General features: G+C 59.7%; 47 protein-coding genes and 4 tRNA genes (1 of these 51 running past the window's edge). 31 read left to right on the top strand and 20 right to left on the bottom strand.

From position 1 onward, the window contains the following. From DXD94_RS02275 to DXD94_RS02260, 4 genes are all read left to right on the top strand, one after another. A protein-coding gene (locus DXD94_RS02275; RefSeq protein WP_117735595.1) for a B3/4 domain-containing protein crosses the window boundary here: on the top strand, positions 1 to 606 show its 3' portion. Its footprint begins 114 nt before the window's first position; 606 of the gene's 720 nt are visible here — the last part of the coding sequence; the start codon falls outside the window, past its left edge; its stop codon occupies positions 604 to 606. Positions 607 to 779: 173 nt separating this feature from the next. Further along, a complete protein-coding gene (locus DXD94_RS02270) occupies positions 780 to 1,229 on the top strand; it encodes a MarR family winged helix-turn-helix transcriptional regulator (protein ID WP_117763109.1) in 450 nt (149 codons plus the stop codon). Positions 1,230 to 1,348: 119 nt separating this feature from the next. Beyond that, entirely contained in the window at positions 1,349 to 2,203 is an 855-nt protein-coding gene (locus tag DXD94_RS02265; protein ID WP_117763108.1) for a DegV family protein, read from the top strand. Positions 2,204 to 2,283: 80 nt separating this feature from the next. Then, positions 2,284 to 2,604: an MGMT family protein gene (locus DXD94_RS02260; protein WP_117735598.1), complete on the top strand. Its 321-nt coding sequence runs from the start codon at positions 2,284 to 2,286 to the stop codon at positions 2,602 to 2,604. Between the two features lie 346 nt (positions 2,605 to 2,950). On the opposite strand, the gene trpS is transcribed toward DXD94_RS02260, so the two are convergent. Together trpS and DXD94_RS02250 are read right to left on the bottom strand one after the other, a co-directional pair. Further along, positions 2,951 to 4,000, bottom strand: a complete 1,050-nt coding sequence (gene trpS, locus DXD94_RS02255) for a tryptophan--tRNA ligase (RefSeq protein WP_117763107.1) — start codon at positions 3,998 to 4,000, stop codon at positions 2,951 to 2,953. A 156-nt stretch (positions 4,001 to 4,156) separates the two neighbouring features. Further along, entirely contained in the window at positions 4,157 to 5,356 is a 1,200-nt protein-coding gene (locus DXD94_RS02250; RefSeq protein ID WP_117743957.1) for an MraY family glycosyltransferase, read from the bottom strand. A gap of 534 nt (positions 5,357 to 5,890) precedes the next feature. Here DXD94_RS02250 and DXD94_RS02245 point away from each other — a divergent pair. The 5 genes from DXD94_RS02245 (at position 5,891) to proB (ending at position 10,374) form a co-directional block, all read left to right on the top strand. Further along, positions 5,891 to 6,829 carry a radical SAM protein gene (locus tag DXD94_RS02245; protein ID WP_117763106.1) on the top strand — a complete coding sequence of 313 codons (939 nt, stop codon included), beginning with the start codon at positions 5,891 to 5,893 and terminating at the stop codon, positions 6,827 to 6,829. A 151-nt stretch (positions 6,830 to 6,980) separates the two neighbouring features. Next, positions 6,981 to 7,053: transfer RNA gene (locus DXD94_RS02240), tRNA-Ala, on the top strand. 64 nt (positions 7,054 to 7,117) lie between these two features. Further along, positions 7,118 to 7,576 carry a hypothetical protein gene (locus tag DXD94_RS02235; protein ID WP_117763105.1) on the top strand — a complete coding sequence of 153 codons (459 nt, stop codon included), beginning with the start codon at positions 7,118 to 7,120 and terminating at the stop codon, positions 7,574 to 7,576. Between the two features lie 84 nt (positions 7,577 to 7,660). After that, positions 7,661 to 9,166, top strand: a complete 1,506-nt coding sequence (locus DXD94_RS02230; protein WP_117763104.1) for a nicotinate phosphoribosyltransferase — start codon at positions 7,661 to 7,663, stop codon at positions 9,164 to 9,166. Between the two features lie 80 nt (positions 9,167 to 9,246). Further along, positions 9,247 to 10,374 carry a glutamate 5-kinase gene (proB, locus tag DXD94_RS02225; RefSeq protein ID WP_117763103.1) on the top strand — a complete coding sequence of 376 codons (1,128 nt, stop codon included), beginning with the start codon at positions 9,247 to 9,249 and terminating at the stop codon, positions 10,372 to 10,374. Between the two features lie 99 nt (positions 10,375 to 10,473). Here proB and DXD94_RS02220 read toward each other — a convergent pair whose 3' ends face one another. Next, complete coding sequence (locus DXD94_RS02220) at positions 10,474 to 11,892, bottom strand: alpha/beta fold hydrolase (RefSeq protein WP_117763102.1); 1,419 nt, start codon at positions 11,890 to 11,892, stop codon at positions 10,474 to 10,476. A gap of 113 nt (positions 11,893 to 12,005) precedes the next feature. Here DXD94_RS02220 and DXD94_RS02215 point away from each other — a divergent pair, with 113 nt between their 5' ends. Beyond that, on the top strand, positions 12,006 to 13,292 hold the full coding sequence (locus DXD94_RS02215; RefSeq protein WP_117763101.1) for a glutamate-5-semialdehyde dehydrogenase: 1,287 nt from the start codon (positions 12,006 to 12,008) through the stop codon (positions 13,290 to 13,292). 216 nt (positions 13,293 to 13,508) lie between these two features. Continuing rightward, on the top strand, positions 13,509 to 14,267 hold the full coding sequence (locus DXD94_RS02210) for a transposase (RefSeq protein WP_158564775.1): 759 nt from the start codon (positions 13,509 to 13,511) through the stop codon (positions 14,265 to 14,267). 78 nt (positions 14,268 to 14,345) lie between these two features. On the opposite strand, the gene DXD94_RS02205 is transcribed toward DXD94_RS02210, so the two are convergent. The 4 genes from DXD94_RS02205 to DXD94_RS02190 form a co-directional block, all read right to left on the bottom strand. Further along, positions 14,346 to 15,197: an IS3 family transposase gene (locus DXD94_RS02205; protein ID WP_199568341.1), complete on the bottom strand. Its 852-nt coding sequence runs from the start codon at positions 15,195 to 15,197 to the stop codon at positions 14,346 to 14,348. 20 nt (positions 15,198 to 15,217) lie between these two features. Continuing rightward, positions 15,218 to 15,715, bottom strand: a complete 498-nt coding sequence (locus tag DXD94_RS02200) for a helix-turn-helix domain-containing protein (protein WP_117763099.1) — start codon at positions 15,713 to 15,715, stop codon at positions 15,218 to 15,220. A gap of 72 nt (positions 15,716 to 15,787) precedes the next feature. Further along, positions 15,788 to 16,387: an HD domain-containing protein gene (locus DXD94_RS02195; RefSeq protein ID WP_117763098.1), complete on the bottom strand. Its 600-nt coding sequence runs from the start codon at positions 16,385 to 16,387 to the stop codon at positions 15,788 to 15,790. A 107-nt stretch (positions 16,388 to 16,494) separates the two neighbouring features. Then, positions 16,495 to 16,980, bottom strand: coding sequence for a CarD family transcriptional regulator (locus tag DXD94_RS02190; protein ID WP_006235480.1), 486 nt, complete (start codon positions 16,978 to 16,980; stop codon positions 16,495 to 16,497). Between the two features lie 342 nt (positions 16,981 to 17,322). Here DXD94_RS02190 and argS point away from each other — a divergent pair, with 342 nt between their 5' ends. The 4 genes from argS to DXD94_RS02170 all read left to right on the top strand — a co-directional run bounded on the left by argS (position 17,323) and on the right by DXD94_RS02170 (position 24,830). After that, positions 17,323 to 19,176, top strand: a complete 1,854-nt coding sequence (argS, locus tag DXD94_RS02185) for an arginine--tRNA ligase (protein WP_117655689.1) — start codon at positions 17,323 to 17,325, stop codon at positions 19,174 to 19,176. A gap of 912 nt (positions 19,177 to 20,088) precedes the next feature. Continuing rightward, on the top strand, positions 20,089 to 22,659 hold the full coding sequence (gene rho, locus DXD94_RS02180) for a transcription termination factor Rho (protein WP_233540296.1): 2,571 nt from the start codon (positions 20,089 to 20,091) through the stop codon (positions 22,657 to 22,659). Positions 22,660 to 22,972: 313 nt separating this feature from the next. Next, the gene (locus DXD94_RS02175) at positions 22,973 to 24,373 is read left to right on the top strand and encodes a hypothetical protein (RefSeq protein WP_117763097.1); all 1,401 of its coding nucleotides are present in this window, start codon (positions 22,973 to 22,975) and stop codon (positions 24,371 to 24,373) included. A 7-nt stretch (positions 24,374 to 24,380) separates the two neighbouring features. Then, complete coding sequence (locus DXD94_RS02170; protein WP_117735610.1) at positions 24,381 to 24,830, top strand: VanZ family protein; 450 nt, start codon at positions 24,381 to 24,383, stop codon at positions 24,828 to 24,830. 114 nt (positions 24,831 to 24,944) lie between these two features. Here DXD94_RS02170 and DXD94_RS02165 read toward each other — a convergent pair whose 3' ends face one another. Together DXD94_RS02165 and DXD94_RS02160 are read right to left on the bottom strand one after the other, a co-directional pair. Beyond that, complete coding sequence (locus DXD94_RS02165) at positions 24,945 to 25,835, bottom strand: ROK family protein (RefSeq protein ID WP_117763096.1); 891 nt, start codon at positions 25,833 to 25,835, stop codon at positions 24,945 to 24,947. Positions 25,836 to 25,976: 141 nt separating this feature from the next. Then, positions 25,977 to 27,158: a pyridoxal phosphate-dependent aminotransferase gene (locus DXD94_RS02160; protein ID WP_117763095.1), complete on the bottom strand. Its 1,182-nt coding sequence runs from the start codon at positions 27,156 to 27,158 to the stop codon at positions 25,977 to 25,979. Positions 27,159 to 27,323: 165 nt separating this feature from the next. Here DXD94_RS02160 and DXD94_RS02155 point away from each other — a divergent pair. From DXD94_RS02155 to DXD94_RS02145, 3 genes are all read left to right on the top strand, one after another. Next, positions 27,324 to 27,400: transfer RNA gene (locus tag DXD94_RS02155), tRNA-His, on the top strand. A gap of 22 nt (positions 27,401 to 27,422) precedes the next feature. Next, positions 27,423 to 27,498, top strand: a tRNA-Lys gene (locus DXD94_RS02150). A gap of 43 nt (positions 27,499 to 27,541) precedes the next feature. After that, a tRNA-Lys gene (locus DXD94_RS02145) sits at positions 27,542 to 27,614 on the top strand. A 263-nt stretch (positions 27,615 to 27,877) separates the two neighbouring features. On the opposite strand, the gene dinD is transcribed toward DXD94_RS02145, so the two are convergent. Together dinD and DXD94_RS02135 are read right to left on the bottom strand one after the other, a co-directional pair. Then, complete coding sequence (gene dinD, locus DXD94_RS02140) at positions 27,878 to 28,738, bottom strand: DNA damage-inducible protein D (RefSeq protein ID WP_117763094.1); 861 nt, start codon at positions 28,736 to 28,738, stop codon at positions 27,878 to 27,880. A gap of 161 nt (positions 28,739 to 28,899) precedes the next feature. Continuing rightward, positions 28,900 to 30,426: an FAD-dependent oxidoreductase gene (locus DXD94_RS02135; RefSeq protein ID WP_117763093.1), complete on the bottom strand. Its 1,527-nt coding sequence runs from the start codon at positions 30,424 to 30,426 to the stop codon at positions 28,900 to 28,902. A gap of 439 nt (positions 30,427 to 30,865) precedes the next feature. On the opposite strand from DXD94_RS02135, the gene DXD94_RS02130 reads away from it, so the two are divergent. Next, positions 30,866 to 31,306, top strand: coding sequence for a transposase (locus DXD94_RS02130; protein WP_147347113.1), 441 nt, complete (start codon positions 30,866 to 30,868; stop codon positions 31,304 to 31,306). 198 nt (positions 31,307 to 31,504) lie between these two features. Here the strand turns inward: DXD94_RS02130 and DXD94_RS02125 are convergent, their stop codons facing one another. Both DXD94_RS02125 and DXD94_RS02120 read right to left on the bottom strand, forming a co-directional pair. Further along, positions 31,505 to 32,509 (bottom strand): GGGtGRT protein, encoded by a 1,005-nt coding sequence (locus DXD94_RS02125; protein ID WP_117640944.1) that lies wholly within the window; start codon positions 32,507 to 32,509, stop codon positions 31,505 to 31,507. Positions 32,510 to 32,527: 18 nt separating this feature from the next. Continuing rightward, positions 32,528 to 33,262 carry an iron-sulfur cluster assembly scaffold protein gene (locus tag DXD94_RS02120; protein ID WP_006235554.1) on the bottom strand — a complete coding sequence of 245 codons (735 nt, stop codon included), beginning with the start codon at positions 33,260 to 33,262 and terminating at the stop codon, positions 32,528 to 32,530. 403 nt (positions 33,263 to 33,665) lie between these two features. Between DXD94_RS02120 and DXD94_RS02115 the strand changes: the two genes are divergently transcribed. After that, complete coding sequence (locus DXD94_RS02115; RefSeq protein WP_117763091.1) at positions 33,666 to 34,466, top strand: transposase; 801 nt, start codon at positions 33,666 to 33,668, stop codon at positions 34,464 to 34,466. A gap of 65 nt (positions 34,467 to 34,531) precedes the next feature. Here DXD94_RS02115 and sufU read toward each other — a convergent pair whose 3' ends face one another. The 5 genes from sufU to sufC are packed head-to-tail and all read right to left on the bottom strand — an operon-like array spanning position 34,532 to position 39,777. Further along, positions 34,532 to 34,966: a Fe-S cluster assembly sulfur transfer protein SufU gene (gene sufU, locus DXD94_RS02110; RefSeq protein WP_117736728.1), complete on the bottom strand. Its 435-nt coding sequence runs from the start codon at positions 34,964 to 34,966 to the stop codon at positions 34,532 to 34,534. Continuing rightward, a complete protein-coding gene (locus DXD94_RS02105) occupies positions 34,959 to 36,284 on the bottom strand; it encodes an aminotransferase class V-fold PLP-dependent enzyme (protein ID WP_199568339.1) in 1,326 nt (441 codons plus the stop codon). The genes sufU and DXD94_RS02105 overlap by 8 nt, the downstream gene beginning before the upstream one ends. Then, positions 36,281 to 37,552 carry a SufD family Fe-S cluster assembly protein gene (locus DXD94_RS02100; protein WP_117763090.1) on the bottom strand — a complete coding sequence of 424 codons (1,272 nt, stop codon included), beginning with the start codon at positions 37,550 to 37,552 and terminating at the stop codon, positions 36,281 to 36,283. The genes DXD94_RS02105 and DXD94_RS02100 overlap by 4 nt, the downstream gene beginning before the upstream one ends. Next, complete coding sequence (gene sufB / locus DXD94_RS02095; protein WP_022094821.1) at positions 37,552 to 38,964, bottom strand: Fe-S cluster assembly protein SufB; 1,413 nt, start codon at positions 38,962 to 38,964, stop codon at positions 37,552 to 37,554. Before sufB ends, DXD94_RS02100 begins: the two co-directional genes overlap by 1 nt. A 12-nt stretch (positions 38,965 to 38,976) precedes the next feature. After that, positions 38,977 to 39,777: a Fe-S cluster assembly ATPase SufC gene (sufC, locus tag DXD94_RS02090; RefSeq protein WP_117763089.1), complete on the bottom strand. Its 801-nt coding sequence runs from the start codon at positions 39,775 to 39,777 to the stop codon at positions 38,977 to 38,979. 224 nt (positions 39,778 to 40,001) lie between these two features. Between sufC and DXD94_RS02085 the strand changes: the two genes are divergently transcribed. The 3 genes from DXD94_RS02085 to DXD94_RS02075 all read left to right on the top strand — a co-directional run bounded on the left by DXD94_RS02085 (position 40,002) and on the right by DXD94_RS02075 (position 44,379). Further along, positions 40,002 to 40,433 (top strand): Rrf2 family transcriptional regulator, encoded by a 432-nt coding sequence (locus tag DXD94_RS02085; protein ID WP_117763088.1) that lies wholly within the window; start codon positions 40,002 to 40,004, stop codon positions 40,431 to 40,433. Between the two features lie 139 nt (positions 40,434 to 40,572). Then, positions 40,573 to 42,378 (top strand): hypothetical protein, encoded by a 1,806-nt coding sequence (locus DXD94_RS02080; protein ID WP_117763087.1) that lies wholly within the window; start codon positions 40,573 to 40,575, stop codon positions 42,376 to 42,378. Between the two features lie 201 nt (positions 42,379 to 42,579). Continuing rightward, the gene (locus DXD94_RS02075; protein WP_158564774.1) at positions 42,580 to 44,379 is read left to right on the top strand and encodes an AAA family ATPase; all 1,800 of its coding nucleotides are present in this window, start codon (positions 42,580 to 42,582) and stop codon (positions 44,377 to 44,379) included. Positions 44,380 to 44,399: 20 nt separating this feature from the next. On the opposite strand, the gene DXD94_RS02070 is transcribed toward DXD94_RS02075, so the two are convergent. Both DXD94_RS02070 and DXD94_RS02065 read right to left on the bottom strand, forming a co-directional pair. Next, the gene (locus DXD94_RS02070) at positions 44,400 to 45,419 is read right to left on the bottom strand and encodes a glycosyltransferase (protein ID WP_117735622.1); all 1,020 of its coding nucleotides are present in this window, start codon (positions 45,417 to 45,419) and stop codon (positions 44,400 to 44,402) included. 170 nt (positions 45,420 to 45,589) lie between these two features. Then, positions 45,590 to 46,720 carry an acyltransferase family protein gene (locus tag DXD94_RS02065; protein ID WP_117735623.1) on the bottom strand — a complete coding sequence of 377 codons (1,131 nt, stop codon included), beginning with the start codon at positions 46,718 to 46,720 and terminating at the stop codon, positions 45,590 to 45,592. Between the two features lie 112 nt (positions 46,721 to 46,832). Between DXD94_RS02065 and DXD94_RS02060 the strand changes: the two genes are divergently transcribed. From DXD94_RS02060 to DXD94_RS02025, 8 genes are all read left to right on the top strand, one after another. Further along, the gene (locus tag DXD94_RS02060) at positions 46,833 to 47,936 is read left to right on the top strand and encodes a glycosyltransferase (RefSeq protein WP_117763085.1); all 1,104 of its coding nucleotides are present in this window, start codon (positions 46,833 to 46,835) and stop codon (positions 47,934 to 47,936) included. Positions 47,937 to 47,942: 6 nt separating this feature from the next. Next, positions 47,943 to 48,983 carry a glycosyltransferase family 2 protein gene (locus DXD94_RS02055; protein WP_117763084.1) on the top strand — a complete coding sequence of 347 codons (1,041 nt, stop codon included), beginning with the start codon at positions 47,943 to 47,945 and terminating at the stop codon, positions 48,981 to 48,983. A 74-nt stretch (positions 48,984 to 49,057) separates the two neighbouring features. Next, the gene (locus tag DXD94_RS02050) at positions 49,058 to 50,176 is read left to right on the top strand and encodes a glycosyltransferase family 2 protein (protein ID WP_158564773.1); all 1,119 of its coding nucleotides are present in this window, start codon (positions 49,058 to 49,060) and stop codon (positions 50,174 to 50,176) included. 12 nt (positions 50,177 to 50,188) lie between these two features. Continuing rightward, positions 50,189 to 51,256, top strand: coding sequence for a glycosyltransferase (locus DXD94_RS02045; protein WP_117763082.1), 1,068 nt, complete (start codon positions 50,189 to 50,191; stop codon positions 51,254 to 51,256). Continuing rightward, positions 51,257 to 53,743: a glycosyltransferase gene (locus tag DXD94_RS02040; protein WP_117763081.1), complete on the top strand. Its 2,487-nt coding sequence runs from the start codon at positions 51,257 to 51,259 to the stop codon at positions 53,741 to 53,743. It abuts the gene before it with no gap. Positions 53,744 to 54,174: 431 nt separating this feature from the next. Further along, positions 54,175 to 55,467: an N-acetylmuramoyl-L-alanine amidase family protein gene (locus DXD94_RS02035; protein ID WP_117763080.1), complete on the top strand. Its 1,293-nt coding sequence runs from the start codon at positions 54,175 to 54,177 to the stop codon at positions 55,465 to 55,467. A 26-nt stretch (positions 55,468 to 55,493) separates the two neighbouring features. After that, a complete protein-coding gene (locus DXD94_RS02030; protein ID WP_117763079.1) occupies positions 55,494 to 56,384 on the top strand; it encodes a hypothetical protein in 891 nt (296 codons plus the stop codon). A gap of 263 nt (positions 56,385 to 56,647) precedes the next feature. Next, positions 56,648 to 57,671 (top strand): glycoside hydrolase family 25 protein (locus DXD94_RS02025; protein ID WP_304485478.1); only part of this gene is annotated, 1,024 nt, incomplete at its 3' end.

Below are 57,671 nucleotides of genomic sequence, written 5' to 3'. Positions count from 1 at the left end.
GATGCGATTGCCGCGCTGCTTGACCGCGCCAATATCGATGCGGAGCGTCACCTGACGAGCGATACCATCAGCGAGAATGCGCCGGTCAAGGCATGGCGCGAGGCGTATCGTCTGTTCAAGACTAAGAAGGGCGCGCGTTGTTCGATTGAGAACCTGCTTAAGCGCGTGCTCAAAGGCAAACCGGTCGGTCATATTACGCCGGCGGTGGATATCTACAACACGGTGTCGCTGACCTATGCGCTGCCTGTTGGCGGTGAGGATGTGCACGCGATTGAGGGCAATCTGCGCTTGGCGGTGACCGATGGCGGCGATGCGTTCCTGCCGCTTGGCGAGGAGACAGATGATCCGACGCTTTCCGGCGAGCTCGCCTATATTGACGATGCGGGCGCCGTGTGCCGCTGCTGGAACTGGCGCGACGGCGTTCGCACGGCGCTGTCTGACGATTCGGCCGATGCATTCCTGGCGATTGAGTGCGTGGAGCCCGAGCGGATGGGGGATTGCCAGGCTGCCGTTGATCGCCTCGCTGAGTTGCTTGAGCGCTATCTGGGAGCGACGGTTGTCGTCAAGACGCTTGTGACTCGCGACAATCCTTGCGTGGAACTGTAGCGACGCCTGCGGATCAAACTCGACGGTCACAACCACCACAAAGGTGCCTGTCCCCTTTGTGGTGGTTTTTATGTTGATGGGTTAACAAATGGGGCGCGTGGGGCTGCCGGTCGCTGAGTACGGCTAAGATGTTTACTCGTTAGCATTATGCAAGCGAAAGGCGGTTGTCTCCCATGCAGCAGAGCGACGAGGCACGTTTCGAGGACTTTGTCGGACTGATCAGCGGTCTCTACAAGGAGATCCAGCGCATTAAGGCATCTGAGGGCGCAAGGCTGGGCCTCAAGGGCTCCGATGTTATGTGCCTGTACTATCTGGAGCGCAGCAAGGACGGCTTGACTGGGGCCGACCTCGCCCGCATGGCAGGCGTGACCCGTGCCGCTGTCTCGCGCACGCTGGCGCATCTGGAGGAGGGCGGCTACGTCGAGGTCGAAGATTCGGGCGATGCTGCCGTTAAATACCGTGCCCCGGTTCGTCTGACCACGTTGGGTGGCGAGAGCATGAACGAGGCCGATCGCATTATTCGCGAAGTGCTCGACACCACCGGCAAGACCATGGGCGTGGAGCAGCGCGAGCAGATGTACGCGTCGTTGCGCACGATTCTCAACACCCTGCGCGAGCTGTAGAGCCGCTGGGGCATTTGCTTCCGATAAACAACTGCAGAGTCCCGTTTGAGCGCGTTCGCCGTGCCGGGGCATTGCTGTCGAAATTCCCTGCGCGAGGCCCGCGCAAGAAAGGATCAACTATGTCTGTCCGCATTATTACCGATTCCGCAAGCGATATGTCGCCGGCCGAGCATCCGGCGCTGGCCGTTTTGCCGCTGTCCGTCACCTTTGGCACCGATGTGTACATGGATGGCGTCGACATCGACCACCAGCGTTTTTACGAGATGCTCGTGGAGCGCGATGAGCTGCCCATGACCGGCCAGGTCAACCCGTATGCCTTTTCGCAGGCGATTGCCGAAGCACGTGAGGCCGGCGACGAGGCCGTGATTATTACCGTGGGCGCTAAGCTTTCGGGCACCAATCAGAGTGCCCGTACCGCACTTGCCGAGGCGCCAGGTGGCGACGTGTTCGTGGTAGACAGCAACAACGTCACCCTGGGCGAGCGCGTCCTGGTCGAGTATGCGCTGCGCTTGGTGGACGAGGGCCGCAGTGCATCTCAGATCGCGGCGGCTGTCGAGGCCGTGCGCGACCGAGTTGTGGTTATTGGCCTGCTCGAGACGCTGGAGTATCTGGTGCGCGGCGGTCGACTGTCTGCTGCGGCGGGCGCCGTGGGTACGCTGCTCAACGTAAAGCCCGTGGTGGCTGTAGAGGACGGTCTGATCGTACAGCTGGGCAAGGCGCGCGGCTCCAAGAACGGTCGTAACCTGCTGAACCAGAAGGTCGAAAAGGCGGGCGGCGTCGACTTCGCCATGCCCCTGGCGCTTGGCTATACGGGACTTTCGGATGCGGTGCTCAAGAAGTATATTGAGGACAGCGTGGCGCTGTGGGCTGGCCACATCGAGGGCGAGCTGCCCGTCCATACCATCGGCGCCGCCATCGGCACCCACGTAGGTCCCGGCGCCGTAGCCATAGCCTTCTTCCAGCCTACCAACTAACCGACCTGCCATAAACCACCACAAAGGGGACAGGCACCTTTGTGGTGGTTTATGCTTTTCCGGATGGAAAGGAGTGAGCAATGGCGTCTGAGGGCTTTTTTGAACGGGTGTACGAGGTGGTCGAGCAGATCCCCGAAGGGATGGTCGCCACGTACGGTCAGGTGGCGCTGCTCGCCGGTCGTCCGCGGAGCGCGCGTTTTGTGGGCTATGCGCTGCACAGCAATCCGCGCCCCGGCGAGATTCCCTGTCACCGTGTGGTGTTTGCCGACGGGCACATTTGCGAGGGTTTTGCTTTTGGCGGTCCCGATGCTCAACGTGAGCTTTTGCTAGGGGAGGGTGTGGCGTTTAAGGACGACATGCACGTCGATCTGGGCGCCTGTCGCTGGCCTGCCGGACTCTAACGGTTCTGCCGTGGCTAAAACCACCACAAAGGTGCCGGTCCCCTTTGTGGTGGTTTTAGTTTACCTGAGCTAACTTATGGAGAAGGCGTGGCGGAGCATATTGACACTACAAAGTAAACCATGGTGAACTATATTGTATTCAGCAACGGAGCAGGCCATAGGCGATGAAAAAGCCTGCCCTGTTGAGTTTGATTCGCATTCCTCCCCTCTGTGCGATTCAACGGTGTACTTCGGGAACGGGCCCGCTGGCAACTGACTGCCAGCGGGCCCGTTCCTGTTAGGGGAGGATTTAGCCTCACCGTCTGTATGTGTCCAAATCCCGGCGGCAGCGCCGCAGAGCTTGTCTCTAGTACACCATACCCATGGCGTCCTGAACCTCGGCCAGGGTCTGCTCGGCAATCTCGTTGGCACGACGGTTGCCCTCGTGCAGCACGTCCTTCACATAGTCCAGGTCGTTCTCATAGCGCTGGCGACGCTCGCGGATCGGCGCGAAGTACTCGTTGACCGCCTCGGTCACGTACTTCTTAAGCTGACCGGAGCCGCCCATGCCAATCTCTTCGGCGATCTCAACCTCGGAACGACCGGTGCAGATGGCGGCTGTCGAAAGCAGACCGGACACGCCGGGGCGGTTCTCGGGGTCAAACGTGATCATGCGCTCGGAGTCGGTCTGGCTCTTCTTGATGCGCTTGGCCGTCTCCTCGGCGGTCATGGAGATGTTGATGGCGTTGCCGTAGCTCTTGCTCATCTTTCGACCGTCCAAGCCGGGCAGCAGCGGCGTGTCGGACAGCAGCGCGTCGACCTCGGGGAACACCTTGCCGTAGCGGTTGTTAAAGCGGCGGGCGATGGTGCGGGTGAGCTCGATGTGCGGCAGCTGGTCGCGGCCGACGGGCACGACGTTGCCCTTGCAGAACAGGATGTCGCAGGCCTGATGCACCGGGTAGGTGAGCAAAAGGCCGGTGAGCTCATGGCCGCTGGCCTCCATCTCGGCCTTAACCGTTGGGTTGCGCGCCAGCTCTGCCTCGGAGACCAGCGACAGGAACGGCAGCATGAGCTGGTTGGCGGCGGGCACGGCGGAGTGCGCGTAGATCATGGTCTTGTCGGGGTCGATGCCGCAGGCAAGGTAGTCCATGACCATGTTGTACACGTTGTCCTGGATGTGCTCGGTGGTGTCGCGGTCGGTGATGACCTGGTAGTCGGCGATGAGCACGTTGGTCTTGGCGCCCATGTTCTGCAGCTCAACACGGCCCTTGAGGGTACCGAAGTAGTGGCCCAGGTGCAGACGGCCGGTGGGGCGGTCGCCGGTGAGCATGGTGAACTTCTCGGGCGTCTTGGCCAGGCCCTCGCGAATGGCGTTGCTCTTTTGCAGCGCGACTTCGTAGCTGTTCTCGTTTGGCATGATTGCTCCTAACGTTCGTTCGCAGGTCTTGATGATAGCGTGTTTATTGAGGGGTGGGCGTGAGTGGGTGAGGGACTGTCGGGAGCCGGCTTTCATGTCCGTCACGCCGTCCGCGCGAACGGCTGCCAACGCCTAGCCCATCCTCGCCAGCAAACCCTAGCGCCTGTGGTGCCGCTCTTCCTTACGCTCTTCCGCCGCCTGCTCCTCCTGCTTAAAGGCGGGGTCGTCGGGGGTTACCAGCTCGTCCTCGTGCGTGCGCTTGTTGTAATGGTGGCGCAGCACGGGCTCAAACAGGTGCAGGTGCTTGGCGAAGGCTGCCGAGCCAATGGCGAGCACGGTAAAGATGAGCACGCGCATGGGGACCTCGACCTGATTAATGGCGGCGGCGCCGGCCGAAAGCATGATGCACCAGGCATAGATGAGCAGTACGGCCTGCTTTTGGTTGTAGCCCTCCTGAATCAGGCGATGGTGGATGTGGCCCTTGTCGGCCTGCCCGATGCTAATGTGGGCGCGCTTGCGGCGCACGATGGCGCTAAACGTGTCGATGATGGGCACGCCGGCAACGATGAGCGGGATGATAAGCGAGGTGAGCGCGGCGGTGCGGCTCACGTTGAGCAGCGAGATGGAGCCCAGCGCAAAGCCCAGAAGCAGCGACCCCGAGTCGCCCAAGAAGATGCTTGCGGGGTTGAAGTTGTAGCGCAAAAAGGCCAGGCAGGCGCCAAAGAGCGCAATGGAGAGCGCTGCGGCGTCGATGCGCCCCGAGAGAACGGCCATCGAAAACATGGTGAACGATGCGATGCCGCAGATGCCCGTGGCCAAGCCGTCGAGGCCGTCGATGAGGTTAATGATGTTGGTGAATGCCACCAGATAGATCACGGTGATGGGGTAGGCGAGCCATCCGAGCATGATTTCGCCGGGGGCAAACGGGTTGACGATGACGACGATCCGCAAGCCGCCGATACAGGCGATGAGCGCGGCGAGTACCTGACCGGCCAGTTTTTGTTTGGGCTTGAGCTGATAGACGTCGTCGATAGCGCCGGTCGCAAAGATGACGGTAAAGGAGAGCGCCAGCATGGGATAGCTAATGTGAAGGCGTGGGTGCGGTACCAGGACGGGCGGCCAGCCTAGGTGCCAGGTGCCTAGGATTTGCACAATGCAGGCAACGACCAGGCCCAAAAACACCGCCGTTCCGCCCAAACGCGGGATGGGCTTGGTGTTGATGCGGCGCTTAGAAGGATAGTCGACGGCGTCGAGCTTAATTGCCAAGCGCTTGACCAGGGGCACCGTGAGGAAGGTCGTGATAAAGGCCGCCGCTGCCACGCATAGATACGGTATGTAGCTCGGGGATAAAGCCATGAATCTAAAAACCGCCAAGCGTCGAAGGAAAAGGTCAAAGGTTGCTGCGCAAAAAGGCGTAGCTGACCCATGATACTCGACCGAGGGGGTGCGGAGGTTTGCACCGTGCGATTATCACGCGCTTACCAGATATTGGGATGTTGGTGGGGATTCTGCTGGATGCCACTGAGCGTCCATGTGGGGCCTGCAGTGGCGGTATTCAGAAAAATCGGCAAAAGAAAACCACCCCCCACGTTACGAAAATGAACCCACCTAAAACAGGTGGGTGCCCTCATCGACTGTTCCAGCGTCCTTAACAACGAAGGATACCTGTACTAGGTACGACTGTGTGGGCTCCCTAAATAAACGCGACGGTTCACCCAGTTGCTCCGCGGGGGGCGGAATACCTACATCATAAAGCGGCACTTTGTGGATTCCAGTCTTGACATTACAAAAATCGTGTCGGACGATTACGGCGCCTTAGGGACGGAGCCGTCTACGCGGCCTGGCCCTTTACGTTTGAGCTGCTGAATCGTTGTTTTGGAGCATGTTTTTATGCCGACGTCGTTGACCGAACTTTTTTCGCCCGCCTGCCATTTGTGTCCGCGCCGTTGCGGTGCGGCGCGCGATGAGGGCGCGCGCGGCGTATGCGGTGCTAACGACACGCTTAAGGTGGCCCGCGCCGCACTTCATATGTGGGAGGAGCCGCCCATTTCGGGCGAGGCCGGCTCGGGCACGATTTTCTTTAGTGGCTGCTCGCTCAAATGCGTCTACTGCCAGAACCACGAGATCTCGACCGGCAATTTTGGCCTTGAGATTTCGCCTGAGCGCCTGGTCGAGATTATGCTGGAACTGCAGGACCAGGGTGCCAACAACATCAATTTGGTGACGGCGACGCACTATGCGCACCTGTTGCCTGCCGCGATTGCCGCGGCACGGACGCGCGGGCTGGTCATCCCAATCGTCTACAACACGAGCGGTTACGAGCGCGCGAGTGCCGTGGCGGCGCTGGGCGACCTGGTCGATGTGTGGCTCACCGACTTTAAATATGCCGATGCCGGGCTTGCGCAGTCGCTTTCTCATATCAAGGACTATCCGCGCGTGGCCGTGTCGGGCCTGGCACAGATGGCGCGCGAGGTCGAGCGCCGCGGGGGAGAGCTGGTGGACGAGGACGGGCTCATGAAGCGCGGCATCATCGTGCGCCACCTGGTGCTGCCGGGGCATGCGGATGACTCGTGCCGCGTGCTAGACCTGGTGTGGCAGACGGTGGGCGATGTGCCGATCTCGGTCATGAACCAGTACACGCCCAATGCCCTCATGCGTGAACAAGGCGGCGATCTGGCGCGCGCCGTAACGCGCGAGGAGTATGAGCAAGTGCTCGACCATGCCGACGACCTGGGCTTTACGACGATGTTTTGGCAAGAGGGCGGAGCGGTAGACGAGAGCTTCACCCCAGCGTTTGACACCACCGGTGTTCTTACCAGCGCAAAGTAGCGCGTTTGCCGATGATTTTTCTGGGACGGGGATTAAAAAATCATCGGTTGGTTCGCTCGCTCGAAAAGTAGTCAAAAAAGCCCCGTCCCAAAAAGACTGGTTATTGGGCGTTGACAGTTGGCGAGCCGTAGGTAAAATATCGACTTGTCCTGGGGACGTAGCTCAGTTGGGAGAGCGCTGCCGTCGCATGGCAGAGGCCGAGGGTTCGACTCCCTTCGTCTCCACCCTTGGATTTGATAAGCCGTCGACATTGTGTCGGCGGCTTTTTTTGAAAGAAAGGGCTGCACCATGGCCGAGCTTGAGTCCCAACCACTGTCTTCCGAGGAGCGCGCCGAGTTGGAAGAGCTCCGCGCCGAGAAGGCTCGTCGCGAGGCCCAGGAAGAGGCACGCCGCGAGCGTGAGGAGCTGGCCGCCCTGCGTGCCGAGCGTGCGAAGGCCGAGGAGGTCGCCGCGAGCGCCGCATCCGCGCCGGCGCCCGCGCCCGCACTCAAGCCCGCTGCTGCGAAGCCTGCACCTGCCGCGCCCAAACCTCAGCCTAATAAGGTCGTTCGTTCCAAGTCCGTCGAGCCCAAGCCGAGCCGTGACGAGATGACCTTTGCCCAGCGCATGGTTACCTCCAAGGAACCTACGGGCGAGAACGAGATCCCTGGCATGGCGCCGGCTCAAAAAATCATCATTGTCCTTGCCCTCATCGCGTTTGTCATCTTTATGGGCTACACGATCCTGACCAGCATGGGCCTGCTCTAACCGATTTGCATCGGGCGTCATGTCCGCATGCTCTGCTCTCGTCCAACCCTCAAATTCTGCACCACACATCCGAAAGGTCGCCCCATGGCTTTGACCGATATCTCTCATCCCACCGACATCGCAATGCTCACCGATCTGTACGAACTCACTATGGCCCAGGGCCTGTGGGAGAGCGGCAAGGCCAATGAGCAGGGTTGTTTTACCGCGTTTTACCGCGATCATCCCTTTGGCAGCGCCTATGCCGTCATGTGCGGCACCGCCGAACTGCCCGAGCTGGTCGAGAATCTGCGCTTTACGCCCGAGGACATCGACTACCTCGCCTCGCTCCAGGCCCCTGCCGGCGGCGCGATGTTCAAGCCTGGATTCCTCGACTACCTGCGCGATTTTCGTGCACATGTAAACATCGACGCCGTGCCCGAGGGCGAGCTCGTCTTTCCGCGCGAGCCCATGGTGCGCGTCACTGGCCCCGCGCTGGAGTGCCAGCTGCTCGAGACGGCGCTGCTCAACATCGTCGGCTTCCAGACGCTTGTCGCCACCAAGACGGCACGCGTGGTGCTGGCGGCGGACGGCCGTCCCGTTGCCGAGTTTGGCCTGCGCCGCGCTCAGGGTCCCGATGGCGGCCTTGGCGTCGCGCGCGCGAGCTACGTTGCCGGCTGCTCCTCTACGTCCAATGTGCTCGCCGGCCGCCGCTACGGTATTCCCGTCTTTGGCACGCATGCGCACAGCTGGGTGATGAGCTTCGATTCCGAGCTCGAGGCCTTCCGTGCCTTTGCCAAGTCGAGCCCCAAGAACTGTACGCTGCTTATCGACACCTATGACGTGCGCGAGGGCTGCGAGCATGCCATTACGGTTGCCAAGGAGATGGAGGCGGTGGGCGAGCGCCTGTCGGCTATTCGCATTGATTCGGGTGACCTTGCCAAGCTCTCCAAGTATGTTCGCGGCCGTTTTGATGCCGAGGGCCTGCCCTATGTGGGGATCTCGGTTTCTAACGATCTGGATGAGTACACGATTCAGTCGCTGCTCGACCAGGGCGCGCCCATCGACAGCTTTGGCGTGGGTACCAAGCTTGCGACCTGCTATGACCAGCCGGCGCTGGGTGGCGTGTACAAGCTTTCCGCCCGCCGTGCGAGCGAGGCAAATCCGTGGACGCCGGTGGTCAAGCTCTCCGAGCAGCCCTACAAGCGCACGATCCCGGGTGTGCAACGCGTGCGCCGTTATTACGACGGCTTTGGTGGCCCGGTCTGCGACATGATTTATGACGAGGACCATCTGGCAGGGGAGGGCGCCGCGCGCGGCAATACCCTCGTGGCCGTGAACGATGCCGCCCTGGTGACCGACGTGTCCGAACTTGAGTATCGCGAACTGCTGGTGCCGATCGTGCGCGATGGCAGTGCGGTGGCTCCGCGTGAGAGCATCCAGGACGCGCGCGAGCGCTGTGCTTGGGCGCTTGACCATTTGGACGCCGCTTTCAAGCGCTTCCTGTACCCGCAGACCTATGTGGTGGGCATGGAGCAGGGCCTGGCCCGGGTGCGCGACGAGCTCGTGCGCAAGAACATGGCCGCGGCATCGGCCTTCCCCTGGGCAAAATGATCCGAAGGGGACGGAGGAAAGCGGATCATTTTCTCGCTCGCCCGTTCGCCCGAACGCTCGACATTCGATTGGTTTGACGTATGACGACTTCTTATAAAACGATGGTGGTAAAGATCGGCTCGTCCACGGTGGTGGGTGCCGATGGCAAGGTCAACCGCGCGTTTATCGGTGGCCTGGCCGATCAGGCCGCAGCGCTGCGCAAGCTCGGCTGGCGCTTGGTCGTGGTGAGCTCCGGCGCCATTGCCTGTGGCTATCCTGTGCTGGGTTTCGACCGCAAGCCGGTCGGTGATCTGCCGAGCCTGCAGGCATGCGCTTCGGCCGGCCAGTGCATCATCTCGTCGGCCTACGACGAGGAGTTTCATGCGCGCGACCTGCTCACCTCGCTCGTGCTGCTCACGCGCCACGACACGGCGCGCCGTACGTCCTACCTGCACGCGCGCGATGCCCTGCTGCGCCTAGTGGAGCTTGGCGTGGTGCCGGTCGTCAACGAGAACGATACCGTCACCGTCGATGAGATCAAGTTTGGCGACAATGACACGCTGGCGGCGCTTGTGAGCTGCCTGGTTTCTGCCGATCTGTGCGTGACGCTGTCCGACATCGACGGCCTCTACACCGCCAATCCGCATGAGGACCCGACGGCCGAGTTTGTCCCGGTCGTGCATAAGATCGATGCCAAGATTATCGCCTCGGCGGGCGATTCTTCCACATCGGTGGGCACGGGCGGCATGATCACCAAGATTCGCGCGAGCCGCATTCTGATGACGGCGGGCATTCAGAGCGTGATCTGCTCGGGCGAGGAGTCCAATGCGCTCGTGCGCCTCGCCCGCGGCGAGAGCGTGGGTACGCTGTTCGACCCGCCGGCGGAGCGCCTGGATATTGCGCCCCGCAAGCTGTGGATCGCGCTGGGTGACAAGGCGCACGGCTCGGTGACGGTCGATGACGGCGCCGCGAAGGCGCTGGTCAGCCGTGGCTCTTCCCTGCTTGCGGTGGGTATTCGCGAGGTCGATGGCCAGTTTGCCGAGGGCGATGTGCTCGATGTGTGCGATCCGAGCGGTATGGTCGTCGCTCGCGGTATCGCCGAGGCCGATTCGAACGTGCTGGAGCTTGCTGCCGGTCGCCGCCAGGACCAGATCGCTAGCAACCGCCTGCTGGCAGACCTGGCCGAGAAGCCGGCGATACACAGGGATAACTTGATCGTATTTGCATAAAGAAAGACAGTGCTGTGGATCGTTTCCCGCAGCGCTGTCTTTTTCGTGCCGGCACTTGGGGACGTTCCTTTTGTGCCGGCACTTTGGGACGCTCCTTTGCTAGAAGATTCGACGCAGGTCTCCGCGGTTGAGGGCTTCGTCGAAGAGGTGCTTGAATACCACGCTGCCGTGCAGGCCGTCGTGCTCGAACTCGTTGGTCACCCAGGCGTGCGAGTTGCCCACGCGGCTGAGCGTGTCGAGCTGCATGCCCGAGTCCACGTACATGTCATCGAAGTATACCGCGGCCTGGAGCGGTACCTCGTTACGGGCCAGGCGCTGCGGGTCGTAGATCTTGTCCCAGCTGGTGTCCTCCATCAGCAGGTCCATCGCCGGCTTGAAGGGCTTAAGTTCGGGCATCTGCTCAAACATCCACGGGAACATGGCCTCGCCGGTAAACATGAGCGGGCGTGCGAGGGTGTCGAACTCGGCACGATGGGCTTTCTCTTCTGCTGCGGCCCAGCGAATGGGCATGGTGTCGCCGTCGGCGTAGATGAACTCCTGCAGTGTCCAGTACAGCGGGTTCGTGCGCGTATTGGTGCGCTCGAAAGCGCGCATCAAAAAGCTGTCGGATACCGAGGCGCCGCAGCTCAGCGTGCCGTCACCATCAACAAACGCGTGGTCGATAATCCAGTGCATGCGCTCAAAGCTCGGCTTCATGCCAAAGTCGCTGCCCATGAGCTGCAGGCGCTCGACCGTCATCGGCGAACCGTCGGGCAGTGCGGGTTTTTGCACCTCGATCGCATCGGCCAGCGCCGCCACGCGCTCGACATCGGCGGGGTAGCGGTCGTAATACTGCTGGGTCTTGGCCGCCATGCGCGGGAAAGTGTGCGCGTAGACCTCGCTGGCGCTCGCCGGCACGTGCGGAATGCCGCCGCAGGTAAAGCTTGCCGTCACGCCCTCCGGGAAGAGGGACAAATAACTCAGCGTCAAAAATCCGCCGTAGCTCTGGCCGATCGTGACCCAGGGCTTGCCGCCAAAGCCCACCAGACGCAGGTACTCAAAATCGCGCACGATGGAGCTGGCGAGGTGACGCTTGAGATAGTCTGCCTGCGAGCGGGCCGCATCGGCGCCGGTTGCCTCCGCGCGCTCGCCCAGGGCTGCGATCGTGCGTCCGTCAACACAGCTGCTGCGTCCGGTGCCGCGCTGGTCGGGCAGCACGACACGGAAATGCTTGACGGCCTCCTCGATCCAGCCGTCGCTGGTGGGCGACAGCGGACGCGGGCTCTCGCCGCCGGGGCCGCCCTGCAAAAACAGGAGCAGCGGCAGATCGTCGTTGATGCGGTCGGGTGCGCAAACCACGCGGTAGAAAAGCTTGATGCTCTCGGGCGCGCCGGCGATGGGCGCCGGCATGGCGCCGCGGCGCATAGTGCTGCCGACGGCCAAAAGCATTGGCTCAAGGCCGCGCCAGTCGAGAGGGACATCGATGCTGTGGTCCTCGACATACAGGCCGGGGACGTGGTACGAAGTGATGAGCGCCATGTAATGCTTCCATTCGTTGCGGTGTTTCGGGTTGACCAATTCTACCGCCGTCGGCGAGGATGCGCATAAATCGGCTACCATGGTTGGCAAACATCTAAGAGAAAGGGCCGCCCATGTCGGTCGATATAGCCACGTATGTCCACGATCTTGCCGTCGAGACCAAGGCCGCTTCAGCCGCGCTTGCCACGGCGAGCGATGCCCAGCGCCAGGAGGCCGTGCGCGCCATGGCCGCGGCGCTGCGCGACGGTGTCGATTGCGTCATTGCCGCCAACGAGCTCGATATGTCTTCCGCGCGCGATGCGGGCACCTCGGCCGGACTGCTCGACCGCCTGCTGTTGACGCCCGAGCGCGTTGATGGCATGGCCGCCGGCCTGGAGAAGCTCGCTGAGCTGCCCGATCCCGTGGGCCGCGTGCTCGACCATCGCGTGCTTGCAAGTGGTGTGGACCTTACGCGTGTGACTGTGCCGCTGGGTCTGGTTGCCATGGTCTACGAGGCACGTCCCAACGTGACGGCCGACGCCGCGGGCATCTGCATCCGCACCGGCAACGCCTGCATCCTGCGCGGCGGTTCGCTGGCGTATCACTCGTGCGCCATGATTGCCGAGCTGCTGGCCGATGCGCTTGAGGCCCAGGGTTTCCCGCGCGAGGCAGTGTCGATGATCGAGTCTACCGACCGCGAGGCCACCGGCGAGCTCATGAAGCTCCGCGGCATCGTCGATGTGCTCATTCCGCGTGGCGGTGCGGGCCTGATTCAGCGTTGTGTACGCGAGTCGCTCGTACCGGTGATCGAGACGGGCACGGGTAACTGTCACATCTACGTGCATGAATCCGCCGACTTTGATAAGGCGCTCAACATTATCGTCAACGCTAAGACGCAGCGCGTGGGCGTGTGCAATGCCGCCGAGTCGCTGCTGGTCGACCGCGCCATGGCAGACACGTTTTTGCCCGCGGCTGTGGCTGTGCTGCACGACCACGGCGTGCTCATTCACGGCGACGAGGCCACGTGCGCCGCATGCGCCGACGCCGGTCTTGCCGAGGGCGACGACTACGTGGCCGCGACCGAGGAGGATTGGGGCCACGAGTATCTGGCGCTCGAGATGAGCGTGAAGGTCGTGGCGGACGAGGATGAGGCCATCGCGCACATCAACCGCTACGGCACCATGCATTCCGAGGCCATCATCGCCGAGGACGCGGACGCTTGCGAGCGCTTTTTGGATGAGATCGATGCCTCGGCCGTGTATGCCAATGCCAGTACGCGCTTCACCGACGGCGGCGAGTTTGGACTGGGCGCCGAGATCGGCATCTCGACCCAAAAGCTCCACGCCCGCGGCCCCTTTGCCGCCGAGGCCCTCACCACCTACAAATACAAGCTCCGCGGCACCGGCCAGGTCCGCCCCTAAACCTCTCGTAAGCAAAAACCACCACGAAGGGGACAGGCGCCTTTGTGGTGGTTTTTGCTTCCTCGCGCATTCGTTCGTTGCTCAAGTGTATCTAAGCATATTTTCGTTAAGCAATAGATGGCATTTCGGCAGGTGGGCGGCATAATCGGTGAATAGATTCTCGCCGCTTTGCGTGCGTCGCGGGGTTATTTTTGACATGAGAGCAAGGAGATGCCCATGTCAAGAAAACCTCGGCAGAAATCGCAGATTGGCCTATATCACATTACGATGAGGGGCAACGGCAAGCAGCTTCTATTTGAGGATGATGCAGACAGGAGGCGGCTGTTGTCGCTTGTCCGGTCGTCGTTATCGAGGTTCAACGTCAAACTTATTGCTTGGTGCCTGATGGGCAATCACGTGCATCTTGTCGCGAGCGATCCCGATGATAACGTAAGTGAGTCCATGCACCTTGTCATGTCTTGCTACGCAACATGGTATAACCGCCGGCATGGGCATGTCGGCCACGTTTTTCAGGATAGATTTTCGAGCACTCCCATTTCGAGCGAGGAACATCTTCTCGATGCTATTCGATACGTGCATTTCAATCCGCAAAAAGCCGGTATTTGTCCGTATGGCGAGTATCGATGGAGCAGCCATCTGGATTATGCTGAACGCGACCCAGCTATTGCGACGGTCGATTTGGCGTTTGTTCGCCTTGCGTTTCCGCGCGCTTGCGACTATCGGGCCTTTATGGACGCATCCGATGTCGTGGTTGTTCGTCCGTCAGCGGGTGGGCGCATCGATGAAGATGAAGCTTTAGATGTGGGAATATCGCTGATTCGCTCGTTTGGGCTGAGTGAGCTTTCCGATGTTAAAGCCCTCGATAAGGCCAAACGAAATGAGATTTTGGCTGCGATGCGGAGCGCCGGCCTTTCGATCCGTCAGATTCAGCGCCTGACGGGTGTAGGGGAGTGGTCGGTTCGCAAGGCAGGTTAGCTCGTTCTGATGCAAACAAAAACCACCACAAAGGTGCCTGTGAACTGCACCCCGAAACTTGGACTGAATAAATAGCGACTACGCCGCAAGGGCCCGGTTCCGGAACTCCTCCGGCGTCAGGCCCTTCAATCTTACCTGCCTGCGCCGCGTGTTCCAATGGACTATGTACCCCTCCAGGTCGCGCTTGAAGTCCTCGAAGCTGCCCCACTCCCTGCCGCGGTAGAACTCGTCCTTCACGTGGCCGAAGAGCTGCTCGGTGGCGGCGTTGTCGACGCAGTTCCCCTTGCGCGACATGCTCTGGGTGATGCCCGCCCCCTCCAGCCTGGAGGTGTAGGACTCGTGCTGGTACTGCCAACCCATGTCCGAGTGCATGGTCGGTGCCGCCCCGTCGGGCAGGGCCTCGAGGAGCCGGTCGAGCATCCTGTGCTGCTGGGCGAGGTCCGGCGAGGTCGATATGTCGCTCGCCACGATCTCCTTCGTGCAGAAGTCGAGCACCGGGGCCCAGTAGGCCTTGGCGCCGGCGACCTTGAACTCGGTGACGTCGGTGCCGAGCTTCTGCCATGGCCCCTCGGCGCCGAAGTCCCTCGCGATGACGTTCTCGAACGTGCTCCCCACGAGCCCCCTGTAGGAGCTGTACCGGCGGCGGGAGCCCCGGCGGCGTATCCCGCACCGGATGCCCATCTCGCGCATCATCTTGAGCACGGTCTTGTCGGCCACGACCGCGCCCAGCTCGGCGCGCAGGCACATGGCTATCTGCCGGTGCCCGCAGCCGTTGGCGGTGCGCGAGAATATCTCGGCCGCGGCGTCGCGCAGCTCGGGCCTGGTCGGCCTCCGCGGGTGCGCCAGCGCGTAGTAGTAGGTCGACCTCCTGAGCCCCGAGCACTCCAGCAGGTGGCGCAGGGAGTGCCCCTCCGCCCTCAGCGCCCTCACCGCCTCGGCCGCCGCCCCGGTCAGAGCCCGTCCCGCTCGACCAGGGCGCGCAATTTTTTTAGGTAGGCGACCTCGGCCTCGAGCCTGCGGCAGCGCTCCTCGAGCTCCTGCTCGCGGGTGCGGGTGCGGGGTTTCGACCTCGACCCCCTCGGCCTGCCCTTCGGTCCGGGCCGCAGCGCCTCGGCGCCGCCCTCGCGGTAGAGCCTGCACCAGCGCTCCAGCGGGGACTTCGACCTGATCCCGAACTCGGCCATGGCGTCGGTCTTCGCCATCCCGCCGTCGACCACGGCCGACGCCGCGGCGACCCTCTGCTCGAATGTGTACCTGGATTGTTTCCCGCCCATGGACAGCAGCGCCTCGCTTCCGAACGCCCGGTATACCCTCTGCCATTCTCTCACGGTCTCGCGGGGGACGGACAGGGCCTCGGCCGCCGGCTTGCAGCCGACGCCGGCGTCGAAGAGCTCGACGGCCCGCCTCCTGGACTCCAGGTCGTGCTTCACCCTGAGGTCTATACTCATGGAAAACCTCCCATTTCCCGATGTCCAAGAAATGGGAGGCAGTTCACAGGCACCTTTGTGGTGGTTTTAGTGTTAGGCCTGGAAGGTGTCGCGATCGGGAGCGAAGGACTGCATGGCTGCGATGGTGTGGTCAAAGAGCTCGGGGAGCTCCCAGCCCAGCATCTCGGCGCCCTGCGAAATCACGTCGCGCGAGCAGCCGGCGGCGAAGCGCTTGTCCTTGAACTTCTTCTTGAGCGACTTGGTCGTAAAGTCCATGACGCTCTTGCTCGGGCGCATGATGACGGCAGCTCCGATCAGGCCGGTAAGCTCGTCGCAGGCAAACAGGATCTTCTCCATCTGCAGCTCGGGCTTGGGCAGCGAAGTGTTGAAATCGGACGTGTGCGACTGAATGGCACGGATGAGCTCAGGAGAGGCACCTTCGCCTTCGAGGATCTCGGCAGCGTAGATGGTGTGGTTCATGGGGTCGTCCTCATGCTCCTCCCAATCCAGGTCGTGGAGCAGGCCGACGATGCCCCAGAACTCCTCGTTCTCGGGGTCGAACTCGCGCGCAAAGTAGCGCATGGTGCCCTCGACGGTTTCGCCATGGGTGATGTGGAACGGATCCTTGTTGTGCTCGTTGAGCAGTTCGAATGCGCGGTCGCGGGTGATTCCGGCGGTAAGCGACTCTGCCATAACAGACTCCTTGTGCTCGTGGGTATCGATAAGATTGAATACTACTAGAACAAGAAAACCACCACAAAGGTGCCTGTCCCCTTTGTGGTGGTTTTGGCGTGGGCAGGTTAGTTGAGGGCGGCTTGGGCTAGGCGGGCTTCGGCGGCCTCTTCGGTGACGCCCAGGGCCACGGCGAACTCCTCTATAGAGCGGCGCTTGGCCTCCTTGAGCACACGCATGTAGTAGGAACTGGGCTTTTTATCAGCTTCCTCGGCCTGGCGAATGCGGTGCATCATGGTTTTTGCCACGCGGACCGTCTCGGGCGCGCCCAGCTTGAGCTGCTGCTTAAAGTGCGTCTCCTCAAGCGAGCTGTTGCGCTCGGTAAAAGTGTCGCACTCCAGCTCGTCGTAGTGGCTCAGCAGGTGCTCGGCATCCTGCTGAGAGATGGCGGCATGCAGACGGTCGGCTTGCGCCACGGGGTACATGAGGATCGTCTGCGCATGTCCCTGCTTGGTCTCGAGCAGCAACATGGGCTGCGGCGTGTCGTCCCTAAAACCGACGACGGTGCAGACTCCCTGGCCCGGATGAATGACGTGTTGACCGATTGAGAACATGCTACCTCCAGCTTATACGAATTTGCGTATGTCTAGAATACCACGCTGACGTGCGCAAACCATCGCTTTATGCAGGAAAAGCACACAATTCCGATAGGTAAGAGTATTCGATATTCCGAGCAGCTCATGCACGTGTTTATGCATTTTCGGCAGGTGCACAATCAGCAGGCAAACCTCCATCTTTGAGTGGCCCTGTGCGAGCTGTAGTCATTTTTGTGCATATGCAATATCGATTAACTTTACCCTGCGACAGTAGCTACCGCTTGTGATAGAGTGCTACAAACTCTGGCTTTTGCCCTACGAGTGACCAAGAGCTCGGGGGCTTTAACACAAGGAGGATCTATGCCCGAGAAGATTGAAGAGCTGGTACGCGCTGCGCTTGCTGCGGCCCAGGAGGCCGGCGACCTTTCCGCATTTGAACTTGATGATTGCGCTATCGAGCGACCGGCCGACACTTCTCATGGCGAGTGGACCTCCACCATGGCCCTGAAGTCCGCCAAGCTGGCTCACTGCGCCCCGCGCAAGATTGCCGAGGCCATCGTTGCCCATATGCCCGAGGACCCCGCGATTGAGAAGGTCGAGATCGCAGGCCCCGGCTTCATTAACTTCTACCTCTCCGTTGCCGTCAAGAACGCCATTTTTGGCGAGGCCCGCGAGAAGGGCATGGACTTCGCTAAGTCTAACGTCGGTGGCGGCCTGAAGACCCAGGTCGAGTTCGTCTCTGCCAACCCTGTCGGCCCCATGCACATCGGCCACGGCCGCTGGGCCGCTCTGGGTGACTCCCTTTGCCGCGTTATGGACCACGCCGGTTACGACATCCAGCGAGAGTTCTACATCAACGACCACGGTTCTCAGATGAACACCTTCGGCAACTCCATCAGCACGCGCTATATGCAGCTTGCCGATATCATTGCCAAGCAGGGCGTTGATATCGACGAGGCTCACAAGCTGCTGATCGCCGACCGTGACGCCTTCGTTGCCGACGAGAACGACGAGCATCCCGAGACCCATCCGTATCAGGACAACTTTGCCGAGACCCTGGGCAAGGACTCCTACGGCGGCGACTACATCATCGATGAGGCTGCCGAGTTCTGGCGTACCGACGGCGACAAGTGGGTCGACGCCGATCCGCAGGAGCGCATGGAGAGCTTCCGTGAGCGCGGCTATGTGAAGATGGTCGACAACATGCGCGACCTCTGCCACGCCGTCAACTGCGACTTCGATCGTTGGTACTCCGAGCGCTCGCTGTATGTGAAGGACACCGAGGGCGAGACCGCCGGCACCTCTGCCGTCGACCGCGCTTTTGAGAAGCTCGACAAGATGGGCTACCTCTACACCAAGGACGGCGCCTTGTGGTTCCGTTCCACCGATCTGGGCGACGACAAAGACCGCGTCCTAATCAAGTCCGACGGCGAGTACACCTACTTCGCCTCCGACGTCGCCTATCACTGGGATAAGTTCCAGCGCGTCGATCACGTCATAGACATCTGGGGCGCCGACCACCACGGTTACATCGAGCGCGTCCGCTGCGTCTGCGACGCTCTCGGTTACCCCGGTAAGTTCGAGGTTTTGCTGGGCCAGCTCGTCAACCTGCTGCGCAACGGCAAGCCCGTCCGTATGTCCAAGCGTAAGGGTACCATGGTGACTCTGCAGGAGCTCGTCGATGAGGTCGGCTCCGATGCCGCTCGCTACACGCTCATCTCCAAGAGCTCCAATCAGATGGTCGACTTCGACATCGAGGCCGTTAAGAAGCGCGATAACTCCAACCCGGTCTATTACGTGCAGTATGCTCACGCCCGTGTGTGCTCCATCCTGCGCCGTGCCGCTGACGTTACGCCCGAGCAGGCTGACGAGATGGGCATGAAGGCCGTCGCCGCCAAGGCCATCGGTGAGAACGTCGATTACTCGCTGCTGACCGATCCGACCGAGCTCGCCCTATCGCGTAAGCTCAACGAGCTCACCGACCTGATTGCCAGCTGCGCTCGTGATCGCGCCCCGTTCCGTCTGACGCATTTTGCCGAGGAGCTCGCCGGCGACTTCCACAGCTTCTACGCTGCCTGCCAGGTGCTGCCGAGCGAGGGCCGTCCCGTCGACCCCGAGCTTTCGCGTGCCCGTCTGGCCGCTTGCGATGCCGTCCGCGTGACGCTCGCCCTGGTGCTCACCCTCGTTGGCGTCTCCGCGCCCGAGCAGATGTAATCTGCGGTTCATTTGACCGTGTAGGTTCGGCTTTGCTGAGCCCTATAAGCCCGATCTCCATGCGGAGGTCGGGCTTTTTGCGTTTGGCGGGGCTTTTTGGCGTGTTGGAAAATGCTACAAAAAAGCAACTATACCGCTTTACGGGGCTGAATCGCTGCCTGGCGACCATAGCGACAGCAGTGAAAATAAAACCGCAGGTAGACGGCTTGCCGAATATTAAAATGCAGGGTATGGTTCGCTTGCGCCGTTCTTACACCGTAATCCGCCATAGTTTTGAAAATGACCCCTTGGGGACGGAGGAAAACGGATCATTTATGTCCCGGGGGAGAGCGGTACGAAACCGTACGCCACGAATCGGGCTTATCTACTACGTTTAGTCGCATACCCCGAACCATGTCGAAAGGCGCGATATTTAAAACCGCAGGTAGCGGGATTGCGATTTTAGGAAGACCGAGGGAATGGTCAGGGGTCGCGGGCCAAACGTAGTAGATAGGCGCGATTCGTGGCGAGTCGATCCTGGGACTGACGATTCTGCTCCCGTGCCTCGTGGTCACCACGATCTTTGGGGGCTCGGCTGGCCTCTCCATATAAGTTGCAGTGGAATAGTTCCTGTTTGGGGCGGCTGCCGGGTTTTTCAGGAGCTCTTTCACCGCAACTTAAGAGAGCTGGATTTCGCCGCCCGCGGCTTTGTAAAGAGTGCCCCTTTTGACTAGTCGTTTAAGAACGTCCCCAATGACTAAGTTGCAGGTGGCGGCGGTTGTGTTACACTAACGCTGCGTAGTTGACGCAATCATCTCGATACAGATCAATGATGTCCGTCGTTTTGAACGGAACTAGACTGTTTAGCCGTCCTGAAGGTTTATGCAGGGAGCATGTGATCACAGGGCTTGAAAAGAAAGTTGAGCAAACACTGTGTCTGATCAACAGCAAGAAAACGAAATAACGACGACGCAGGCCGCTCCCGCTGCACCGGTTGCGTCGGACCAGGTCACGGCGCCCGCGCAAGCCTCGGCTCCTGAGACGCCCAAGGCTGCTTCGACGCCTACGCCTGCAGCGGCTGAGAAGGCCGTGTCTGCAACTAGTGAGGAGGCTGCTCCGGCAAAGCCCAAGCGCACGCGCCGCACGGCCAAGCCTGCCGCTGACGGCGAGGAGGTCACCAAGCCCAGGCGCCGTACCACGCGCGCGACGCGCGTCAAGCGCACCGTTGCAACTGACTCCTCGGCGCCGATTTCCGATGAGGTCGCGCAAGCACGTGCGTTGGCGCAGATTAGCGAGGCTCAGGTGGTGCGTGCCCGCCGTCGTGCTGCCGAGCGCGAGGCCGCGGCTCTGACCGAGCTTGCAGCTCCGTCTGTGCCCGAGACACCTGCCGCCACCGAGACCCCTGCCTCCGACCAGCCGACCGAGAAGCCGGCACCGCGCACACGCCGTCGCACGGCTGCTAAGGCCGAGCAGGTTGCCGAACAGGTAACCCCCGAGCTCACTGAGGCTTCGGTCCGTTCCGCGGCAGGGGAGGGCACATCGCCTGCTGAGCCTGCTGCGCCTGTCGAGGCCGGCGAAGTTCCCGTTGTCGATCCGGCTTTGCGCCCGCACCGTCGCGGTCGCAAGCCCAAGGCCTTCGTCGAGGCCGAGAAGGCCGCAGCCGCCGCCGCCGCTCGGGATGCTGCGGCGACCGCCGAGTCTGCAACCGCTGCCGACGCGCCCGTCCAGGATGCTACGACTTCCGAGGCCGCTCCCGCCGATGCCGAGCCCGCTGACGTCCGTCCCGGTCGCAGCCGTCGCACCGCTGCTAAGCGCACGTCCAAGGCTAAGGCCGCTAAGAAGGGCGCGTCCGAGGATTCCGCCGAGACGACCGCCGATGCATCGACTGATGTCGCCGAGCCTCAGGACGTCGAACAGCCTGCGTCCGAGAAACCCAAGCGCGGCCGTAAGAAGTCCGCTAGGGCCAAGGCCGCCGAGCAGCAGGCTGATGTCGAAGCGCAGGTCGATACCGGCGCCGAGGCCAATGACGCCGTCGCGGCCAATGTTGACACCGCCGCAACCGATGGCGCCGCGCCCGCCGAGGGCGAAGACGGCGCTCGCCCCAACCGTCGCCAGCACAAGCGCAACGACGAGCGCAACGAGCGCAAGGATGACCGCAACAACGACCGCCGCAACCGCCAGCGAGATCGCAAGCAGCGCAACAAGGAGCGTAATGCCGCTCCCACCGAGCCCACGCTTTCGCGCGAGGAACTCGCGGCCATGAAGGTCGCCGAGCTGCGCGAAAAGGCCAAGGAGTTCGAGATCGAGACGACTGGCAAGAAGAAGGCCGAGCTTGTCGAGGAGATCTACACCACTGCCGCGAAGGCCGAGGGCTTCCGCGACATCAAGGGCATTCTGCAGATTCGCCCGGACAGTTCCGGCATCATCCACGCCCATGGCTACATGAAGTCCAACGACGACGCCTTCGTGCCCGCCTACCTCATCCGCTCCGCGCGTCTGCGCACGGGCGATGTCATCGAGGGCTCGCTGCGTCCTTCGCGCGGCGGCGACAAGCGCGCCGGCCTCGCCAAGATCTCGACCGTCAACGGTCTGGACCCCGAGCAGATTCGCAACCGTCCCAAGTTCGGCGACCTCACCCCGGTCTATCCCAACGAGCCGCTGCGCATGGAGCACGGCAAGGACTCCATTACCGGTCGCGCCATCGACATCGTGTCGCCGATCGGCAAGGGTCAGCGTGGCCTGATCGTGTCCCCGCCCAAGGCCGGCAAGACCACGATCCTCAAGAAGATCTGCCAGTCTATCTCGATTAACAACCCCGAGGTGCACCTCATCTGCCTGCTCGTCGACGAGCGCCCCGAAGAGGTCACCGATATGCAGCGTTCTATCAAGGGCGAGGTTGTGGCGTCGACCTTCGATATGCCCGCCGACAACCACACCCGCGTGGCCGAGCTCGTCATCGAGCGTGCCAAGCGCATTGTTGAGCTGGGCGGCGATGTTGTGGTGGTGCTCGACTCCATCACGCGTCTTGCCCGCGCCTACAACTTGGCGGCGCCCGCCTCAGGCCGCATCCTTTCGGGCGGCGTCGATTCGGCGGCACTGTATCCGCCCAAGCGCTTCCTGGGTGCAGCCCGTAATATCGAGAACGGTGGCTCGCTCACCATCCTGGCCTCTGCCCTCATCGACACCGGTTCCAAGATGGACGAGGTCATCTTTGAGGAGTTCAAGGGCACCGGCAACATGGAGCTTAAGCTCGACCGCGACCTGGCCGACCGCCGCATTTTCCCGGCTATCGACCCCGTTGCCTCCGGTACGCGTAACGAGGACCTGTTGGTAGACGAGCAGATGCGTCCGTTTGTCTTTGGTCTGCGTCGCATTCTTGCCGGCATGAACAACACCGAACGCGCAGCCGCGTCGTTCATCAAGGGTCTTAAGGGCACCAACACCAACCAGGAGTTCCTGGTGCGTTCGGCCAAAAAGCACAGTGACTACGAGCAGACGTTCTAGGTTGTCATCCACGCGCAGCGATAGTCATCAATGCGGTAAAGGGTCGGGGCTTTGAGCCTCGGCCCTTTTCCATATCGCCGCTCCGCGCTTATTTTTGACCATAAGACAGGCAAGCAGCAGGTTTCCCGTTTCAATCCGACATTGTCGCTTGCAATCGACAGGGCGGTTTCGCATAATAGCTTTTAAGCTTCGCGACGGAAAACGCAGATGAAACGAACCATATACCGTTGCTTTGGGGCATAGCCCCGCTTCATCTTCTCTCGCGCAGCCAACTGAATGATGCGATTTGGGTGCTGGAAGATGGGGAGAGCTCATGGCTTCTTCTGATGCAACACAACGAGCAGTCCTTGCCGGACTTTCGTGCGGGATCGGCCTTGCCGCTCCCGTGGTTATGTATGCCGCGACGCTGCCGTTTTCGTCGGTGAACGAGACGGTCGTGGCGGGTGCGGTTCCCTTTGCCGTGGGCGCGGTGGCGGGCGTGGGTATCTATGCCGCCTCGCTGGGTATCTCCGAGTACCGTGCGCAGCGTGAAGAGCGTCTGTTCCAGCCCGATGCCATGGGCGGTGCCGCCAATCTCAATCAGCATCAAAGCGAGTTCAAGACCGCCTCGATTCCAGCTCAGCAGCAGGATGCGACTCCTTATGCTGCCGCTTCTGCTTCTCAGGCTCAGTCGGAGCAGTCTACCTCGGCATTCCTTTCCGGCCTGACCGGTGCGTTCCAGCGCCGTCATGCCGATAATGGTGTCCCTACCATCGCTCGAGCCGCAGATGCTATGGACGAGGCGGAGGCTTGGTCCATGATCGACAGTATACTCGACGACGATTCGCCGGTGAGCTGCGACCCTGCACGCTCGCGCGACGTCTATCAAGTCGCCATCGACGAGCTCACCAATGGCGGGCAGACTGGCTCCTTCAATCGCGATGACATCGCCGCCGCGGCACGTGCCGTGTCTGGCTCCCAGGCCGCCCCTGCGGGCAGCACGGCGGCTTTCGTGGCACTCGTTGCCAACGCCGCAGCCAATAACGCCTGCAGCGCCACCTCGGCGGACGTGAACGCTTCTGCCGATAATTCGTACGTTGATGAAGCCATGACCGCGGATGAGGAGGCCGTTGCCGCCCGCCGTGCCGCCGAAAGCTCGCTTTGGGGCGCTCCTGCCCAGCAGCAGGCGGCTGAGGCTGCGCCGTACAACGCAAACCTCGCCAGCATGCCTATCATCTCCGGTGCTGCGGGCATCGATCTCGATGACCTCGATGAGCCTGCAGTCATCACCGCATCGATTGATGCCCAAGATCGCATCGACACCGGCGACCTTCCGGACGCTTCGCTCGAGGTTGATGTCCCTATGGCCGACTACTCGGGCCACGAGAACATGTGGGCCGCCGCCACCGCGATTCTGGATGAGATCGACGAGCCTGCTCCTGTTGCGGCCCCCGCTCCCGTCGCTGCCCCTCAGCCTGCTGCCCCCGCCTATGTCGGCCGTCACAGCGCTGTGTTCCCCGAGGATACCGCCCGTATCTCGCGCGAGAGCATCGAGCGGGCCGAGGCTATTGCCGCCGGCATTATGGAAAATCGTCGTCACGAGCGCGTCAATCAGATCCTAGAAGAAGAGATCGAGCGCCTGCAGTCCTCTACTGCCAAGCGTACGGGCCGTGCCTATCTGAGCGTTATCGAGGGCGGTACCGCCAGCTTCGCGCCGCTCCGCGCGGAGGCATAACTTCTGCATGGTTAAGATCAATCGAAAATGGGCGGTCGTGACCTGCCTGATGGCACTCTTGATCTGGGGCAATTCGCTGGTTCCCGGCTCGGGGTCGGGCTCGCTGAGCCTGACGGTCATGGAAGCTATCCGCGGTTTCCTGCACGGCGTGGGACTTCCATATGCATGGGTGACCAACTTTGTTGTTCGCAAGTGCGCGCATTTTACCGAGTATATGGTGCTCGGCATCCTGGCAACGCATGCGTTTGATTTTGAGGGCCGGCGCACCTTTGACGTGCTGCTGCCCACGGCGGTGTTCCTGCTGCTGATTCCCTCGATCGACGAGACGATTCAACTCTTTGTGCCGGGACGCGCCGGCATGATCACCGATGTGATGATCGACTGCTGTGGAGCGGCAACGGGCGTTGTGCTCCGATATCTCTTACGGTCGCTGATGTGCGCCAAAAAGGCCGCCTAGGACGTATTGTTTGGTCCTAGGCGGCCTTTTTTATTTGAGGGTTTATATGAGGCGTGGTGGCGTTGTTCCGTAGGTCGTATTTGCCGGGCGTGCCACGTCCCGTGGGTGCGTCTGCTACTGAAGCGCCTGTGCGCCCAGGGCCAGGCAGCCCATAATGCCCTGCTTGCCCTCGAGGCTGTTGTTGACGATGTAGTTATCGATGTCGGCCATCTCGGGTGTGACGATGTAGCCGTTGAGCATCTCGGCGCACTTCTTGCGCGCGAGCGGCACGATGGGGGTGTGGTCGGCCACGCCGCCACCGATGACGATCTTCTGCGGCGCATAGCACAGCGTGTAGGTCATGAGTGCCTGCGCCAGATAGCCGGCGAGCAGGTCCATGGCCTCCGGGTCATCGGCCATCTCTCCGGCGCTCTTGCCATTCCAGCGCTTTTTAACACCGGGGCCGGCGATGAGGCCCTCGAGGCAGCTGTCGTGGAAGGGGCAGGCGCTGTGCTCGCCAATGGTGTCGCGCGGGTCGCGCGTGACCAGGATGTGACCGGCCTCGGGGTGCATCATGCCGTGCACAAGCTGGCCGCCCGAGAGCACACCGGCGCCCACGCCGGTGCCGATGGTCAGGTAGACCACATCGGTGAGGCCCTGAGCGCAACCAAAAGTGACCTCGCCCAGGCAGGCGACGTTGACGTCGGTATCGTAGCCGCAGGGGATATTGAGCTCGTTTTGGATGCTGCCCAGCAGGTCAAAGTAGCGCCATGCCGTCTTTGGGGTCTCTAGGATCTTGCCGTACTGCGGCGAAGCGGGGTTGACCGCGGTGGGGCCAAACGCGCCGATGCCCAACGCGGCGATGCCCTTGTTCGCAAACCACGCGTTGACGGCCTCGACGGTCTCCTGTGGAGTCGTGGTCGCGATCCGCTCGCGCTCTAGGACCGTACCGTCCGCATAGCCCGTGGCGCAGACCATCTTGGTACCACCGGCCTCGAGCGCTCCGATAAGCTGCTGCTCTGCCATAATGTTCCTCTTTCTGGGACGAGTTGCTCCGTGGCTAAATTATAGCGCTCTAAACCAATTAAGAAAGCGCTATAAAAAGAAGCCTCGCAACGCGACAGGCGGAGCAAGGCTTCTTTGCTTTCTTTAGTTGCTGGGCCGTCCTTACCCGCGTGGCTCGATTTTATCACGCAGAGACTTGAGGTTCTCCAGCGCCGCGTTGAGCGTCTCGTCACGCTTGGCAAAGTGGAAACGAATCAGATGGTTGACGGGCTCGCGGAAGAAGCTCGATCCGGGAACAGCGCCCACGCCCACCTTAGACGCGAGATCCTCGCAGAAGTCGAGGTCGCTGTCATAGCCAAACTCCGAGATATCCATCATCACGTAGTAGGCGCCCTGCGGCACGTTATGCTCAAGACCGATGCTGTCGAGTCCCTGGCAGAACAGGTCGCGTTTGGCGGTATAGAGGTCAAGGACCTCATCGTAATAGCTGTCATTGAAGTTGAGGGCGGTGACGACGGCTTCCTGCAGGGGAGCGGCGGCACCCACGGTGAGGAAGTCGTGGACCTTCTTGATGCGCTCGGTGATCTGGGCTGGGGCAATGGTGTAGCCCAGACGCCAGCCGGTGATGGAGTAGGTCTTGGACAGCGAGCTGCAGCTGATGGTTCGCTCGAACATGCCGGGCAGCGTGGCCATATAGACGTGCTCGTGGGGCGCGTAGACGATGTGCTCGTAGACTTCGTCGGTGATGCAGTAGGCGTCGTACTTTTTGCAGAGTTCGGCGATAAAGGTGAGCTCCTCGCGGGTAAAGACCTTGCCGCAGGGGTTGGACGGGTTGCACAGGACGATTGCTTTGGGATCGTTGTCGCGGAAGGCCGCCTCGAGGACCTCACGGTCGAAGTCAAAGGTGGGCGGGTTGAGCGGCACATAGATGGGCTCAGCCCCCGAGAGAATGGTGTCAGCGCCGTAGTTCTCGTAGAACGGCGAGAAGATTACGACCTTGTCGCCGGGGTTCGTGACCGTCATCATGGCGGCCATCATGGCCTCGGTGGAGCCGCAGGTGACTACGATATTCTCGTTGGGGTTCACCGGCATGCCCATAAAATGCTCCTGCTTGGCGGCAAGCGCCTCACGCATGGCCTGGGAGCCCCAGGTGATGGAGTACTGGTGGTAAAGCGGCTTGGGGTCGGTGGCGATGGTGCTGAGGCTATCGAGCAGCTGCGCCGGGGGATCGAAGTCAGGGAAGCCCTGCGACAGGTTGACGGCGCCGTACTTATTGGAGATGCGCGTCATGCGACGGATGACGGAATCGGTAAATAATGCCGTGCGGTTGGAGAGTTCTTTCATGCTTGTCCTTTCGAACTTCAGGGTGGGGCAAGTTTACTCCTATGAAACCGGTGGGATTTGCTTGAAATGGTCTCGAACTACTCTTTTCAAAATTCTTGAAAATTGGGGCTTGCATCGCGTGGCGTTCCTTGCAATAATAGTCGAGCGCGAAGCGCACAGGACACGGTGGGTGTAGCTCAGTTGGCTAGAGCGACGGGTTGTGGTCCCGTAGGTCGAGGGTTCGAGTCCCTTTACCCACCCCAGTTCTTGCTTCGTGTTGATATCGGGTCGTTAGCTCAGTTGGTAGAGCAGGGGACTCTTAATCCCAAGGTCCAGGGTTCGACCCCCTGACGGCCCACCACACGATATCTCCTCTAAAGTCCGCCACAACGGACTTTATCTTTGGGTCGTTAGCTCAGTTGGTAGAGCAGGGGACTCTTAATCCCAAGGTCCAGGGTTCGACCCCCTGACGGCCCACCCAAGATTGTTAAGACGGTCAATTTCGGTTGGCCGTCTTTTTTGTTAACAGTACATGGGGTCGAACCCGTAAGGGCGCGGAGCTGAGGAAATGCGCGAGCATTTGCCAGCGCAGCGCGCAAGGCGCGAAGCGCCGTAGCGGCCGCCTGCGCAGCAGGCTGACCCCCTGACGGCCACCAAAGCATGTTAAGACGGTCAGCGATAGTTGACCGTCTTTTTTGTTGACCTCGCATGGGGTCGAACCCGAAAGGGCACGGCCGCTTTCACAGATCGAGTCTACCCTGGGGATCGGTAAAACCGTCAGTACCTTCCTTGAGTTTCTTCTCGTCTGCCTTCACGCGACGCTCGAGCTTTTTTGTATCCTCGGCAGGTGGCAGGTTCTCGGGGACAATTCCGCGGTCGATGAGGCTGCCACGCACGCTTGTGTTGTTCTCGACGTGCTCTTGCTTGATCTGGTCCAGACCGTACAGGTCGTGTTCCTCGGCGTTGAAGGCCGTCATCGAGTTCGTAAGGTCCTTTGCTTTGATGAGGACATCGGCTAACCTGTCCGCCAATGCCGCGCTCTTGGATATGCCGAGCTGCTGCTTCATTTCCGCCGTGCTTCTGCCGCCGAATAACGCTTCGTCGCCCTTCGACTTGATGATCGCGAATCCTTTGGAGTCCACGCCGCGTTTGAACGCAATACCCGAGAGCTGTTTCTCTGAATCGGATAGCGAGTGGCGCGCCTGTAAGCGCTGAATCTCTGCGAAGCGCTGCTCTATGAGCTCTTGGCGGCGCGTCTGCACGGCAAAGTATGCCTGGGCGAGCGCGATCTCTGGCTTGTTTGAATCTCCGTTTTGGGCGATTAAATAGCATGCATAGCGCGTAAGCTTGTAGTCTTTAACCGCGCGAGCGGCGACACCGGCAGTTATCATTTTCGTGGTGTCACGAAAATGGGAATCAACTGGAGTTTTATTTGTTTCGCACGAGACTTTTGCCCTCTTAACAACTTCGGCGAAGTTCTCCCATCGAGTGTATCCCATGGGTTCCATTAAATCGCGTGCGAGCCAATACTCAACGCCGTCTTCCACATTGGCGTAGCTATCAAGTTCGACACGCCACTTCTCGATATCTCTACTGTCCATATCTCCTCCTCGCTGATCTATTGTCTATGCGCGCTTTGCCCGCTCTGTACTCAGAATAAGGATACGCTGCCGTGCGGACACGAATGGGCCCCGTGCCACTTCGAGGTCACGGGGCCCATAGATATCGATTAGTTGTGCTCTGCTCTAGATAGGTGTCCAGTTTAATTCGATCGATAGTGCGAACCCAGGCTTTCGGTCCGCTTGCGCATGGCTTTGACCATCTCCGTTGCCAGCTGATTCTGCGATTGCAGACGGGCGAGGGCTGCGATCTCGCTGTCATTGGCATGCGGCTTGCTCAGCGCCGTTGCCTCGTCTTTCAGGCTTTCAAGCTGTTGCAGGGCCTTGGATAGACCTGCTTCGGTCCTGTTGATCATGCAATAGGTGCTCATCGTGTGCTTAAGGCTGTGTGTCAGGCGTTCGGCATCTGTTGTGGCAATGCCATACTGAGGGAGGGCGATATCCATCGGAGCGGCCGCCTCGGGAGCGTCCAGCGCTGCTCGAGCTGCCGATGCGCCCGCGATGCGCCCGAATACGATGCCATTGGCACTCGACAAGCCGCCGATGCGGTCGGCGCCGTGCATGCCGCCTGCTGCCTCACCGCAGGCGTAGAGGCCCTCAACGCCCGTGTACGCGGTCTTGTCGATTTTGATACCGCCGTTGGCGGCGTGGGCATACATCGCCACGCGCATCTCGTCGGTCGGCGCGATGCCGTGCTCGTCTTGTAGCCAGGTGGCAAAGGTCTGCACAAACTCGGGGACGTCCTCGCGGGGGAAGTCGTAGTGGAGCGCCAGGCCTTCGGCTCCCGCTTGGTCGATGGCTAGGTCGATAGCGCGAGAATCCAGACGCGAAGTGAAGGGACCATATCCGGAGCGTTGCTCGAGCAGATCGTCGAGCTTATCGTCGGCGATATCGACCGGCTGGTCGAACTTGACGTAGCGCCAGGTCTTCTCGTTAAAGACCAAGTTGCGCCTGGGCTCGATGAAGCCTGGCATCATTTGCATGAACTCTATATTAGTGAGGGATGCACCGTGCGCTAGCGCGATGGCCTGCGAGGAGCTGAGCACGTCGGCCGAAGTGAGGCTGCGCTCGAACAGGCCGCCTGTGCCACCGGCGGCGATAATCGTAGCCTTTGCCGCAATGGAAACGATGCGTTCGCGTGTAAGGTCGTAGAGCAAGGCGCCGTTAATCCTACCGGTCGAGTCTTCAAGAAGGTCGATAAGCTCGTGGCGGGGGAGCAGGCGAATGCCGAGCGACTCGATCTGGGCCATACACGCGTCCTCAAGAGGCTTGCGGGTGAGGCCGCGCCATTTGCGTGTCTTATGGTCAAAGCAGGGGATAAATTGCTTTTGCTGAGCGCTCTCAGCGCTTTGCGGACGCTGGAGCTCAACGCCCAGGTCTTGCTCGAGCCATTCAATTGCCTGGGGAATGCCGTGCACAAACGTCTGGACAAGCTCGAGGTCGGCGACGCCGCCACCAACGGTCTGGATGGTGTCGATGAGGTCCTGCTCGTCTCCTTCGTCGACAGGACCGATGAGGCCGAGGCCCCAGGTACCCGGGAAGAAGCTCGATCCACTCATGGTCTTGCCGGCGCTTGCCACAGTGACGGCTGCACCTGTACATGCCGCTTCGATGGCGGCGCAAAGGCCCGCAATGCCAGATCCAATTACCAGTACATCAGTCGATTCCATCAGATTCCTTTCTCGTCCGGCGCATTGTCGCACGGGTGATCGGCAATGGGGTCGCAAAGACTTGGCAAATCGGTAAAGGGCAAATATGACAGGTGGGCGTCATGGGCGCGTGATGGTTCCGTCTCGTTGCAACTCATATTCCCCTGCAGCTGATATATCGGTAGTAGATGGTCTTGCGACGGGGTAGCTAAAATAGCCCCATTACAGTTTGAGTCGTCCGAAAGGGCGGCTCTTTTCCGTCGCATGGCTATACGATTGAGCCGCACCGGTGGTCGCTGGCCGACCGCCCCGGACGGCCGTCAGCCCCTGCCCCGTAGAGGGCCCGGGCGCCCCCGCGGCGGGGGCCGGGAGGCTCTGGGAGGCGCTGCTGGCCTCGTCGCGCTCGGGGAGGCGGCTGCCGGCCGGCGAGGACGTCGCGGTCCGGATACTCGCCCGGGAGATGGCCTCCCTCGACGCCGACATCGAGGAGCTCGACTCGCTCGTGGCCGACTCGCTGGCGGGCGACGAGGTCTACGAGTGCCTCCTCACGGTGCCCGGGATCGGCCCCAAGACCGCCGCGGCGCTGGTGACGTCGATCGACATATCCGCGTTCAGGGGGCACGACGAGCTCGCGAGCTACTGCGGCGTGGCGCCGTCCGACAGGCGCTCCGGGAGCAGCATCAGGTCGACGTCGCCGCAGCGCGGCGGGAACAGGCAGCTCAAGAACCTGCTCATATTCAGCTGCAACTCCCTCATCGGCACGGACAACAGGTTCGGGAGGTACTACGGGGAGTGCAGGGCGAGGGGGATGAGGCACAGCAAGGCGCTGAAGGCGGTCGCGAGGAAGAGGCTCAAGGTCATCTACGCGATCATGCGAGACGCCGTCCCGTACGCGGCCTAGCGGACGGCGAGGTCAACCGAAGAGGGAGAGGGGGCGCGAGGCGCCCGGATGCGCCATGCCGAAATGTCGCGAAGCAGGCGGTTGACAAAACTATAGAGACACGTCCCAAATTAGCTACCCCTCTGGAAGAAAAAAGAGCCGCTACCCGGGTGGGTAGCGGCTCTAAAGCTCAACTATATGAGCATCGCGCGGGCGCGATTAGGCCTTGAGGGCCTCCTCGACGGCGACAGCGCAGGCGACGGTGGCACCGACCATGGGGTTGTTGCCCATACCGATGAGACCCATCATGTCAACGTGCGCAGGCACGGAGGAAGAACCGGCGAACTGGGCGTCGGAGTGCATACGGCCCATGGTGTCGGTCATGCCGTAAGAGGCAGGGCCGGCGCCCATATTGTCCGGGTGCAGGGTACGGCCAGTGCCGCCACCAGAAGCGACGGAGAAGTACTTCTTGCCAGCCTCGATGCGCTCCTTCTTGTAGGTGCCAGCGACGGGGTGCTGGAAGCGCGTGGGGTTGGTGGAGTTACCGGTGATCGAGATATCGACGTTCTCGTGCCACATGATGGCAACGCCCTCACGGACGTCGTCGGAGCCGTAGCAGTTAACGGCAGCGCGGGGACCATCGGAGTAGGGGATGGTCTCGACGACCTTGAGCTCGCCCGTGTAGTAGTCGAACTGGGTCTTCACATAGGTGAAGCCGTTGATGCGGGCGATGATCTGGGCGGCGTCCTTGCCCAGACCGTTCAGGATAACGCGCAGCGGCTTCTTACGAGCCTTGTTGGCGTTCAGAGCCAGGCCGATGGCGCCCTCAGCGGCAGCGAAGGACTCGTGGCCAGCCAGGAAGGCGAAGCACTCGGTGTCGTCGGAGAGCAGCATAGCGCCCAGGTTGCCGTGGCCCAGACCGACCTTGCGGTCCTCGGCGACGGAGCCGGGAACGGTGAAGGCCTGGATGCCCTCGCCGATGATGGCGGCAGCCTCAGAAGCGGACTTGGCGCCACGCTTGACAGCGAGAGCGCAACCGAGGGTGTAAGCCCACTCGGCGTTCTGGAAGGCGATGGACTGGGTGTTGTTGACGATCTCACGCGGGTTGAAGCCCTTGTCGGTGCAGATCTGCAGAGCTTCCTCGAGGGAGGCGATGCCGTTGTCGGCGAGGCACTTGTTGATCTTGTCAGCGCGGCGCTCGTAACCTTCGAACGTAACAGTCATAGTTATTTCCCTCCCTTTCTACTCGTGAACCGGGAACACGCTGGCGACGGAGTGAGTCTCCTCGTCGGTGCGCGGGTCGATGTACTTGGCAGCGTTCTCCCACTGACCATAGTGGCCCATAGCGCCAGCGATGGCCTCCTCGGGGGTCTTGCCGGCCTTGACGGCGTCGGTGAACTTGCCGAGGTTCAGGAACTCGAATGCGATGATCTCGTTCTTGTCGTTGAGAGCCATGCGGGTGACGTAGCCCTGAGCGAGCTCGAGGTAACGAGCGCCCTTTGCCTTGGTGCCGAACATGGTGCCGACCTGAGAGCGAAGGCCCTTGCCGAGGTCGTCGAGGGAGGCGCCCACGGGCAGGCCGCCCTCGGAGAACGCGGTCTGGCTGCGGCCGTAAACGATCTGCAAGAAAATCTCGCGCATAGCAACGTTGATGGCGTCGCAGACGAGGTCGGTGTTGAGGGCCTCGAGGATGGTCTTACCGGGAAGGATCTCGGAAGCCATGGCGGCAGAGTGGGTCATGCCCGAGCAGCCGATGGTCTCAACGAGGGCCTCCTCGATGATGCCGTCCTTGACGTTCAGCGTGAGCTTGCAGGCGCCCTGCTGAGGTGCGCACCAACCCACACCGTGCGTAAGACCGGAGATGTCGGAAATCTCCTTAGCCTGGACCCACTTGCCCTCCTCGGGGATGGGTGCGGGGCCGTGGTATGCACCCTTGGCAACGGGGCACATGTTCTCCACTTCCTGTGAGTACTGCATGCCTCTCCTCTCTATCGTGTTGGCGTCCCGTCTGGGGGTCGTGGCTGGCGATTGCCGGGCGACCCTTCGAAAGGGACATGACATGCAGCCCCTATAATACCGCGAAATGCACGGAATATTCGGCGAACGGCTCAGTTTTCGTAGCGAGAAGTCCGGAAGTTTTAATTGAAACGGTTTAACTCTATGTTCTGTGGTCGCGAACTTCCGTAGAGGGGGTTCGTCTTGGGCAAGCTTTTGGTCAGCTCTTGTATGCGTTGCGGGGGCTGACCTGTTGCAACGGTGCCGTTCGCCGCCTATTTACCGCCTTTGGCCGCGCGAGTCTATTGTTTTGCGTGGATGTTTTGATGGCACGCTTCAATCGTGCTGTATTAGATGGCAAGCAGATCCCGGCGAAGGGAGCGCCATGCAGCGCGTTTGGAGAACGGTTACCGGCTTTTACCATGTCTGTGCCCGCGGTACGGGCAAGCAGCTCATCTTTGAGGGCGACGAAGACCGGTGGGAGTTTTTGGAACTGATGCGCGACTGCTGCCGCGAGGCGGGCGTGACGGTTATCGCCTGGTGCCTTATGGGCAATCACGTGCATCTTGTGCTTGCAGATTACGAGGACGCGATGAGCGCGGCGATGCACCGGCTGCTTTTGACGTACGCGCGGCGGTTCAATAAACGCACGGGGCGAACGGGCCATCTGTTCCAGAACCGTTTTGACCGGCGCTCGCTCGATACCGACCGTCATCTAATGGCCGCGATTCGCTATGTTCATGCTAATCCGCAGGAGGCGGGTATCGCCCTGATCGAGCGCTATCCGTGGAGCAGCTTTGCCGAGTATCTGCGAGCGTATGACAACGATATGACGAGAGGATTTTCCGACCCTTCTTGTGTGCTCGAGCTCTTTGAGTCTGCCAAGGGGTTTCTTGATTATTCTCTGTCGACGCCCGATGGTTCCGATCCGGTGATTCACGATATGGATGAGACGGAGTGGGAGCGGCGTGCGTTTGCCGACAAGATGGCGAAGCGCCTGGGCGTGCCGCTCAACGAACTCAAGACCGTAGCACCGTCGCGTCGAGACGGAATCATTTTCGTCCTGCACGATGGCGGCTACACGGTGCGCGAGATTGAACGCTATACGGGAATCAGCAAGAGTACCGTCTCTCGTATCGTGCGCGCTTATGCTCGGGTGAAGGCTCAGGCTGAGGGCTCGGAATAGACAATGGCCGAATCACTCTTGTCATGCGATTCGGCCAACATAATTCTTAAGATTTGGGACAAATACTACTGATTATTTTGTCCCGTGAGCATGCCGTCGAGGGTGCGCCAGGCGAGCTCGGCACATTTGACGCGGGCAGGCATGTGCGAGATGTCCTGGAGCTGGGCGGCCTCGTCCAGGTCTTCCAGGTCCTCCTCGGAGAGCTGCTCGCCGCGAATCATGGCGAGGAAGAGCTCTGCCAGGCGGCGAGCCTCCTCAACGGTCTCGCCGGTGATGAGGTCGGCCATGATGTCGGCGCTGGCCTGACTGATGGCGCAGCCGTGACCGGTAAACGAGGCCTCCTCGATCACGTCGTTCTCGACGCGCAGCTGCAAGGTGAGCTCGTCTCCGCAGCTGGGGTTGATGCCGTCGTGCTCGTGCGTGGGGGCATCCATCTCGTACTTATAGTCGGGGTGCGAGTTGTGCTCCATAAATGTGGTAGAGGTGTACAGATTACCCATTGAACGTGCTCCAAACGTGATGCAGACCGGCGATGAACTTGTCGATGTCGGCCTTGTCGTTGTAGAAGGCCACGCTGGCGCGGCAGCAGGCGAGGTTCTCGACGCCCAGCCAGGTGAGCAGCGGCTGCGCGCAGTGGTGACCGGCGCGGATGCAGACGCCGTCCATGTCCATGATGCTCGCGACGTCGTGCGGGTGGATGCCGCGGACGTTAAAGCTCACGACGCCGTGATGGTTGTCCCAATAGATGGATCCGATGATCTGGACAAAGTCGAGCTGCATGAGCTCGCCCATCAGGTAGTGCACGAGTGCCCGCTCGCGTGCCTGGATGTTTTCGTAGCCCACCGTGTTGACGAGGTAGTCGAGGGCGGCGCCTGTGGCAAAGATGCCGGCGGCGTCCTGCGTGCCGGCCTCGAACTTCTCGGGGACGGGCGCCCAGACGGCGTCCTGCTCGGTGACCGAATCGATCATCTCGCCGCCGGTCAGCATGGGCGGCATGGCGTTGAGCAGGTCCATCTTGCCCCACAGCACGCCAATGCCCATGGGGCCCATGGCCTTGTGCGCGCTAAAGGCAAAGAAGTCGGCGCCCAGGTCGGCCACATCGACCGGCATGTGCGGCAGCGACTGCGCGCCGTCGACAACCAGATAGCCGCCGTACTTGTGCACGAGCTTGCCAAGGTTCTTGACCGGGTTCTCGACGCCCAGCACGTTAGAGACCTGACCCACGGCCAGGATCTTGGTCTTGGGACCCACCTTGGCAAGAACCTCCTCGGTGGTGAGCTGGCCGGTCTTGGTGGGGTAGAGGTAGACGAGCTTGGAGCCGGTCTCGCGGCAGACCTGCTGCCACGGAATCAGGTTGGAGTGGTGCTCCATGATAGTGATGACGACCTCGTCGCCCGGTTCGAGGACCGTGGGCGCAAAGCTCTTGGCGACCAGGTTGAGCGACTCGCTCGTGTTGCGGGTGAAGACGACCTCGTTGGCCTGGGCGGCGCCGATGAGGTCGGCGATCTGCTGGCGCACCTTTGCGATGGCGTCGGTGGCCTCGACGGAAAGCGAGTACAGTCCGCGCAGGGGATTGGCGTTCATGCGCTGATAGAAGTCGCGTTCGGCGTCGAGCACACAGGCAGGGCGCTGCGCGGTGGCGGCGCTATCGAGGAAGGCGATTTCGGGGTGCTGCTGGAACAGCGGGAACTGGCCCTTGTAGGGGTTGGTCTCGATGTCCACAGTGGGCCAGCCGCGCGAAGCCTCGTCGCTGGCGTCGAGCTCCATGGGCTCGGCGGCAGTACAGGTATCGCATTTAACGTGCTCGGTGTCGATCATGCGAGCTCCTCCTCAAAGTTGTCGATCAGGTTGTTGCCCAGGCGGACGACGGCGGCGCGGGCGCGCTCGTCGGTGGCAGAAAGCACGGCGTCCTCCAGCTTGGCGCGGATGAACAGGTCCTCGGCGGCGTTTTGGTCAAGGCCGCGGCAGGCGAGGTAGAACAGCTGCTCGTCGCGGACGTGACCGATGGTAGCGCCGTGATTACCGGCGACGTCGTCCTCGTCGCAGAGGATGACGGGAACGGTCTTGTTGTCGACGCCCTTGTTGGCCAAAAGCACCGTTTCGCGCTCGGTGCCGGTTGCACCCTTGCAGCCGTGCACGAGGTCGATGGTGCCGCGGTAGACCTTCTTGGACGTGCCGGTCAGCACGCCGTTGGCGTCGATCTCGCACTCGGTCTTGCGACCGCGGTGGCGCAGCTCGTAGTTAAAATCGCGCACCTGATCGCGGGCGCCCAGGTAATCGGTATCGATGGTGACCTTGGCGGTATCGCCCAGCAGGTCGCCGGCAAGGCCGGTGGCGCTGGCGCCAGCACCCAGAACGGTGTGCTGCACGTTGACGCGCGCGCCCTCGTCCAGGAACAGGCCGGTGTCGTCGAGCGCGATCCAGCTATCGTCGAGCGTCTGCGTGCAGGCCACGTTGACGGTGGCGTACTCGTGGGCGCACACGCGTAGCACAGAACCCACGACGCCCTCGCCGGCAACGGGGGAGTCCAGGGCGATCTGCAGGTCGAGCGTCGACTGGGGACGGGCGACGACGTCGATGGCGGCGATGGCCGCGGCTGCATCGACACCGCTCACGCGCACGGTAACCGTGGCGTGCTTGTATGCGGGCACATCGATGACGACGCGCTTGGTGGCGTGGTCGGCCAGGTAGGTGTAGGCAGCCTCGCCCATGCCAGTCTCGAAGGCCTCAGCGGGGGAGAGCTCCTCCTCCAGCTTAATGGCACCGGCCTGGTAGACGGAGGTGGTGGGCACGTCGAGCTCGGTCTCGGGCGTGATGCGGGCGCGGTCGGCGGCATCACCCGGGGCGGAGGCGCGGCGCTCGGGGAAGCGCTCGGCCATGGCGTCCATGGCGGCGTCGAACGCGTCTGCCACGCCAGCAAACTGCTCGTCCAAGCCCTCGACCTCAATGGTCTCGGCGGGAGCGGCGGCAAGCTCGTCAGAGAGCTCGAGTTTGGTCTGGTTCATCTTGAGCCAACCCCAAGTGGCAGCCGGCATCGCATTGACCTGCTCAAGGGCGGTAGCAGCGGTGTTGGTGGTCTGTTTCATTATCCGATCGCTCCTTCCATCTCGAGCTTGATCAGGTTGTTCATCTCGACGGCGTACTCAAGCGGCAGCTCCTTGGAGACCGGGTTGGCAAAGCCGTTGACGATCATGGTGCGGGCCTCTTCCTCCGAGATACCGCGGCTCATCAGGTAGAACACCTTGTCGTCGCCGATGCGGCCGATGGTGGCCTCGTGGCCGATGTCGACGTTCTTGGCGCGGATGTCCATGGCCGGAATAGTATCGGAGCGGCTCTGGTCGTCGAGCATCAGCGACTGGCAGCTCACGGTTGCCTTGGAACCCTCGGCCTTGGGTGTCGCCACAATAGAGCTGCGGAACGTCTGGATGCCGCCGCTCTTGGAGATGCCCTTGGTCTCGACGGTCGCCGAGGTCTCGGGGGCGTTGAGCACGACCTTGCAGCCGGTGTCGAGGTTCTGCCCGGCGCCGGCAAAGGTGATGCCGGTAAAGCTCGAGCGGGCGCGGCGGCCGTTGAGCACGCTCATGGGGTAGAGGTAGCCCACGTGGCTGCCGAAAGAGCCGCTGATCCACTCGATGTCGCCATCCTCGTCCACGCGCGCACGCTTGGTGTTGAGGTTGTACATATTCTTGGACCAGTTCTCGATGGTCGAGTAGCGCAGGTGCGCACGCTTGCCCACAAAGAGCTCGACGGCGCCGGCGTGGAGGTTGGCCACGTTGTACTTGGGCGCGGAGCAGCCCTCGATAAAGTGCAGGTCGGCGTCGTCTTCGACGATGATGAGCGTGTGCTCAAACTGGCCGGCGCCCTTGGCGTTGAGGCGGAAGTAGCTCTGCAGCGGAAAGTCGAGCTTGGTGCCCTTGGGCACGTAGACAAACGAGCCGCCCGACCACACGGCGCCGTGCAGGGCCGCAAACTTGTGGTCGGTGGGCGGGATGAGCGTCATGAACTTCTCGTGGATGAGCGGCTCCCACTGCGGATCGTGCAGGGCCTCCTCGATGCCGGAGTAGACGATGCCCATCTTGGACGCCGTGTCCTGCATGTTGTGGTAGACCAGCTCGGAGTCGTACTGCGCGCCGACGCCCGCCAGATAGCTGCGCTCGGCCTCGGGGATGCCCAGGCGCTCAAAGGTGTTCTTGATGTCGTCGGGCACCGACTCCCAGTCGTGCTTTTGATCGGTGTTGGGCTTGACGTAGGTGACGATGTTGTCCATGTCCAGGCCCTCGATGGAGGGGCCCCACGTCGGATCCGGGAAGCGGTTGAAGATCTCGAGGGACTTGAGGCGCAGGTCGAGCATCCACTGCGGCTCGTCCTTTTTGGCGCTGATCTCGCGCACGATGTCGGGCGTGATGCCGGCGTCAAGACGCTCGAATCCCTCCTCGCCATAGGTGAAGTCGTAGAGGCTGCGGTCAATGTCCGCGACCTCGGTGCGGTTCTTGGTCATTGCGTCGCCCCCTTACGCCTGCTGCTCGGCAGCGGCGGCCTCGGCCTGGGCGCGCTGCTCGGCGGCCTCGCGCTCGAAGGTTTCAAAGCCGTTCTTGTCGATCCAGGGGATGAGCGAGGCGTCGTCCTCGCGCACGATGTGGCCCTTGACCATAACGTGGACGCGATCGACATCCAGGTGCTCCAGGATGCGCGTGTTGTGCGTGATGATGAGCATGGAGCCGTCGCAGCTCTTGCGGTAGGCGTCCATGCCGTGGCTGACGGTGGACAGGGCGTCGACGTCCAGGCCCGAGTCGGTCTCGTCCAGGATGGCGAGCTTGGGCTGCAGCAGCAGAAGCTGGAGCATCTCGACCTTCTTCTTCTCGCCGCCCGAGAAGCCCACGCCCAGCTCGCGGTTGAGATAGGCGGTATCCATGTTGAGCTCGGCCGCGAGCTCCTTCACGCGGCGGCGGAACTCCTTGCCCTTCATCTCCAGGCCGGGGCGGCCGGCGATGCTGGCGCGCAAAAAGCTCGACAGCGGCACGCCGGGGATCTCGACCGGCGCTTGGAAGCTCAGGAACAAGCCGGCGCGCGAGCGCTTGTCGGTGGTGAGCTCGGTGATGTCCTGGCCGTCAAAGACGATACGGCCGTCGTTGACCGTGTAGACGGGGTCGCCCATGACCAGGTGGCCGAGGGTGGACTTGCCGGCGCCGTTGGGGCCCATCAGCACGTGGGTCTCGCCGGCGGCGACTTGCAGGTTGACGTTGTGGAGGATGGTCTTCTCGTCCACGGAGGCAGTCAGACCTTCGATGGAAAGCAGCGGATTTGCGCTCATGCTGTCCCTCTCTGTATATGGTGTACTCATAGGTGTACTAAACCCTAGGAATCTTCTCGGAATAAAGTTACTATGGGTTCGGAGTTAGTCAAGGGAAAACCCGACTAATCCACTCGACTTTTCAAATTCTGGGACAAAATAACCTGTTGTGTTTGTCCCACTTACTTAAGATTTGGGACAAACAAACCTGGTTATGTTGTCCCAGATGCGATGGGAGGGTAGGTATGCTCATTTCTTCCAAGGGCCGCTATGCCCTCCGGCTGATGATCTATATCGCGGCGCTCGGTGACGCCGAGGGCAAGACTGCTCTGCGCGAGGTCGCCGACCGCGAGCGCATTTCGCAGAAGTATCTGGAACAGCTGGTTCGTCCGCTTATGAAGGCTGGTCTGCTTAAGAGTGTGCGCGGCAAAGGCGGTGGCTACATGATGGCCAAGGACCCGGCCGAGGTGCGTGCTGGCGACATCCTGCGCGCTGTCGAGGGCAGCACGGCGCCCGTGGCGTGCGACGGTATCGACAACAGCTGCACCCGCAGCGATTTGTGCTCGACCGTCAAATTCTGGCGCGGTCTGGACGACGTGATCGAAAAGTACGTCGACGGCGTAACGTTGGCCGACTTGGCTGCCGTTCCAGAAATTAACTTCGACATTAAGCTGTAGGTTGTACGCAATTCCTTAAGATTTTGCGGAGGGTTGTTGCCGTTTACCGAGGGGTTGTTGTGCAACAACGGGTGAGCTGCAATACTAAACTCTATCTTTGCAAACCGCACTTTAACTACACCAATGCAAGGAGGATCTTATGCAGCCTAAGCATTCTGCTATTGTCGCGGGCCTGACGCTGGCGCTTTCGTTTGGCGCCGTTTCCGCGCCGGCACCCGCCGCTGCCGAGGAGCCCACGCCGGGCGTTGCCTCGGATGCCACCGATATCGATAAGGGCCTTTACACCCAGCAGTCCTTCTCGGGCGTGCTGAGGTCGGTTCAGGGCGTTTCGTTTGTCAACGTGACCGCCGAGATGAAGTACTTTACCAAGTACGAGAGCCACGGCAACTATAACCAGGGCTTTTCGTATGGTGACGGCTACAACGCGCTGGGCTATTACCAGTTCGACCGTCGATGGTCGCTCATTCCGTTTATGAAGCAGGTCTACAACTACAGCCCCGAAAAATACAGCATGCTCAAGGATGCGATTGATCGCGGCAGCGAGATTTCCAACGCGAGCAATGCCATGTACGAGAACGGCCAGCTCACCGAGCTGGGCCATATCGCGCAAGATGCCTTCCAAGGTGCGTACAACACCGATCCTGTTGAGTTCTCAGCACTTCAAGATGCCTATGCGTACAACTCGTACTATGCGGTGACCGAGGCGTGGCTCAAGAGCGGCTTGGGCATTGATGTTTCGGGCCGCGCCGATTGCGTTAAGGGCATGGTGTGGAGTATCACCAACATGTGCGGCACCGGTGGTTGCAGGGACTTCTTCCGCTGGGCAAACCTTTCTAACAGTATGACCGATCGCGAGTTTGTGACGGCGCTTTCCAACAGCGTGGTCAATAACGTGGCGACCAAGTATTCGAGTCAGCCCCAGTATCATGAGGGCTGGAAGAACCGCTACCGTAACGAGCTGAAGGACTGCTTGGTTTATATCGCCGAGGATGAGGCTGCCGCTGCGACGCCCGTGCAGCCCGAGCCTACGCCGGCGCCCTCGCCGACACCTGATTCGAATGACGACTCGAGTGACGATGCCAACGATGACAGGATGGACGCGCCCTCGACCGATACTGACGGTGATGGTTCTGCTGGTGGTACTACCGACGACGGCTCTACCTCGAACGGCTCCGATTCGAACGGCTCTGCTGCGGGCGATTCGTCTTCAAACTCTGCCGGCAATACGGACAGCGACGCTTCTGGTTCGACCGACGCTGACACCTCTGACTCATCCACCGGCTCGAGCGATTCGTCCGCTGACACCGGCTCTAACAACGGCTCTGGCTCTGCCGCAACCCCTGATTCCGATGCTTCCAAGGACGACTCGAATAAGGCGCCGGACGCTCCCGTTGCTTCGCCGGACAAGAAGCCTTCTTTCTCCGTGCAGCTTGGTTCTATGCTGGGCTCTTCGCTGATGGCTGGTGTCAATAACGGCTCGACCCAGAACAAGGACAACTCTGATCAGGTTTCCACGGAAAAGACCGAGGCTGAAAAGGGCGACTCCAAGGACGAGGCTTCCGAGAAGACCGAATCCGATAAGGGTTCTAGCTCTGAGGAGCAGAGCGACAAGTCCGAACAGAAGAAGGACGAGGATAAGAAGTCTGAATCTGAGGAGAAGGACAAGAGCAAGACCGGGGGCGAAAAGAAACAGTCCGGAGACGGCGGGAGCGGTGCTGACAACCAGGTCCAGGAGCATAATGACTCCAAAACGGTGATCACCACGACCACGACGACTACGACCAAGTCCTCGGGCGGTAACATGCCCAAGACGGGCGATCTGATTGTGATGGCGAGCCTTGCCAGCGCAAGCTTGGCCACGCTGGGTGTCACGTCTATTGTGAGTGGCAAGCGTAAGCTCGATCAGCAGCGTAAGGCTGCTGGGGAGGACGGCTCGGAGGAATAGCCTCTCGGTTGTCGAATACCTTTAGAGTCGGGACGGGGTCCGGTGCGGCGGCATCGGACCTCGTTTTTGTTGTGCAACGATTTGTTATGCCCCCTCGGGGGACTGTTGCTACCGTTGCCCGAAACGTTTGCATGTCGATATTGTTGCGCTCTATCCGCTCGTTACAATGGGCATCGTGCTGCGTTAGAGGGAGAGTTTACGGTGTCTGAACAGGCGAATTATGGTGTTGTTCATGCGTTTGGTGCACGGTTGCTCAATCATGCGGATAACGCAGCTCTACCGGTTGATGCACACAACTTTTCCGATGCAATCAATCGGTGTTTACTCGTCGATAAGACTATGTTTATTGCCGATATATTGGACAGCGAAGCACCTGTTGCGCTTTGCTGCAGACCCAAGGGTTTTGGCAAGAGCATGAATCTATCGATGCTCAAGTGCTATTTAGAACGACTTGATCACCGGCGGCCGGATCGAAGTCCGTTCGTCGGCACCCAGATTTGGCAGGCGGGCGGTGCTCGCTATCGTGATGAGTACGCGTGTTATCCGGTCATTATGCTCGACTTTACAGCTGCCGCTTCGAGGCATGGCGCTGGTGCTGCGGCAGCTATTCGCGGCGCTGTCGTGCGCGAGTGCGCCCGATTGCTGCCGCTGCTTGTCGCGCCTGATCTGTCAAGACGTGAGGTTCGTCTTATCGAGAGGACGGCGCGTGGAGTGGCCAGCGATAAGGAGATCTATGTGGCGCTTGGCGTGCTTGTTAAGCTGCTTCGGACAGCTTTCGATGAGCAGGTTGTTTTCCTGATAGACGACTACGACGCGGTATGTCCAAAGCGTTTGGACGCTAAGGACGATGGTAGCGTGGATTCCCTAGAGTCGCTCAGCCGAATGTTGTTCGACACCATTGCCGACGCCGGCGACTCGTTGCGATTGACGTGTCTGATGGGCGAACGCCCCGGTCCTGCCGAGTTTGCGTTGTCCCAACGTGGGGTTTCCTATCGGTCGGCGACACCGTTGTCGAGTTGGTGTGATCGATGGTTCGGTTTTTCGGACGACGAAGTCCAAGTGCTGTTGGATCGCATCGGTCGCAACGACTGTCTGGATGACGCGCTTGAGTGGCTCGAGGGCTATCTGTTTGGTGGTTTTTATTGCTCGATCCCGGAGCGTGTGGTGGACTACGCGCATCGCGGTTGCGTCGCGCCCGTTCGGGCAGATCTGTATGGTTACGCCGACCGTCTGACCGCATGTGTCTGGGACTGGAATCTTATGCGCCTGTCCGCATTGTTCGAATTACTTGAGCCGCATGGGTTTATTGAGGCGCCGGTGCATGTGCATGCCGAGGAGGCCGATGCCGCCAAGCCCGAAGATATCTGGACTGCGCTGTATCTGTCTGGATTCCTTACGACGGACATGACAGGGCATTCGGAGGACGGCGCGTGCCTTCGCTCCTTGCGTCTGCCTAACAGCGAAGTGGGTCAGGCGCTCCGTCTTGTTATTCTGGAATGGTTTGAGTGCGCCGTTGAGGACGTTGGAGTTATCGACTCGTTCCATGACGGGCTATGTCGAGGAGACGAGGACGCTGTAAAGCAGGCTTTGAGCTGTGCTATCGGCGATCTAGGCATCGATGTGGGCCAATCAGATATGCCGACAGCCTATCATCTGGCGCTGCAGGGGCTCTGCTTTGGGCTGCCCGGCTATTGCAATCCCAGCTCCAAGCGAAGTGGCGTCTCGGATCGCTGGGATATCCAGGTGATTCCCACCGGTCGGGTGTTTGACGTGGCCGACACGCTCGGCATGCTCGATGAGCGACCGCTCATTTCGATCAACATGATGTACGACCCTGGCGTCGATGCCCTGGGCCTGGAACTGTTGGCGGTTCAGGCGCTGCTCGAAATCGAGCGCAACGGCATCGATGATATCCGCGTGCCGCGACCCGGCGTTGGTCGCATTCGCTGGGGCTTTGGCTTTGACGGGCAGCGTGTGTCCGTGGTGTGCCAGCGGTTATAGGGGATGGCGAAAGCCCTTTACTACTCCGCGTCCTTTAGGGGCGGCATGGGCTTCCAGTTGGGGTCCTTGACGATCTTGCGGGCGTCCTTCATGCCACGGCGCAGCGCCGGAATACCGGTCTTAAAGCACTTGTCAACGGCGGCCAGACGAATGAACTCCTTGCAGAAGGTCGCGGCGTTGCCCAGACGGAACAGCATGGGGTGATAGTCGCCATAGATCTGCATGTAGCGGGCCAGATAACCGCGGTTGCGCATGATGTAGTAGCGATTGGTGTCGCTCGTGGAGTTGAGTTGGCGCTTACCGGCGATGTCCCAGTTAGAGACAGCGCGGGCACGCTTGAGCACCACGTCGGCAACAACGGCGGCGGGGAAGTGCTGGCTGGCTACGTAGCCGTAGCAGGCATCGTCGCCGTAGATAAAGAAGCGCGCGTCGGGCAGGCCAATCTTGTCGACCACGCGGCGCGAGAACATGCCGCCCTCAAAGCACAGTTGGTTCATGGCGCGGTAGCCCTCAGGGCCCAGATCCCACTTGGCGATGGGATTGGGAATGCCGAGCGAAAGGATGAGTTGGTACTGCCAAAAGAAGGCGCCGCCGTCAAAGTCCAAGCGCGAACCCTGGATAACATCGTAGCGGTCGGTCCACCTGGCCAAGCGCTCGATGCCTTCGGGGATGACGAGCACGTCGTCATCCATCACCCAGAACCACTGGGCGCCCAGGTCGTAGGCGCATTTAGTGCCGGCGGAGAAGCCGCCCGCACCGCCGCCGTTTTCGAGCTGCGGGGCGTAGATGACACGGTCGGTGCCGCCCTGCGCGTCGGGCTGCTCGGTGTCGATGCCCCACAGGTTAGCCAGGCGCTCGTTGAATGCGGTGCACATGGCCTCGGTCTCGCGCGAATTTTCGTTATCGACAATCACGATGCGCCAGGGCGTTGCTGTGAGCTCGGTCATGGAGTCGAACAAGTTGGCCAGGAGTTCCTGGCGCTTGTACGTAACGACGACGATGGCGAGCTTGTCGATGGGGGCGGGAAGGGTTGAAGGCATGGGGCAATATATCCTTTCACGTGCGGCGCGCATGCGCTGCACGGAAGCTATCGAATACGTCCTTGGGACTGTCCTATTGTAAAGGCTCGGCGCACCTTGACGGCAAGCTTTGAATAAAACGCAGGAACCTGCCACGGCTGTAGCGGCTTTAGCGTCTGACGGCAGCGTGTCTATTGCCGCTTGAGCTTGCGAGCGATAAAGCTTCTGGCTGCATCGATGATGAGAAGTGCCAGAGCAAAGACGATGCTAATGACGGTACCCGTGAAGATGTATATAGCTACCGGGCTGTTTTGGCTGACCAGTATGTTTGCGAGCAACGTATTGAAGACGGGACGCCACAGGCTACTGGTGAGTGACTGCATCACATAGAAACCAAGCGTGGCGGTCGATAAGGTGACGATGACACCTGCAGTCCGCGGATTGCCTGAGGCACTGCGTCGGGTTGCCGCAAAGAGCAGGCAGGCGGCAGCGAGGGCAAACGAGATCAGCGAGGTCGATTTGTAGGAGAGGATTGTCATCGCTGTGAGGTTGTCGGTGAAGGAGAGTGCTCCTTCCAGGATGATGGTGAGCACCAAAACCGTTACGAGCGAGCGCATGCCCAAGGCGCCCACCCTGTCCGAATCCATGACATCGGTAACGTCGCGGAGCAGTCCGCCGATCAAAAACGCGACTACGTACGTGACGGCGCTCATGAACTTTTGGAGCCAAGAAAACTCGCCGGCGCTTGTCGCACTCATAGCGGCTAAATACCCGTTAACAACAAATGCGAGGATGCCAACGGCGATGACCGTCGCCGTGTAGCTCTTCCGGGGGAGTCGACTCCTTGCTAGTCCAAACCATGGCGCCATGAAGACCGTGGCGGCATAGACCCAAATGAACTCGAGTCCCAGGGTATACCAGTTGTGCGTGTTGAGGGCTACATCAGGAATGGGTGAGACGACCGTGGACCACGCGAGCGCCACGAGGCAATAAAACGCAGTGGGCATAATGACCTTGCCAAGGCGCTGCGCCGTCCGTTGCATTTGCGACTTCCACGTTGCTCCACCGTCCCAAGCACGCGCGGCCGAAGCGATGAGAAAATAGCCCGAGATCATAAAGAAGACCTCGTTGGCCCAGCAGCCAAGCAAGTTAATGAACCCCAGCAGTCCCGAATAGGGGAAGGCGGCGAGCGGTGCATATTCCGGCACGCTGATGCAGACGGCCTGGAAGGTCCACTGAAACGTGTGGAATACCGCGATGCCAGCGACCGCTACCAAGCGCAGCGCTTCGATGGATATGTTGCGTGCGGCTTTGGGCTGCATGACGTCCTTTCGTATTGGTTTGCCTCTGCGAGCTCCATAGATTATATAAACGCCCGCTGGCGCGCTGACCCTTTGATACCATGAAACGACAGGTATTTCCTAAGGAGCACATTTGTCTACTAACGCCTCTGGCAGCCCTGTTCTGTCGCTGCTTATTCCCATTTACAATGTTCAGCGCTACCTGCGCGAGTGTCTCGATTCCGCCTTGGCGCAGACGCTCAAGGATATTGAGATCATCTGCATCAACGACGGGTCGACCGACAACTCGCCGGCGATTATCCGCGAGTATATGGAGCGCGATGAGCGCGTCAAGATGATCGACAAGGCCAACAGCGGCTACGGCGACTCGATGAACCACGGTCTGGAGATGGCGCGTGGCAAGTACGTTGGCATCTTGGAGTCCGATGACTTTATGGCGCCCGACGCACTCGAAAAGCTTGTCTCGGCCGCCGATACCAATAATGCCGACTTTGCGAAGGCGAACTTTAATTTCTACTGGTCTAAGCCCGAGGAGCGCCGTTCGCTGCACGAGATGTTTAAAGCCAAGGACTGTGGCAAGCCGGTGCACCCGAGCGATACAACGCAGTTCTTTAAGCAAAAGCCGTCGATTTGGTCGGCCGTGTACCGTCGTGATTTTCTTGAGCGCAACGGCATTACGTTCCTGCCGACTCCGGGGGCATCCTTTCAGGATACGTCATTCGCCTTTAAGGTGATCGCGTGTGCCGATAAAGCTGTTTACCTGCATGATGCCGTGTTGTCGTATCGCCAGGACAACGAGAATTCCTCGGTCAATTCTTCGGCTAAGGTCTTTTGCGTCAATACCGAGTATGCCGAGATTGAGCGTTGGATTCGAGAGGATTATGCCCGTGACCACGCAAGTGATGACGTCGCGCGCATGCTCAAGTTCAATCAGCTCATTAAGTACGATTCGTATATGTGGAACTACGTGCGCTTGGCGCCTAAGTTCTATAAGGAGTTCCTGGTGCAGATGGCTAAGGAATTTCAGGCGGCCTTGGACGCGGGGGACTTTTCGCTTGACGACCTCAAGCCGTGGAAACGCGCGAATCTCGCTGCTATCCTCAAAGATCCTGAGGGCTGGGTTGACGAGCATCCGAGTTTTGCGACGGATGGTGCCTTGGGGCGTGCTAAGTATTACGCCTCGGTTGGAGGCCCAGGCGTGGTCGCCGCCTTCCTCATCGAATCGCTGAGGGGGTAGGTTGGCATGGGAGAGGCCTCGTGTCCTAAAGCTACCATTGTCGTCCCCGTTTACAACTCTGCGCGCTCCATTCAACGATGCCTCGATTCGCTGTTGGCTCAGTCCGAGCGCTCGATTCAGGTTGTCTGCGTCAACGACGGTTCGACTGATGATTCGTTGGACGTGTTGCGCCAGATCGCGCAGGCCGACGATCGCGTACTGGTGATTGACCAGGAAAACGTGGGCGTCTCGTGTGCTCGAAATGCCGGTATCGATGCCGCCGAGGGCGAGACCCTCTTTTTTGTGGACGCCGACGATTACATCGATGCCCAGACGGTCGAGCGCGTGCTGCATGCCATGGAGTCTGCAGATGCCGAGGCCGCCGTTTTTGGCGGCGTCTGTGAACCTGCCGATGCTGCCCCCAAACGCGTCCGGCAACTCATGAGCCCCAAAGCTGGTACCTTCGGCGCCCGTGATCCCCAACTGCTGTTCCATTCGAATGCTCAGCCCTATGCCTGCCGTGCGGCTTTTTCGCGCGAGCTGCTCAATCGCGAAGGCATTCGCTTCGCCCCCGGTTTGGCTTTGGGCGAGGACGTCGTCTTCCAATTTGCGGCTTATGCGCTTGCCCGCAAGACCGTCGTCATGCCGGACAAGTTCTACCACTACGTGATGGAGAGCGAATCGGCGACGCACGAGTTCAACAGTGCCGAGGCTCGCGCCAAAAAGCTTGACGCCCACATGAGGATGCTCGAGGAGGTCCTGGAGGACTGGGCGGCCTACGGTCTTTTGGACCTGTGCCCCGGCGAGCTGATCACCTGGTTCTTGGACCTCATTGTGTTCGACCTGGCGCGCTTGGATGCCGATGACTTCCATCGCGTGGCGGCTCGCGTCAACATGGACCTCACGACTTTTTTGGGAACGGAGTGGGCGGATATGCCTGCTAAGGGCGCCGTTCGCCGTCTTGCCCACAAGCTCGTTGCGGCGACCGCGGGCGTTTCGATGGCAGACGCAACGCTGTTCTATCTTTCGACTCGCGGTCTCAAAGCCTGCCTGGAGCGCTTTATCTAATTCCAAGCGCTGTCGCCCGCCGCAACCCGGCTGCTAAAATAACCCTGTTACACGCTATTCAACAGGAGGTTCTCTTGCAGAACTCTGATACCCCTAAAGTTTCGCTGCTCGTCCCCATTTGCAATGTCGAATGCTACCTGCGCGAGTGCCTCGATTCCGCCGTGGCGCAGACGCTCAAGGACATCGAGATCATCTGTATCAACGACGGCTCAACCGATAGCTCGCCAGATATCATCCGCGAGTACATGGAGCGCGACTCCCGTGTAAAGATGATCGACAAGGCCAACAGCGGCTACGGTGACTCGATGAACCGCGGCCTGGAGATGGCACGCGGTGAGTACGTGGGCATCCTTGAGTCCGATGACTTTATGTTTGAGGATTCGCTCCAAAAGCTGGTCGCCAAGGCCGATGCTGAGCATGCCGATGTGGTAAAGGGCGACTTTTACCTATATTGGTCCACGCCCAGCGAGCTCCGTGAGCTGTTTGGGATTATCGACGAGCATATGACGGGCGCCGCGTATCGTCCCGTCGATCGCCCGGGCATCTTCTACCGCAAACCTTCCATTTGGTCGGCTATCTATCGGCGCGAGTTCCTCAACGACAATCAGATTCGGTTCCTTCCCACGCCGGGCGCCTCGTATCAGGACGCAGGCTTTAACTTTAAGGTTTGGGCTTGCGCCGAGCGTGCCGCGTTTATTGCGGACCCCATTTTGTGCTATCGCCAGGATAACGAGAAGAGCTCCGTTAATTCGCCCAACAAGGTGTTTTGCGTGTGCGACGAATATGCCGAGATGCAACGTTTTTTGGACGAGCGCCCCGAGCTCAAGGCTCAGCTCCAGGGCATTTTAATGCGCATGAAGGTCGATACGTACCGTTGGAATGATGAGCGTCTGGTCGATGAACTGCGTGAGCAGTTTTGGAAGAAGGCATCTTCCGATCTCAAGGCCGATTGGGATGCCGGTCGCTTTGACCTGTCGCTGTTTGATCCACGTGGCGAGACCGACTTGCGCCTGATGGTCAAGTCGCCCCGCGCCTATATCGATTCGCGCTTTGACTTTAAGAAGCCGGGCAAGCTCAATACGTTTAAGCATTACTTTAAGATTGGCGGCCTGCCGCTGGTGTGGCGCGTGCTGACGTATCAGCGCACCTACGGCGACAACCCGCACCCTGATGACGTTCCCGCCGCACAGTAGGAGCGAGTGATTATGGCTACCCCCAAGATTTCCGTTGTCGTTCCCATCTATAAGGTGGAGGAGTGCCTGGCCTGGTGCTTGGACTCTCTGCTTGCGCAGGATATGCCCGATTGGGAGGGCGTGCTGGTTAACGATGGCTCGCCGGACGACTCGCGCGATATTGCGGCTGCCTATTGCGAAAAGGATGTGCGCTTTACGCTGGTCGATAAGCCAAACGGGGGCCTGTCGAGTGCGCGTAATGCAGGCATCACCGCGTCCACGGCGCCTATCGTTGCGTTTTTGGATTCCGACGATCGCTTTACGCCCGATGCATGCCGCGTGATCGTCGATGCCTTTGAGCGCGAGGACTGCGACGTTTTGACCTTTGGCGCGAATCCGTATCCGCTGGAGGCGGGGTATCCGTGGCTTAACTATGTGCTGAGCCCGCGCGATGTGTCGTTTGAAGGCTATAGCTCTGACCTGCTGTTTAAGGAAGCATCTCGCCCCTTTGCATGGCGTACCGCCTGCAAGCGTGAGTTTTTGCTGGGCAACGGAATCGTGTTCGACGAAACCGTCAAGTATGGCGAGGACCAGGTCTTCGATTTTGTCGTGTACGGTCGTTCGCATAAGACCGCGCTTATCTCGAACAAGCTGTATGACTACCGCGTGGCGCGCAAGGGTTCGCTCATGGACACCATGCGCTACGACGACGAGACACGTCTGCTAGAGCATGTGAAGATTTACTCCGCGGTGCTGGCTGACTGGCAGCGCGACGGTCTCGATGTACAGCACGCCGATGATCTGGCATATTTCCTGTGCGATCTGGTGCTTTACGACGCGCTCAGGTTGCTGGGCTCGGACTGTGGCAAGGTGTTTGCTGCCGTTGCCGCGGCGCTTGCCGGTTCTGCCGTGGGCGGCGATGCTGCGTTCGCGCAATGTGCCCCGTCTGTTGCCGCCATGGTGCGTGCGGCGCTTACCAGCAAGGCCCCCAATGCCCGTGAGTGCAAAAAGCTCATGTTCGATTACGACGTCTTGAGGTTTGGGCGCCTGGGTGCCTGCAAACGCATGGCAGCGAACGCCCTGGGAAAGCGAGAAGTGTAGATGAGTATCAAGCGTTTGGCACTTTGCCGCAGTCAGGGCCGTCTGTTTGTGCTGCTTCGTTTTGCCGGTCAGGATGTCGCCGCGCTTATTGAGCGGGAGGGTTCTCAAGCGTTTGCCCATGCGACGACGAGCGGTTCTTGTGTGCCGTCGCTGGTGCTCCCGGTTGATCATGGCCGTGTGCTGGCGCTTTGCCCTTCCGTTTCCGATTACGAGCGCGAGCTCGCCGTCTTGGTGCTTCCGTTTTTGGATGGCTCGTCGATGGATGTCGTTTTTGCATCCGGTGGCAAAAGGTTGGGCTCCATTCACCTCGATAGCCGCGTGGCCAAGCTGGAATCCAAGGTTAACTACAAAGCAAAGCCTGCGCTGTGCGCGCTAATCCGCGATGCGCAGCGTGGCGAATGCTGCGGTCGCTACGAGATCGATGCCATTCGCTATTTGCCGGCAGACGCCGGCGCGGTGTGGCGCTATGAGGTTACCTGGGCGGGAGACTCCCAGTGCGCGCCTGAGCTTCAGATCTTCGATACGCATATGAATGCCATCGATGCTACCGTGCATGTGTTTGAATCGCAGGTCGATGTGCCGCAGCAGAATGGATGCCGTGTCAATAAAACGTATCTGAGCGTTGAGATGCCTCAAGATATACGAGATTTTGTCGCGATTGTGAGCGATTCCACAGAGCAGATCCAGAGCGGGTTTTGCGCCATGGATGGTCGCCTGTACAACGGCATGGTCGACGACAGCTGGAACCGCATGAAGGATGCACGCGCTGATGACGCAGCTTATCGACGTTGGTTTGAGCAGCATCGCGCAAAGCCGGGCGATTTGGCGTGCCAGCGTGTCGCTTCGGCGGCCTTTGCCTATAGGCCGCTCGTGAGCATTGTGGTGCCGTGTTACAAGACTGATCGGGTTTACCTGCCCGAGCTGCTGGACTCGGTGCTAGCCCAGAGCTATGACAACTGGGAATTGCTGTTCATGGACGCCTCGCCCGAATGGGATGCGGTGGCCAATCTTGCGGCAAGTGCCAACGACGAGCGCGTTCGTCGCATTGGGCTGCCCGGCAACGGCGGCATTGTGGTCAACACCAACGCAGGTATTGAGCAGGCGATGGGCGACTACGTCGCGTTCTTGGACCATGACGACATTCTGGAACCGGACGCGTTATTCCACTATGTTTCCGCGCTGAACAAGACTGCCGAGGGCGAGCGCCCCCAGGTCCTGTTCTGTGACGAAGACATGTTCCAGAAAACGGGGGAGTGGGGCCAGCCGGTCTTTAAGACGCGGCTCAACGTCGACCTGCTCTATAGCCATAACTGCGTGACGCATTTCCTGATGGTGGAGAAGGCTCTCATTGATCGTGTTGGCATGTCGCCGGAAGACGTCGCGGGCGCCCAGGATTACGACCTGACGCTTCGCTGCCTTGCAGCCGCCGCGCGGTTTGAGCATGTTGCGCATGTGCTGTATCACTGGCGCGTTCATCCGGGATCGACCGCCGATGGCTCTGCCGATAGCAAGCCGTATGCTATTGAAGCCGGGCGCCTTGCGCTCCAGCGCCACTTTAACGCGCTGGGCGTTCGCGGAGCGGTCGAAGAGACCGAGACGCCGTTTGTTTACCGCATGCGCTATGCGCTGCCGGAGCCTGCGCCGCTGGTGAGCATTGTGATTCCCACCAAGGACCACGTTGAGACGCTCGATGCCTGTGTGATGTCGATCGCCCAGAAGGCAACGTATGCCAATTACGAGATCGTCTTGGTGGAGAACAACAGCGAAGCCCCGGAGACGTTTGCGTATTACGAAACCCTGCCAGAGCGCGTGGCTGCAGCATCCGAAGGCAAGGACATCGCGCGCGTTGTGTGTTGGCCGGGCGAGTTCAATTACTCCCAGATCATCAACTTTGGCGTGGAGCATGCCAAGGGTGATTACCTGCTGCTGCTGAACAACGATACCGAGGTCATAAGCCCCGATTTTATCGAAGAGATGATGGGCTATCTGCAGCGTCCCGATGCAGGCGTGGTGGGTGCCAAGCTCTATTTTGCCGACCATCTGGTGCAGCACGCTGGCATTTTGGTCGGCGTGCGTGGCGCACTTGCCCATGCCAACCAGGACTTCTCGGCAAAGCGCGAGGGCTATCTTGCCCGTGCTGTGCGCCCGGGCAACTTTAGCGCCGTAACGGGTGCCTGCCAGATGGTCCGACGCGACGTATTCGAGCAGGTTGGGGGTTACAACGAGGAATTCGCCGTCGGCTTTAACGACGCAGACTTTTGCCTGCGCGTATGGGAGGCGGGCTACCGCACCATCTTTACGCCCTATGCCGAGCTGTACCACTACGAGTTCACCTCGCGCGGCAGGGAAGAGGCTAACGAAGAAAAGCTGCGCCGTTGGAAACGCGAGCAAGCCCTGTTCATGCAACGCTGGCCGGAGTTCTTCTTGACGGGCGATCCGTGGCTCGGACCGAACCTATCCTCCGACAGTGAGTACTTCTTGCTTTAGAGCGAAGTAATTCCAAGATCCGGCAAAGTATCCTCAAGAGCTGCAAGAGCGGAGGGGCTCAAGTACTCCTCGTTCAAGCGGCTCTTGTCATATCGAAAACGTGTGTCAGGATTTTTACAGGTGGCCGTATTAAATTGGTTCGCTTATGTGCCCAGTTTGGCTCAGAAGCTATTTTGCCTAACGGTTGAGGTGTGGTGGCTCATATTTAAATTGCAGCTGCAAAGACACCTTTTATAGATTTTCGGTTGAAAAACTGAATTGTTAGTCTGAGAATAACTTAAGAGAGCCTCAAATCGGAAGAGGATACCGTATGGAAAACCTTCGAGAAAAAACTGCCAGCAAATTGGCTAGCACATTACTGAGTTAGTTTTGATTGAGACCCCGTTGCCCTGAGGTGACGGGGTCGCTGCGTGATTGGATACCGTGCTGCTATGAAGAAATGCTCATTCGGGGTGCTGGTCTTTTCCGGCCTTATTTCTTTGGGGCTCCTTTTGAGTTCGCCCTCGATGTTATACGCCCTTGATTCGAATAACACTGACGAAGGTTCCGCATCTAACGTTGCTATTGCTTCTGTTGAGTCAGCCATTGATGCTCAGCGCGATTCGACCTTCGCTGTCGAGCAGAACTCTCAGGTGGATAATGAGACCCCTTCTGAGGTTTCGAATCAAATTGTTTGGCATCAGGGGTGGATATCACCCGAAGAAGGGGCTGGTTTTTGGCGTTGGGGCTTGTCCGACGGAACGATCGCTGTTTCTTCTTGGAGACATATAAACGGTAGCTGGTACTGGTTCGACGACGAAGGTCGAATGGCTCAGGATGGGTTGGTTCAAGTTGGGGGTGCGACGTATGCCTTCTCCTCTTCGGGCGCAATGCGTGTCGGCTGGTACCTAGATTCTACGGGCTCCACTTCTGCTTGGCGTTATTTCTCCGGTTCTGGCGCCATGGTAAAAGGCTGGCTTTCAGATGGCAGCAACTGGTATTGGCTGGATGATGAAGGCAAGATGGTCCACGACTCGATGCTACAGATCGGGGGAGCCACGTATGGATTCTCTTCTTCTGGCGCGATGCTTATCGGATGGCATCTTGATGCTTCCGTTTGGCACTATTTCTCCGGCTCTGGCGCCCTGGTGAAGGGTTGGCTCTCGGATGGGGGTCGTTGGTACTGGCTTGATCCTGCAGATGGTTCTATGGCCACCGGGCTGAATGAATGCAATGGCACCTCTTATATCTTTAACAGTTCAGGGGCCATGCTATCCTCCCAGTGGGCACTTATTGACAACAACTGGTATTACGCTGACTCCAACGGCTTACTGCATGGAGGTTGGTTACTTCTAGGGAATTCTTGGTATTACCTGGATCCAGGAAGCCATATTATGCTCACGGGCTTTGTGCAAGTGGGCTCGTCCACCTATTTCCTTACGAGCTCAGGTGCCATGGCAACAGGCTGGGCACTTGCTGATGGTACTTGGTATTACGCCGCATCAAGCGGAGCTATTCAACGAGGACGATGGATAAAGTCCGGAAGCGCCTGGTATTACCTTGATGACGTATCCGGCGCAATGCGCACTGGTGAATATACGGTAGGCGACACGCGCTATTATTCTTTTGACTCCGGTGCGATGGCTTCTTCGTGTTGGATCAACTTGAGCGACGGGATGTCATGGGCGGATTCTTCTGGTGCGTTGAATGATCCATTGCCTATTGCACCCGACGGGTCCCTGTAGCATCGGGCTGCGTCGACTCGTCTTCGTTGCCGGGTATCATTCATATTGGAGACTCGGTTTTCTATGCGGATGCGAATGGTGCCATTAACGTGGCGTCTGGTTGGATTTTGTCGAAAGACGCTTCTGGCGAAAGTGGCAATACTTGGTACTACGGATCTTCCAATGGTGTCCTTAAGTCTGGTTGGCAATATGTCAACGGTGCGTGGTATTGGATGGACCCTTCCACATTCAAGATGAAAACTGGATGGCTTAATGACGGCGGTACGTGGTACTGGCTCCAGCCTTCGGGTGCCATGTTTGCTAACGGGTGGCTGAAAATCGATGGCGTTGACTATTACTTCAATGCAAGTGGTGCATGGTTGAATACGTCTGGTTCTGTTTTAGGGGTTAATAGGTCCAGCCTGGTCAATTGGCTTATGAGCCACGAGAACGATGGCTATTACCGTGGAACACGCTATGATACGCATCTTAGCCAAGAAACATGCATGTATCCAAAGGGTGATCCTCGTTGGGACGGGTATACCGGTATGAACTGCGGCGGATTTGTATCGCATGCATATATGAAAGCGGGCGGGAATTTAGCTCCAATTGCCGCCGAGCAGAGCCATTCCCCTTGGAGTGGTGGTCCCGGAAGGGGCGGCTGCGTTAACGCTTATCGTTGGTACGGCTACGCTATCGATACGTGCGCAAACGTGACTTATTTCAACTCTATTGATGAGTTGTTACGTAGCGGTTTGGCTCGTAAGGGGGACATTGTGTTCTTCAATCCTTACAACCCATATGCGGACGATAGCCACATTGGCTTTTTCTGGGGCAATTCGCCGAGCGAAAATTTGTTCTGGCATAGTGATGGTTATGGAAATCGCATCTCCGGTTTGACTGCTTTGGGCCCATCGAAAGTAATACTGATCCGTTAGAATTCCGATTTGTAGGGGACTCTCTGGGTCCCCTACCTTTTTGACATCTGGTTTGAAAGTTTATTTGAAGTCGGTATTCTTGGGGGTAAGAGAGGGGGCAATGAGCCTTCGGGTTCAACCCTGCGGCAAGTTCTTATTTTCTTTGCAGCATTACGCCCAACTATTTATTGTTCTAGATGGCGTCTTGTCCAGTTGGATGTTCGGGAATCTTTCACAGCCATGCTGTAAGCTAGACGCAAACAAGAACGAATGACGAGGTTTACATGAGCAAACATCTTAAGTTATTTTCGGCATTGTTGGTGCTGATGGTCCTTGCGCCCATTTCTGTGTTTGTTTTTCCCTCGAACGCGGAAGCTGCGCGGTCCCTAGTTGAGAATTCCTGGCGTTATGAGGATGGACAATTGGTCGCAGAGGATGCTTCTTCCGAAGAAGATGGAATAGCCTTATTGTCCATGGACATTCTTCCCGATGGGGCTACGGCGCAGGGCATCGATGTCAGTGAGCATCAAGGACGTATTGACTGGAATGCTGTTAAGGCTTCTGGTATCGATTTCGCTATTCTGCGTGTTGGATTTGGCGCTCCATCTTGGGGCGGTCGAGTTGACTATCAATTTAATCGAAATATTTCTGAGTGCGAGCGACTCGGAATCCCCTACGGCGTCTATATCTATTCATATGCTTTTGATAATCAGCAGGCAGCTGATGAGGCGTCAATGGTGATCAATTGCCTTTCTGGGCATAATCCAAGATTGCCGGTGTATTACGATCTTGAGGATAACTCGATAATTGCAAATGGACGTCAAACCGGAATTGCATCGAGGGCGCAGGTTTTTTGTAATAGGATTTCTGCCGCAGGATATGAGCCTGGAATTTATGCAAATTTAAATTGGTTTAACAACATTTTGACTGACTCTGTATTTAAGAGCAGCTCTTGGGATCATTGGATTGCTCAATATAACTCGCAATGTGACTATACTGGTAATTACAGTTTTTGGCAGTACAAGAGCAATGGAAAGGTCTCTGGTATCAACGGCGACGTCGATATGAACTATGCGTATGTCGATGTTTCTCTCTATTATTGGCAGTTAAAAGAGGGTACCTGGTATTACGCAACTTCTGACGGGGCGGCGTATACCGGATGGTTGTGCCAGGGTGGCACCTGGTACTGGCTCGATCCCGATGCGGACGGCGCCATGGTGACCGGACTGCACAAGTGCAACGGCTCTGTATACTATTTCCGTTCGTCCGGCGCCATGGCGCTCGGCTGGGTCCGCGACGGCGGCAGCT

Source organism: Collinsella sp. TM10-22 (assembly GCF_003466125.1).
In the GTDB taxonomy this organism is placed as follows: Bacteria; Actinomycetota; Coriobacteriia; order Coriobacteriales; family Coriobacteriaceae; genus Collinsella.
This window is presented reverse-complemented; position numbering and strand designations above follow the sequence as displayed.

What these genes read in the sequence shown, in the direction of transcription:
- DXD94_RS02175 (WP_117763097.1), top strand. Translation starts at nt 22,973, where the DNA reads ATGGCTTCTTCTGATGCAACACAACGAGCAGTCCTTGCCGGACTTTCG.
- dinD (WP_117763094.1), bottom strand. Translation starts at nt 28,738, where the DNA reads ATGGACAGTAGAGATATCGAGAAGTGGCGTGTCGAACTTGATAGCTAC.
- proB (WP_117763103.1), top strand. Translation starts at nt 9,247, where the DNA reads ATGACGACTTCTTATAAAACGATGGTGGTAAAGATCGGCTCGTCCACG.
- argS (WP_117655689.1), top strand. Translation starts at nt 17,323, where the DNA reads ATGCCCGAGAAGATTGAAGAGCTGGTACGCGCTGCGCTTGCTGCGGCC.
- DXD94_RS02130 (WP_147347113.1), top strand. Translation starts at nt 30,866, where the DNA reads ATGGCCTCCCTCGACGCCGACATCGAGGAGCTCGACTCGCTCGTGGCC.
- DXD94_RS02055 (WP_117763084.1), top strand. Translation starts at nt 47,943, where the DNA reads ATGGGAGAGGCCTCGTGTCCTAAAGCTACCATTGTCGTCCCCGTTTAC.
- DXD94_RS02230 (WP_117763104.1), top strand. Translation starts at nt 7,661, where the DNA reads ATGGCTTTGACCGATATCTCTCATCCCACCGACATCGCAATGCTCACC.
- DXD94_RS02235 (WP_117763105.1), top strand. Translation starts at nt 7,118, where the DNA reads ATGGCCGAGCTTGAGTCCCAACCACTGTCTTCCGAGGAGCGCGCCGAG.
- DXD94_RS02080 (WP_117763087.1), top strand. Translation starts at nt 40,573, where the DNA reads ATGCAGCCTAAGCATTCTGCTATTGTCGCGGGCCTGACGCTGGCGCTT.
- DXD94_RS02135 (WP_117763093.1), bottom strand. Translation starts at nt 30,426, where the DNA reads ATGGAATCGACTGATGTACTGGTAATTGGATCTGGCATTGCGGGCCTT.
- DXD94_RS02210 (WP_158564775.1), top strand. Translation starts at nt 13,509, where the DNA reads ATGTCAAGAAAACCTCGGCAGAAATCGCAGATTGGCCTATATCACATT.
- DXD94_RS02190 (WP_006235480.1), bottom strand. Translation starts at nt 16,980, where the DNA reads ATGTTCTCAATCGGTCAACACGTCATTCATCCGGGCCAGGGAGTCTGC.
- sufB (WP_022094821.1), bottom strand. Translation starts at nt 38,964, where the DNA reads ATGACCAAGAACCGCACCGAGGTCGCGGACATTGACCGCAGCCTCTAC.
- DXD94_RS02165 (WP_117763096.1), bottom strand. Translation starts at nt 25,835, where the DNA reads ATGGCAGAGCAGCAGCTTATCGGAGCGCTCGAGGCCGGTGGTACCAAG.
- DXD94_RS02200 (WP_117763099.1), bottom strand. Translation starts at nt 15,715, where the DNA reads ATGAGTATAGACCTCAGGGTGAAGCACGACCTGGAGTCCAGGAGGCGG.
- DXD94_RS02115 (WP_117763091.1), top strand. Translation starts at nt 33,666, where the DNA reads ATGCAGCGCGTTTGGAGAACGGTTACCGGCTTTTACCATGTCTGTGCC.
- DXD94_RS02170 (WP_117735610.1), top strand. Translation starts at nt 24,381, where the DNA reads ATGGTTAAGATCAATCGAAAATGGGCGGTCGTGACCTGCCTGATGGCA.
- DXD94_RS02045 (WP_117763082.1), top strand. Translation starts at nt 50,189, where the DNA reads ATGGCTACCCCCAAGATTTCCGTTGTCGTTCCCATCTATAAGGTGGAG.
- DXD94_RS02040 (WP_117763081.1), top strand. Translation starts at nt 51,257, where the DNA reads ATGAGTATCAAGCGTTTGGCACTTTGCCGCAGTCAGGGCCGTCTGTTT.
- DXD94_RS02260 (WP_117735598.1), top strand. Translation starts at nt 2,284, where the DNA reads ATGGCGTCTGAGGGCTTTTTTGAACGGGTGTACGAGGTGGTCGAGCAG.
- DXD94_RS02065 (WP_117735623.1), bottom strand. Translation starts at nt 46,720, where the DNA reads ATGCAGCCCAAAGCCGCACGCAACATATCCATCGAAGCGCTGCGCTTG.
- DXD94_RS02100 (WP_117763090.1), bottom strand. Translation starts at nt 37,552, where the DNA reads ATGAAACAGACCACCAACACCGCTGCTACCGCCCTTGAGCAGGTCAAT.
- DXD94_RS02160 (WP_117763095.1), bottom strand. Translation starts at nt 27,158, where the DNA reads ATGAAAGAACTCTCCAACCGCACGGCATTATTTACCGATTCCGTCATC.
- sufU (WP_117736728.1), bottom strand. Translation starts at nt 34,966, where the DNA reads ATGGGTAATCTGTACACCTCTACCACATTTATGGAGCACAACTCGCAC.
- DXD94_RS02195 (WP_117763098.1), bottom strand. Translation starts at nt 16,387, where the DNA reads ATGGCAGAGTCGCTTACCGCCGGAATCACCCGCGACCGCGCATTCGAA.
- DXD94_RS02035 (WP_117763080.1), top strand. Translation starts at nt 54,175, where the DNA reads ATGAAGAAATGCTCATTCGGGGTGCTGGTCTTTTCCGGCCTTATTTCT.
- DXD94_RS02120 (WP_006235554.1), bottom strand. Translation starts at nt 33,262, where the DNA reads ATGCAGTACTCACAGGAAGTGGAGAACATGTGCCCCGTTGCCAAGGGT.
- DXD94_RS02085 (WP_117763088.1), top strand. Translation starts at nt 40,002, where the DNA reads ATGCTCATTTCTTCCAAGGGCCGCTATGCCCTCCGGCTGATGATCTAT.
- sufC (WP_117763089.1), bottom strand. Translation starts at nt 39,777, where the DNA reads ATGAGCGCAAATCCGCTGCTTTCCATCGAAGGTCTGACTGCCTCCGTG.
- DXD94_RS02245 (WP_117763106.1), top strand. Translation starts at nt 5,891, where the DNA reads ATGCCGACGTCGTTGACCGAACTTTTTTCGCCCGCCTGCCATTTGTGT.
- DXD94_RS02070 (WP_117735622.1), bottom strand. Translation starts at nt 45,419, where the DNA reads ATGCCTTCAACCCTTCCCGCCCCCATCGACAAGCTCGCCATCGTCGTC.
- DXD94_RS02250 (WP_117743957.1), bottom strand. Translation starts at nt 5,356, where the DNA reads ATGGCTTTATCCCCGAGCTACATACCGTATCTATGCGTGGCAGCGGCG.
- DXD94_RS02265 (WP_117763108.1), top strand. Translation starts at nt 1,349, where the DNA reads ATGTCTGTCCGCATTATTACCGATTCCGCAAGCGATATGTCGCCGGCC.
- trpS (WP_117763107.1), bottom strand. Translation starts at nt 4,000, where the DNA reads ATGCCAAACGAGAACAGCTACGAAGTCGCGCTGCAAAAGAGCAACGCC.
- DXD94_RS02220 (WP_117763102.1), bottom strand. Translation starts at nt 11,892, where the DNA reads ATGGCGCTCATCACTTCGTACCACGTCCCCGGCCTGTATGTCGAGGAC.
- DXD94_RS02105 (WP_199568339.1), bottom strand. Translation starts at nt 36,284, where the DNA reads ATGATCGACACCGAGCACGTTAAATGCGATACCTGTACTGCCGCCGAG.
- DXD94_RS02125 (WP_117640944.1), bottom strand. Translation starts at nt 32,509, where the DNA reads ATGACTGTTACGTTCGAAGGTTACGAGCGCCGCGCTGACAAGATCAAC.
- DXD94_RS02215 (WP_117763101.1), top strand. Translation starts at nt 12,006, where the DNA reads ATGTCGGTCGATATAGCCACGTATGTCCACGATCTTGCCGTCGAGACC.
- DXD94_RS02270 (WP_117763109.1), top strand. Translation starts at nt 780, where the DNA reads ATGCAGCAGAGCGACGAGGCACGTTTCGAGGACTTTGTCGGACTGATC.